Here is a 57315-nt window from a genome sequence, read left to right as displayed (position 1 = left end):
GGATGGACAACATAGAATCTCCTACGGAAAGCCATGCACCTCCCCCCTAAACAAAAAACGTGAAACAGTACCGATATCCCGGCATCTTCCGTCAACTTGTAACGAATGTTGTAAAAGCCTTTTTTCTGCCATGAAATCCCCCTAGTATTGCATTGGTGCGAGAAAGCGAAGGATTCCTAGCCAATTTCCCGCACGTTCACAACAAATAACGACACGTTTCCAGGGAGACCCGTTTTGGCTTCCATTCTGGTCCTGCATGGCCCCAACCTGAACCTGCTTGGCACCCGCGAGCCGGAAAAGTACGGCCATACCACCCTGGCCGACATCAATCAGCAACTTCAGCAGCAGGCCAGCGACGCCGGCCACCATCTGCAGCACCTGCAGAGCAATGCGGAGTACGAGCTGATCGAGCGTATTCACGATGCCCGCACCGAAGGCATCGATTTCATCATTATCAACCCGGCAGCATTCACCCACACCAGTGTGGCGTTGCGTGATGCCCTGCTTGGCGTAGCGATCCCCTTTATCGAAGTGCACCTGTCCAACGTGCATGCCCGGGAAACGTTCCGCCATCAGTCCTATTTTTCCGATATCGCTCGCGGCGTGATCTGCGGCCTGGGAGCCACCGGCTACCAGCTCGCCCTTACTGCTGCCCTTGAACAACTGGCCCCCAACGCATAACTGGATGGTTTAGAGACATGGATATTCGCAAGATCAAGAAACTGATTGAGCTGCTGGAAGAGTCTGGCATTGAAGAACTGGAAATCTGCGAAGGCGAAGAGTCCGTTCGCATCAGCCGTGGTGGCAACAAGGTTGCTGCGGCACCGGCCCAGTACTACGCCGCCCCACAAGCGGCCCCTGCCGCACCGGCTGCCGCTCCGGCGCCAACAGCTGAGGCCGCGGCCCCTGCCGCAGAAACCCCCAGCGGGCACCTGGTTCGCTCTCCCATGGTGGGCACTTTCTATCGCTCCCCGGCGCCGGGCGCGCCGATGTTTGCCGAAGTGGGCAAGAAGGTTCAGGCCGGCGATGTGCTGTGCATCGTCGAAGCCATGAAAATGATGAACCAGATCGAAGCAGACAAGTCCGGCACCATTGATGCCATCCTGGTAGAAGACGGCGAACCGGTTGAGTTTGATCAGCCTCTGTTCTCCATCGTTTAAGGAGAACCGTCATGCTGGAAAAGGTTGTCATTGCCAACCGCGGTGAAATTGCCCTGCGTATCCTGCGTGCCTGCAAGGAACTGGGGATTCGTACCGTGGCCGTCTACTCCAAGGCCGACCGCGACCTCATGCACGTGCGCCTTGCCGACGAAGCCGTGTGCATCGGTCCGGCACCGTCCGTGGATTCCTATCTGAATATCCCGGCCATCATCAGCGCCGCCGAAGTCACCGATGCCGACGGCATCCACCCGGGCTATGGCTTTCTGGCCGAGAATGCCGACTTCGCGGAAAGCGTGGAGCGCTCCGGCTTCACCTTCATCGGCCCCAAGGCCGATACCATCCGCCTGATGGGCAACAAGGTTGCCGCCATCGACGCCATGAAAAAGGCCGGCGTCCCCACGGTTCCAGGCTCCAACGGCCCGGTGGGTGACGACGACGAAGGCGCGCTGCAGATGGCCCGCGACATCGGCTACCCGGTCATCATCAAGGCCGCAGCCGGCGGTGGCGGACGGGGCATGCGCGTGGTGGAAGAAGAGCGCCTGCTGCTCAACGCCATCACCCTGACCCGCTCTGAAGCCAAGAACGCCTTCGGCGATGCCACGGTGTACATGGAAAAGTTCCTGCAGAAACCGCGTCACGTGGAAGTGCAGGTCCTTGCAGACGGTGCCGGCCATGCTATCCACCTGGGCGACCGTGACTGCTCCTTGCAACGCCGTCACCAAAAGGTGGTGGAAGAGGCGCCCGCGCCGCACATTCCACAGCACCTGAAAGACGAAGTCGCACAACGCTGTGTCGATGCCTGCAAGACCATCAACTATCGCGGCGCAGGCACCTTCGAGTTCCTGTATGAAGATGAGCGTTTTTACTTCATCGAAATGAACACCCGCGTACAGGTGGAACACCCGGTAACCGAAATGGTGACCGGCGTGGACATCGTCAAGGAACAGCTGCGCATCGCCGGTGGTGACGGGCTGCAACTGCAGCAGAGCGACATCAAGTTCCAGGGCCATGCCATCGAAGTCCGGGTCAATGCGGAAGATCCCGTTCGCTTCACCCCGTCACCGGGCAAAATCAGTTACTTCCACGCCCCTGGCGGCAACGGCGTGCGTGTCGACTCGCACATCTATAGCGGTTACACCGTACCGCCCTACTACGACTCCCTGATCGGCAAGCTGATCACCTGGGGCGAAGACCGCGACATCGCCTTCGCGCGCATGCGCAACGCCCTGGACGAGATCGTCGTGGAAGGCATCAAGACCAACGTGGATCTGCACCGCGAAAAAATCTTCAAGGACAAGGCGTTCATTGAAGGCGGCGTGGATATTCACCACCTTGAGAAGAAACTGGGCAGCGAATAGCGGCCACAACCGTTAAGCCCCGGCGGAATCAAAGCCGCCGCAAAAAGGCCGCGATCAGTATCTGATCGCGGCCTTTTCATTCACTGGAACGCGGTTAACGCAGCCACGAACCGTGCACTTCAGCACACATCAGGGCCGCTTTCGCACCCGCAATACCAGCGCCCGCCCCACGATGTCATAACCGTGCGCCGCGGCTATTTCATGCTGGCGACGTTCAATCACCGGGTCGCGAAATTCAACAATATCATTAGTGTCCACACACACCATATGGTCATGCTCTTCGCCAGAAGAAAGCTCAAACACGGAATGACCGTTATCGAAGTTATGGCGGGCAACAAGCCCGGCTTTCTCAAACTGGGTCAGCACCCGGTAAACCGTGGACAGACCAATGTCCTCCCCGGCCTGATGCAGATGCCGGTAGAGATCTTCCGCAGTGAGATGATGGCGCTCTTCATCGATGGACTCGAGCATTTGTAGGATACGTACGCGAGGCAACGTCGCCCGCAGACCCGCGCTTTGCAGGGCCTGATTCTCTGCTTTCATTATTGTGCTCCATGCAATATCTCGGTCAGCCCGACGTGGGCAGTGCCGTTTTCTCCCTGCCCCTATAATAATGACGAACGACAGAAAAAAATGTGCATTTTTTCTGTCGGTCCGGGATGGTGTTGGCACAAATTCCCGGTAAAGTTCAGATCATGTCATGTTCAGGCAGAACCCTATGCCACTTCAGCGCCGTCAATTTCTCACTAGTCTGTTTTTTGCTTCCCTGCTGCCTACAACGGCATTCTCTAGACCGGATCTGACCCGGACCATGGGAACCACCCTGGCGGATAGAGGATCACCGCTCTACCGCTTTGAGAATTTTCGCGTCACATCCGAAGATGGCGAGCGCCACTACCGGGTATGGCTGGCCATCCCGCACTCCGCACCGCCGGAGCAAGGCTATTCGTCGGTGACCCTGCTCGACGGCAATGCCGTGCTGCACCATCTTCAGGAAGACTGGCTTGCACCGTTGTCGGAAAACGCTCTGCCGGTACTGATCATGGTGGGCTACGACACCGATCTGCTGTTTGATGTGGTGGCTCGCCAACGGGACTACACGCCGGCACTCCCCGGTGAAGGGCTGATCCCTGACCCCCGCCGACCGGAACGCCTTGGCGGCGGCGCCGACGCCTTCCTGACCCTGCTGGAAAACCACATCAAGCCCGAAGTGCAAAAACGCGCCCGCCTCAACCTGGCGCAACAATCCCTGTGGGGGCATTCGTTCGGCGGCCTGTTTGCGCTCTATGCGCTGGCGTCGCCTTCCAGCACCTTTACTCGCTATATCCCGGTCAGCCCGGCAACCTACTGGCACAACCACGCGATTGATCACTACCTGAAAGACACACCGTCCCCGGCACAGGTATGGCTGGCACGAGGCACTGATGAAGTCCGTGTGACTCCGGATATGGACGATGCCGCTATCGCACGCCTGAAACAGCAAGGCAGCGACGCCTTCATGATCACAGTGCAAACCCTGGCACAACACACGCCATTGCAAGTCCACTGGAAACCCTTCCCCGGCCTGGGCCACGGCGCCATGCTCCCGGCCTCCCTCCCCGACGCCCTGGCCATCGCCAGCGGCAAAACACCCCCTGGCTGGAACCCACACCCCACACAATCTTAGGCCTGTTAAGACCGGGGGATGCGCCGTGGACAACCAACGGCTCTGTCTGTTCCGCTTAAACGTGGGAGATTCGCTTGCAAGCAAGCTCCCACAACAAGACCTAATCCGGAGTGATTCGCCGCGACCTTAACTGCTATCATCCCCCACGTTGGGGCGAACGCCCCACGTAGCTGTTCACTTTTCACTGTTAACTATTCACTAGAGCGAAGCGAAAATGGCCTGGCTCCAGCTCCACCTTGCCACGACGGAAAAACACGCCGATGCCTTTCAGGCCGCGCTGGAAAATCTGGGCGCCTGCGCCGTGACCCTCACCGACGGAGCAGACCAACCCGTGTTCGAACCACCGCCGGGCACCCGACCGCTATGGCAGAACACCATTGTCAGCGCCTTGTTCGAGGCCGATGCTGAACTGGATCTGATCCTCACCGCCCTGCAGCAGCAAGGGCTGCAGGCCGATGCGCATCATCACGAAACGCTGGAAGACCAGGTGTGGGAACGGGCGTGGATGGATGACTTCTCCCCCATGCGATTTGGCGAACGGCTATGGATTGTGCCCAGCTGGACAGACGCCCCCGACCCAAACGGAGTCAACCTGAAACTGGACCCTGGCCTGGCCTTCGGCACCGGCACCCACGAGACCACCGCGCTCTGTCTTGAATGGCTGGACGGGCACGCACTGAACGGCAAGACGGTATTGGACTTCGGCTGCGGCTCAGGCGTGCTGGCCATCGCGGCCCTGCTACTGGGAGCCGGCCAAACCACCGGTACCGACATTGACCCCCAGGCCCTGATCGCCAGTGAAGAAAACGCTCGAAACAATGATGTAGCCGACCGGCTCGACCTGTTTCTTCCGGAACAGATGCCCGCTGAATACCGCTGCGACGTACTGGTGGCCAACATTCTTGCCGGCCCACTGGTAGAGCTGGCCGAACTACTGGCGGGATACTGCAAACCCGGTGCAGGACTGGCGCTTTCCGGGATTCTCGCTGAGCAGACAGACGATGTACGCAACGCCTACTCCCGCTGGTTCGACCTGACGCCGACCACACAGAAAGGCGACTGGGTACGCATTGACGGTGTACGCAAGCAGCCGTAACCGGGGCGAAGACCGATTAGCGGATCGCTGCACTCACCCCAACAGCCACCCAAACTGAGGCGCAGGTCCTTGCGGGCCATTGGGTTTTTTCTGTAAAAAGAGTCTACGCACACAACACAGCGACTGTGTGCGGTTTGCTGCGCCGCCAACCAATAACAATCAGGCATGTCCATGGCCACCCAGTACAAGACCCGCTGCCCTCACTGTGCAGCCCAGTTCAAGATCACCGACGAGCACCTCAAACAGGCTCGCGGAGCCGTGCGTTGTGGTTCCTGCCTTCAGGTATTTCAGGCCACGGACTATCTGGTAGACCCACCCGAGCAAGCCGCCAGCACCGAAAACCGCTGGGCCGGCGCCCTGGACAGCAACAGCTCCACTTCCCCCGACAAGCAGACCAGCAGGAAAGACTCCCCCTTTTCCGACGGCGAACTGGATCTGGATCCGGATTTAGACGCTCAGGATGATGATGAGCAGCACGACGACAGCGGCCTGAATATCGAAGGCATGGAGCTGAGCGACTCTTTCATGAATCTTGGCGAAGACGGCGAGAACGGCCTCGGCGAGGATTTTGCCGACATGCAGGGGGCCGGCCGGGCAAGCCACAACGAAGGCGCCGATGAAGCCTGGGCCGAGGCCCTGCTGCAGGAACTGGAAGATGAACCGGAACCCGCGCGCCCTGAGGACGACAAACCCGCCAAAGCGGTCTTCGCTCCTCTGGATGAGCCCGGCGCGAAACGCCCGGCGGCACCCACTCCCAAAAAGGACAAGCCGGCCCCCAAACCCAAAGCGCAAAAGCCTGCTCAGGATGACGACGACTCCCTGTTCGGCGGCCTCGACTTGTTCGGTGATGACCTGACCGAAGAGCCAGTGACCATTAGTGCTTCCGCGCCACTGCGTGAGAGAGAAGCGCACTTCCAGCGACATCGCGATTGGTCCGGACTGGCTAAATGGGGGGGGCTGTCCGTGCTGGCATTGGTGGTACTGATCGCCCAGTACGGTTACTTCAATTTCGATCAACTGGCCCGTAGCCCTCAGTGGCGGCCAGCCTACCAGCAAGTGTGTGAGGTGCTGGGATGCCGCCTGCCCAATCGCAGCGACATCAGCAAACTGCGAGGCGCCAACCTGGTGGTTCGCAGCCACCCTCAGTTTGACAACTCGCTGGTGGTAGACGCGATTCTCTTCAATGAAGCCCGTTATCCGCAGCCCTTCCCGGATCTGGAACTGACCTTCAGTGCACTGGACGGCAAGGCCATTGCAGGGCGTCGCTTCAAGCCAGCGGAATACCTGCACGGCGATCTGGCCGGCATGGAAACCATGCCCATCCACACCCCTCTACATGTATCACTGGAAATCGTTGACCCTGGCGACAAGGCGGTGAACTACAACCTGCGGCTGCTGGCCAGCCCGGAGTCGGCGGGCTCCCCTGACGCCTGAACCGCCCCCGATAAAACGGGAAGTTTTTCACCACAGGGCGCACAGAGATAATCGAGGCAAGGCAGGGGCAGTTTCTCCGCTCCCTCGGTATCCTCTGCGCCCTGTTCGCTTAACCGCCTGTTAACGGCAAGTGATGCGGGCAACATAGACGCCCCAGCCCCTCACTAGCGCCCAGCGTGCACCGCATCCTGTCAGCTCAACCGCCCTCTGATTCAAGGTGAGCCTTTTTTGATCAATGGCCTTTCATCGCCGGGCGCGGGTCTCTATCATTAGCTCCCTTTTTAACCAACCGACCTTCCAATTCCATGCAGATTGGCCCCTACACCCTATCCAACTCTCTGATTCTGGCCCCCATGGCCGGTGTCACCGACCGCCCGTTCCGGCGGCTGTGTCGGGATCTGGGAGCGGGCCTGCTGGTATCGGAAATGGTCACCTCGGACACCCGTCTGTGGAACTCTCGAAAATCCCGCCAACGGCTCAACCATAGCGGCGAGCCCGGCCCGATCTCGGTACAGATTGCCGGTGGTGAACCCGCGATGCTGGCGGATGCGGCCCGCGCCAATGTGGATCATGGCGCCCAGATTATCGACATCAACATGGGATGCCCCGCCAAGAAGGTGTGCAAACGCGCCGCAGGCTCTGCCCTGCTGGCCGATCCAGATCTGGTAGCCCGCATTCTGGATGCAGTCGTTGCGGCGGTGGATGTCCCCGTGACGCTAAAGATCCGCACCGGGCCAGACCGCGCTCACCGCAACGCCATCGAGATCGCCCGCATCGCCGAAGCTGCCGGCATCCAGGCGCTGGCCATCCACGGCCGCACCCGGGCCGACAAATTCAATGGAGAGGCGGAATACGCCACCATTGCCGACGTGGTAAAGGCGGTAAATATTCCAATCATGGCTAACGGTGACGTGGATAGCCCGGAAAAAGCTAAACGGGTACTGGAATCCACGGGAGCCGGTGGTATCATGATCGGCCGCGCTGCTCAGGGTAACCCATGGATCTTCCGGGACACCCTGCATTACCTCGAGCACGGCTTGCTGCCCGCAGCGCCGTTAGTAGCGGAAGTCCATGATTGCGTGCAACAGCACCTGGCCGAACTTCACCAATTCTATGGTGAGTTCATGGGGGTTCGCATCGCACGCAAGCACCTGGGTTGGTACACACAGAACCTGCCCGGAGGGGAAGACTTCCGGCGTGGATTTAACACACTGGAAAATGCCACCGACCAACAGGTGGCAATCGAGCAGTTTTTCCAACAGATCAACGTCACTACCGACCGGGTTCGCTTTGGTCGGTATGGCGAAGTGTCTGCCCGGAAGAAAAACGGAGCCTTGGCCGCATGACCCTCTCTTCAGTTAACACAGCCGCTGCACGGACACTTACTGAAATGAACACCGCTGAAGCACGCAAGCAGCCGCATCTGACCATTGCGCGCAGTGAAACCCACGATACGCTCCGCAATTGTGTGCGTCGTTCGTTAAACGATTATTTCAACCAGCTGGATGGCGAGCCTGTGAGCGAGCTGTACCAGATGGTACTGGCGGAGATGGAAATCCCGCTGCTTGAGAAGGTGCTGGAATACACCCGTGGAAACCAGACCAAGGCAGCCGAGCTGCTGGGCCTGAACCGCGGCACCCTGCGCAAGAAACTCAAGCAGTACGGTCTGTTGTAAAACAGACCTGCTATATCAAGGGCAGTGACCACACTGCCCTTTTTTTGTTTCTGGCCCTCGTATTAATTAAGACTACGCAACTTGGTGAAATCCCATGAGCAAAGCCGTTGAACGTGCACTGATCAGTGTTTCCGACAAGACTGGTATCGTTGAATTTGCCCAGGCCCTGGCCGGCAAGGGCGTGGAGCTACTGTCCACAGGCGGTACCTACAAGAAACTGCAGGAGGCCGGCATCGCGGTGCGCGAAGTCTCCGACTACACCGGTTTCCCGGAAATGATGGATGGCCGGGTGAAAACCCTGCACCCGAAAGTGCACGGCGGCATTCTCGGCCGTCGCGGCCAGGATGATCAGGTGATGGCCGATAACGACATCAGCCGCATCGACCTGGTGGTCGTGAACCTGTACCCATTCGAAGCCACCGTGGCCAACCCGGATTGCTCCCTGGAAGACGCCATCGAAAACATCGATATCGGCGGCCCGACCATGGTGCGCTCTGCCGCCAAGAACAATGCCCACGTGGGCATCGTTACCAATGCGTCTGACTACCAGCGCGTGCTGGACGACATGGACGCCAACGGCGGCGCCCTGTCCAACACCCTGCGTTTCGATCTGGCCATCAAGGCGTTCGAGCACACTGCCGCCTACGACAGCGCCATTGCCAACTACTTTGGCAAGATGGTGGGCGAGAACAATGAAGACTTCCCGCGCACCATCAACCTGAACTTCGAAAAAACCCAGAACATGCGTTACGGCGAGAACCCGCACCAGAAAGCGGCCTTCTACACCGAACGCAGCCCTGCCCCGGCATCCATCGCCACCGCCAAGCAGCTGCAGGGCAAGGAACTCAGCTACAACAACATCGCCGATACCGACGCGGCGCTGGAGTGCGTAAAAGCCTTTACCAAGCCCGCCTGTGTGATCGTCAAGCACGCCAACCCCTGTGGGGTAGCGGTAAGCCTGGACGGCATCGGCAAAGCCTACGATCTGGCCTTCGAAACCGACACGGAATCTGCCTTTGGTGGCATCATCGCCTTCAACCGCGAGTTGGACGCGGCTACCGCCCAGGCCATCGTCGATCGCCAGTTCGTGGAAGTGATCATCGCCCCCAGCGCCACCGATGAGGCTCTCGCCATTACCGCCGCCAAGAAAAACGTGCGCGTACTGGTCTGCGGCGAGATCACCGGGCCGACCGAAGGTGGCCTGGATTACAAGCGCGTTAACGGCGGCTTGCTGGTACAGGATCGCGACATCGGCATGATCACTGAAGGTGATCTGAAAGTGGTCACCAAGCGTGCCCCCACCGAGGCCGAAATGCACGACCTGATCTTCGCCTGGAAAGTGGCCAAATTCGTCAAATCCAACGCCATCGTCTACGCCAAAAACCGCCAGACTGTGGGCGTGGGCGCCGGCCAGATGAGCCGCGTAAACTCTGCCCGTATCGCCGCCATCAAGGCCGAACATGCAGGTCTGCAGGTGGAAGGTTCGGTGATGGCATCCGATGCATTCTTCCCGTTCCGCGACGGCATCGATAATGCCGCCAAGGTCGGCATCAGCTGCGTGATCCAGCCGGGCGGCTCGATCCGCGACGAAGAAGTCATCGCCGCCGCCGACGAAGCCGGCATGGCCATGGTCTTCACCGGCATGCGTCATTTCAGGCATTAAGACGTCGGACGTCTGAGGTCGGACGTCTGACGACAGAATCGGGTTAGCGTCCGACGTCCGACGTCCGACGTCTGGCCCGCCTCCAACAAAGACAGAATCAGAAGAGGCGAGCACCTCAATGAAAGTTCTAGTAATTGGCGGCGGTGGCCGCGAGCATGCGCTGGCATGGAAAGTGGCTCAGGCCGAGCAGGTAGAGACGGTGTTCGTGGCCCCAGGCAACGCCGGCACCGCCCGCGAAGCCAAGCTTGAAAACGTGGCCATCGATGTGCTGGATCAGCCGGCCCTGCTGGCATTTGCCAAGGACAACGGGGTTGACCTGACCATCGTTGGCCCGGAAGCGCCACTTGTAGAAGGCCTGGTCGATACGTTCCAGGACAACGGCCTGAAGTGCTTCGGCCCCAGCAAGGCCGCCGCCCAGCTGGAAGGCTCCAAGGCCTTCACCAAGGACTTCCTGGCCCGCCAGAACATCCCCACCGCCGCCTATGGCAACTTCACCGACATGGAGGCAGCCCTCACCTACGTCCGTGAGCAAGGTGCGCCTATCGTCATCAAGGCCGATGGCCTGGCAGCAGGCAAAGGCGTGATTGTCGCCATGACCCTGCAGGAAGCCGAAGACGCGGTGCGCGACATGCTGGACGGCAACAAGTTCGGCGACGCCGGCCACCGCGTGGTAGTGGAAGAATTCCTGGAAGGCGAAGAAGCCAGCTTCATCGTCATGGTAGACGGCAAGAATGTGCTGCCCATGGCCACCAGCCAGGACCACAAGCGCGTCGGCAACGGCGACACCGGCCCCAACACTGGCGGCATGGGTGCCTACTCCCCGGCTCCGGTGGTCACCGATGCGGTCTACCAGCGCATCATGGATGAAGTCATTACCCCGACCGTAGAAGGCATGGCCGCCGAGGGCATGCCTTACACCGGTTTCCTGTATGCCGGCCTGATGATCAGCCCGGAAGGGGCCCCCAAGGTCATCGAATACAACTGCCGCTTTGGCGACCCGGAAACCCAGCCGATCATGATGCGTCTGCAATCCGACCTGGCCGCCCTGTGCCTGGCCGCCCTGGACGGCAAGCTGGACCAGACCGACATCCAGTGGGACCCGCGCCCCACTCTGGGTGTAGTCATGGCCGCTGGCGGCTACCCGGACAGCTACGACAAGGGCGATGCCATCGAAGGCCTGGACCAGGCAGATTCGGACACCGTAAAAGTCTTCCACGCCGGCACCGCCGAGAAAGACGGCCAGGTCGTCACCAGTGGCGGCCGGGTTCTGTGTGTCACCGGCGTCGGTGACACCGTCAGCGACGCACAGGCCAACGCCTATGCAGGTGTGAAGCAGATCACATGGCGCAATGCCCAATACCGCACAGACATTGGTTACCGTGCAGTGGCCCGCGAAAAGGCATAAGCTAGCCCATAAGTACGAATAACGGGGTAGGTCACAGGCGGGCAGCCCGCTCCCTGTGACTGTGTTGGGCTTTCCGGCACCATTATTGGCATTTCTGTTCTGGCGGAGACGGGTTAAGCGCCCGTTTCCGCTTTGCGCATCCAGTACCCCGAACAATAAGCGATTGTATTGGGGGTACCATGAGCAGTGTCCTGGCCGACATGTCTCGCCTTGAGAATTTCATTCCTTTCGACTGTCTGGGCGAATCCCATCTTCAGGAAATTCAGGGCCAGATCGACGTCATCACACTTGGCCCGGGCCGACTGTTGTTCAAACGGGGCCAAAAGACAGACAAGGCCTTCTTTCTGGTAGAAGGCGCACTGGACCTTACCGACGCAAGCTTTCAGGTACGTCACTTCACCGCCGATGATGACGAGAACTATCTGGCCCTCGATAACTATCCCGAGCACACCATCAACGCCATCAGCGCGGAAGCCACCACCCTCTACGCCATTGATCGCAACAAACTCGATTTGCTGATGACCTGGACCCAGGCCGCGGAATCTCTGCTGGATGAGGGCGATGACGAAAGTGAACGGGACTGGATGGACGCCCTGCTGTCCTCCGAACTGTTCGCTGCCGTGCCCCCCGCCATGTTGCACAGCCTGTTCATGAAGTTTGAAGAACGCGAAGTCCAGCTGGGCGAGACCATCCTCACCGAAGGGGAAGATGGCGACACCTTTTTTGTGATCAAGCAAGGCAAAGCCATGGTCACGCGCAGCAAAGGCGCCAAACAGGAAACCCTGGCGGCCCTGTCTGCCGGGCGTTTCTTTGGTGAGGATGCCCTGATCAGTGACAGCCCGCGCAATGCCACCATCACCATGACCAGCGACGGCGTGGTCATGTGTCTTGGCAAACAAGACTTCCAGGCGATCCTGCAGGATTCCGTGATTCGTCATCTCAGCGAAGACGAGCTGGATACCATGGTGCTGGAAGCAGATACCGCCTGTGTGCTGGTGGATGTGCGGTTACCCATGGAGTTCCGCCACGACCGCACACCCGGTGCACGCAACATTCCATTAAGTGAATTACGCCGCGAGGTACAGAATCTGGAGAAGGATTTCTTCTACGTGGTGTGTGGCGACAGTCGACGAAGTGAGCTAGGAGCCTATATCCTCTCCGAAGCGGGCTTGAATGCCTATGTGCTCGATCGGGGAAAATCAACGGATGCTGACAACGCTGACAACGTGGCCGAACAGGCTCCTTAACTTTTTCTGCCTGCTGCTACTGCTGCTTTGCACCCCCTTCATGGTGCAAACCGCAGCGGCACAGCCTGCACCTCCGCCGCCCTTCGTTATTCATACTGAGCCGGATAACAGCCGGATCACCATTTATTCCGAATTCCTCCACGACGCGCCTGGCAACCTGACGGTTGATGACATCAGCGCCCTTGCCAGCAGTGAGTTTCAACCTGCCACCCGGTTTATCGAGCGTCTCGGTGTCCAGGACGGTAACTGGTGGGTTCGGGTGGCACTGAAAAACGAGCTGGACCGCCCGCAAGAATACACCCTTCATGTACTCGGCAACCCTCATGCCAGCCTCTATCTCCCCTCCCCGGCAGGCTACGCCCAGGCCAGCTCCGAGCTGCGTATACCCGGCCGTGGAGCCGGCTTTCGCATTGCCCTGCCGACCGGGCAAACCCAGCTGCTCTACTTGCGCCTGCAGGCCCAGGGTTACCTGACCTACGGTTTATCCCTGACAACACCCAACCATTTCCTGGCTGATCAACAGGTCAGCAACGCTCTCTACATGGTGCTCGCCGGGGCCATGTTGATTCTGGTGATCTATAACCTGATTGCCGGGATCATGCGTGGCGGCATCACCTACTACTACCATGCGGTCTTCCTGCTCAGCATTATTGCCATCAGCCTGTTGCTGGCTGACTTCCTGCCATTGGTGATTGCCGATAGTGCACGCCTGCAACCCAGACTGCTGTTCGTGATCATGTTGCTGGCCCTGTGGGCCGCCGCCGGGGTGACCAAGGAATTCATGCGCCTCAAGCAGCACCACCCTCGCCTGGACACACTGGTCAATGGCCTGCAGGTGGTCTCACTGATTGCATTGGTTGCCAACCTCCTGCTTCCATTGAGCCTTGCTGCCTACCTCAGCTTCATGCTGGTTGGCTTTGCGGGCATCACCATGATCGTGCTCGGCTACACCTCCTGGCATGGCGAGGCCCATGGCGGCGGTATGTTCTTCATGACCGCCATGCTGGTTAGCCTGCCAGCCTTACTCGTCTGTCTGGCGTATCTCGGGATTTTGCAAACCAGCGCCGAACTGCCCCAATGGCTGATGGGAACGGCTGTCGTGGAAGCGGTCACCCTCGGCGTAGGCCTGCGCATTCGCCGCAACCACCAAAGCCGCCTGAAGACACAAAGCGAACGCTCCGAAGCCATCGCCGACACCGTCGACAGCACTCGCAGGGAAACACTCTCGCGTATTGGCCATGACGTCAGAACCCCCCTCAGCGGCATTCTGGGCATGGCAGAAATTCTGGACGACACCCCGCTGACGCCCAATCAACGGGAATGTGTCAGCGCCATTCAACACGCTGGCGACAGCTTGCTGCGCATCATCAACGATGTCCTGGAACACTCCCAGTTGACGGCCGAGGGCGCTGATATCAATCGTGCCTCACTGGATATCCACGATCAGGTCATGGAGGCCATCGACCTGTTCAAGGAGCGAGCCGAAGAAAAACACATCGAGCTGATCACCCATGTCCACACTAATGTGCCAGCACGAGTACTGGGGGATGCCGGGCGGTTACGGCAGATCCTCACCAACCTGATCGGCGCCCTGATTCGCCATGGCACCCCGGGGGAGCTGGTGGTGGATGTGTCCATGGAGCCCACCGGCCAGGCCGACCGGATCCGTTTTGGTTTTTCTGGCAGCGCGATCAGCGACGACACCGTGCAACGCCTGAAAGACAGCCAACGGCAGAGTGAAAGCAGCCACCTGAGCCTGGTCATTGCCGAACAACTGGTCGATGCCCTGGAAGGCCGTATGGGCACACTGCAGGACCATCGTGGCGCACACTTCTGGTTTGTCCTGCCACTACCCGCCGACAGTACCGGCAACCACCCGACGGTGAAGGTCGACCCCGCCAGACTGGAAGGGCGAAGCATCCTGGTAGTTGATGATTCCAGCACCGTTACCCGGGTATTGCGTCACCACGCCCTGTCCTGGGGGATGAAGGTGACTGCCTGTCACGACCCCCGAGAGGCGCTGGCGTCTCTGCGTACCCAGGCCAATATCAACGAGCCCTACGATGTCGTGGTACTGGATCACCAGATGCCGGGCATGGATGGTATGCAGTTGGCGGCCCGCATCCATGAAGACCCCCTGATCATTCACCCCACCGTGCTGGTCATGCTGACCGGGGTCAATCAGGCGCCCTCCTCTACCCAGGCCCGCAATGTGGGGATTCATCGGGTCCTGTCAAAGCCGGTCTCCGCCCCGCGCCTGCGTCAGGCACTGGCCGAAGAACTGGGCAACGACCGCCCTGCACCACAGGAACAGACAGAGCACCAGCCAGACCCGGGATTGAATATTCTGGTAGCAGAAGATCACTACCTCAGCCAGAAGGTCATCCGGGGTATGCTGGGAAAACTTGGTCTCAAGGCAGACATGGCATCCAACGGTCGCGAAGCCCTGCAAAAGGCCCGCGAGACTCGCTATGACCTGGTCCTCATGGACTGTGAAATGCCGGAAATGGACGGATTTGAGGCCACCCGCAAGATTCGCGAGTGGGAACAGAGCCACGGTCTCCCCGCCACGCCCATCGTTGCGCTGACGGCTCATATCCTGAAAGAACACCGCGACCGCAGTTTTGCGGCGGGCATGAATGCTCACCTACCCAAACCGGTGGAATTGAACACGCTGCGAGAAACCGTGGTGCGCTATACCCAATCCGGAGAAGACTTACCGGGAAGCTAAGGAGCCTCTGAATAACTCCTTGCGTGCTCAGTCTTTCAGGCTGGCTCGCCCCCTCTATGGGCCAAAAGGTAAAGAGGGGCGCGGTTTTGAAGGTGTATGTCCATCCATCAAAAAAGCGCAACAACGAGCCTGGAAGACCCGAAGGGCGAGGCCTGAAGCGCCCATCTGTTCCGCCTTGCCTCTAGGAAAGGGAACCACCCTTACCGTCGAGACAAGACACAACAGCTGCACGCTTCTGGACACGCTGAGCATGCAAGGAGTTATTCAGAGGCTCCCTAAATCAGCCCGCACTCACCGCCCGGTTCTGGCACCAGTGCCGCAGCCTCGCCAATGGCTCTGCCATGGTGACTGACAAGGGAACCGTGGCGGCCAGCTCGGCTTCCAGCATGGCCTGATCCAGTACCGTTCCCGCTGCACTGGCGCTGTACAATCCCGCCACCACCGCCTGTTCGATTTCAGCACCGGTAAAGCCGTCACTGTGTTCGGCCAGCGTCGGCAGGTCAAAACGCTCAGCATCCTGATGCCGCTTTTGCAAATGAATCCGAAAGATAATCTCGCGGACAGACGGCGACGGAAGATCTACAAAGAAAATTTCATCCAGACGCCCTTTGCGAATCAGCTCCGGCGGCAAACGCTCGATGTCGTTGGCCGTGGCCACCATAAACACCTTGCTGGTGTTCTCGGCCATCCAGGTCAGCAAGGTGCCCAGCACCCGGCGCGACGTCCCGCCATCGTTGTCCCCTACAGCAATGCCTTTTTCAATTTCATCGATCCATAACACACAGGGCGACATGGTTTCTGCCATAGCCAGGGCTTCACGGACATTGCGCTCGGATTCTCCGAAAAACTTGTTGTAGATCGCCCCCATATCGAGCCGCAACAACGGCAGCCCCCACAGGCCGGCCACCGACTTGGCTGCAAGGCTCTTGCCGCCGCCCTGTACCCCCACCAGCATCACGCCACGAGGGCTGTCGATGCCCGCATCCCCGTGGAAGGCTTTCTCTCGCTTGCCAAGCCACTGCTTCAGGCCGTCCAGACCGCCAACATGGGCAAAACTTTCGGTGTCGTACTCGTAGCTGAGCACGCCATCCATCTCCATCAGGGCAAACTTGGCCTTGTTGACCTCCGGCAGATCGTCTTCGGTGATGGCGCCATCCTGGATGATGGCGCCCCGGGCCAGCTTGCGGGCATCGTCTGCGCTCATGCCGCGCAGGTTACGAACCAACCGGTCCAGTGATTCCCGGTTGGCGCGAACCCGCTCGCCCTTTTCCTTTTTAAATCGACGGGCTTCGTCCTGGACAATATGCTCCAGCTGCTTCTCATCCGGCATGGACAGGCTGAAGCGGGTGCAGTATCGGCGCACTTCAGCGGGAATCGTGAACTGGTGACTGATCAGCACCAGCGTATGCTGTAACCGCTCGTGGTGGAGCGCGATTTCCTTGATCAGCCGGACATTCTTCGGCTCGCCGTCCAGGAACGGATGGATATCACACAGGGCATAAATCCCGGGTTGGCTGGTACCACGAATCTGGCCAAGCATGGCATCCGGCTCAATGGTGTGCTTCTGGCTGGGCACATCATCAAACTCCAGCCTGCGCAGGCCATCCACCGCATTCCAGGCAAACACCGGGCGCCCTTCTTTCATTCCCAGACGCCGGATCAAATCCAACGCCCGTAATTCCTCCCAGGTTTCGATCACCACAATCGGGTAGCGGGAATCCAGCAGCATGCGCAGGTCGTTCAGATCACTCATTGTTATCATTCTTCACAGGGCGAGGATGCCGGTATGCTAACATGATCATCTTTCAAAACACTGCTGTGGACAGCCCATGACAGAACGCCGCCTTTCTCCTCTGGACCGATTGCTGGCCAGAGCAGACAACGCCCTGCGCACGCTGACGCCAGGCACCATACAAGCTGAACGTGCTCCGACTGCCGCACCGGATAGCCCGGGCGGCACCGCCCAGCCCGGCAGCCTGCCGAGCGATCAGCGTCGCCACGTGATGGGTTTGATGCGCATCAACCATACCGGTGAAGTGTGTGCCCAGGCGCTGTACCAGGGCCAGGCCAGCACAGCCAGCCTGCCGCATATCCGTCACGCCATGGAAGAAGCCGCCAAAGAAGAAGAAGACCATCTGGCCTGGTGTGAAGAGCGCATTCGCGAACTGGGCGGTGCACCGAGCAAACTGAACCCGCTGTTCTATGCCATGAGCTATGCCATGGGTGCCACCGCCGGCCTGATCGGTGATCGCTGGAGTCTGGGGTTTGTCTCGGAAACCGAAAACCAGGTGGTGAAGCACCTGGAATCCCACCTTTATCAGGTGCCGGAAAGCGACCTGCGCACCCGAGCCATCCTTGAGCAAATGCGCACCGACGAGCTCAAGCATGCCGTCACCGCCAAAGACGCCGGCGGCGCCGACCTGCCGCCGCCCATCCGCCACGCCATGACATTGATGAGCAAGGTGATGACGTTTGCGACTTATCGGATCTGATGAGTTAACAGTGAATAGTGAACAGTTAACAGCTGTCGCGAAATTGCTTTTTCACGCTTTGAAACGCAAGAGGCCGCGCCCAAACCATGGGCGCGGCCTCTTGCGTTCCAGCTGGCAGCTGCGCTGATCGCGCAGCTATTCACTGTTAACTGTTAACTATTCACTGCTCCTCAACCAAGATTCCGGCTGTAAAAAATCTCCAGCATCTCGGTCTTGAGGCGTTCTTCAATCGAATCGAGTTCTTCCTGGTCAAACTCGTCGCTACCAGCACCAAACAGATAGTTGTCGATATCGAAGTCTTTCAGCAGCATCTTGGTATGGAAGATGTTCTCCTGATACACATTCACGTCGATCATCTGATAGGCGTTCTGGGTATCTTCCGTGAGAAAGTTCTGGATGGAATTGATGTCATGATCAATGTAGTGCTTGGTGCCATCCAGATCGCGGGTCATACCGCGCACGCGGTAGTCCACGGTCACGATATCGGAATCGAAACTGTGGATCAGGTAGTTCAGGGCCCGCAGTGGTGAAATCACCCCACAGGTCGATACATCCACATCCACACGGAACGTGGAAATACCGTTATCCGGATGGGATTCCGGGTAGGTGTGGACCGTCACGTGGCTCTTGTCCAGGTGCGCCACCACCGTGTCCGGCAACGGACCCGGGGCTTCCTCGTCCCAGTCAGTGCCATCTGGCGGGGTTTCATGCTCGGCAATCAGCATGGTCACGCTGGCCCCCTGCGGATCGTAATCCTGACGGGCCACGTTAAGAATATTGGCGCCAATAATCTTGGTCACATTGGTGAGAATCTCGGTGAGACGCTCGGCGTTATACAGCTCATCAATATATTCGATGTACTCCTGACGATGCTGCTCAGTCTTTGCATACGCAATATCGAAGATATTGAAGCTCAAGGATTTGGTCAGGTTGTTGAAACCGTGAACCGTAATCTTGGGATTGGGATCTTTCACCACAGCCGTACCCCATGGGCGCTTACCGCCACACTAGAACAAAACACACCACCGCATTGATGCGGCTACCTGTCTGCGAGGCGACTCAGCGCCCCACCTCTCACCCCGGCATGGCGCCGGAATTCCCAGCCTGACCGGAATCAGGCCTCAATGCTATAACTATGGGTGATCTCGACACCACCCCGGGTCAGCATGATGCTGGCCGAGCAATACTTCTCGGCAGACAACTCCACCGCCCGTTTTACATGGGCTTCTTTCAGGTTATTACCGCTAACGATGAAATGCAGATGAATCTTGCTGAACACCGCAGGAACATCATCGACGCGCTCGGCGGTCAGTTCGCAACGGCAGTCGGTCACATCCTGACGAGACTTCTTGAGAATATGCACCACATCAAAGGAAGAACACCCCCCGACACCCAACAGCAACGTCTCCATGGGGCGTGGGCCACGATTCTGGCCACCATGATCTGGCGGGCCGTCCATCAGTACCTGATGGCCGCTTTCGGTCTGACCTTCGTAGCAGGCCTCGCCCTGCCATTGGACCACTGCTTTCATGGCGTTCTCCTGGTGCATTTTGCCTTCGGATGACAGCCTCTTTTCGCCACCCGGAAAGGGGGCGCAGAGTACCATAGCCCGGGGCCTTCGCCACCCCTTTTCGGGCCCCTGCCGACAATCTGCGGCACCGTCCCTCTACAGATCCAGTCTGTCGGCCTCAGGGGACCGCCCAAGCCGGGATAATCGGTAGTGAGAGCCAGTTCCCTTGGCAGGCCTGATAAAAACAGGCAATATCCATAGTCTTATTAGCTAAGACATTTTTCTGGCTTAAGACTGAGCGCCCATGACTGACGGCAATAAAATTATTCCAAATCTGGACCATTTCCTGGCCAACTGCCATCGACGCAAGTACCCAGCGAAAAGCACCATCATTTATGCGGGGGATGAATCGGATGCCCTTTATTACATCCTGAAGGGCTCCGTGACCGTGATGATCGAAGATGATGACGGTCGCGAGATGATTATGGCCTACCTGAATGAGGGAGACTTCTTCGGTGAAATGGGCTTGTTTGAAAACGATCCTTCCCGCTCTGCGTGGGTAAAGGCCAAGACCGAGTGTGAAGTAGCGGAAGTCAGCTACTCCAAGTTCAAGCAATTGGCCCGCGAAGACGCTGACATCCTGTTCGCCGTCTCCGCCCAGATTGCCGGTCGCCTCCGTGCCACCACCCGCAAAGTGGGCGATCTGGCGTTCCTGGACGTCACCGGTCGCGTGGCTGGCACACTGCTGGACCTGTGCAAGCAACCTGACGCCATGACCCACCCGGATGGCATGCAGATCAAAGTCACCCGCCAGGAAATCGGTCGCATCGTCGGCTGTTCCCGCGAAATGGTCGGCCGGGTTCTCAAGAACCTGGAAGAGCAGGGGCTGGTGTCGGTTAAGGGTAAGACGATGGTGGTTTACGGGACGCGCTGAAAGGCAGTTAACAATTAACAGTGAACAGTTAACAGCGTCGCGGATTGGCACCACCCTGATCTGAAAGCATAGAGGCCGCGCCCGGATTCCGGGTGCGGCCTTTTTGTTTCGGACAACATGTATTGAAGCCGCCTCAAGCGGCGCTCCTGCAGCGGCTTCGACGGAAGGGTTGCCAAAACAACAAGGCCGCACCCGGAATCCGGGCGCGGCCTCGAACCTTTCCGCTAACACCCTCGCACCCCGCGACGCTGTTAACTGTTCACTATTAACTGTTAACTGAAAAACAGCGCCTTCAACGCCTTCCCCGGATCCTCTTCGCGCATAAAGGCTTCGCCTACCAGGAAAGAGTGGATGCTGTTGCTGCGCATCAGCTTCACATCATCGGCGGTGTGAATACCACTTTCGGTGATGATCAACCGGTCCGCCGGGGCTTGCTCGGCCAGGGCCAGAGTGGTGCTGAGGCTGGTCTCGAAGGTGTGCAGGTTGCGGTTATTGATGCCGATCAGCTCGGCATTCAGCGCCACGGCCCGCTCCAGCTCTTGCTGGGTATGCACTTCCACCAACACATCGCAGCCGGCGCGCTGGGCAGCGTGATAAAGCTCGTTCAGCTGGTCATCGGACAGCGCTGCCACGATCAGCAATACCGCATCGGCCCCCATGGCGCGGGATTCGAAAATCTGCCATGGGTCGATCATGAAATCCTTGCGAATCACCGGCAGGCTTACCGCATTGCGGGCGGCACGCAGATAGTCTTCATGGCCCTGAAAAAAATCCTGGTCGGTGAGCACCGACAGGCACGCTGCCCCATTGGCTTCGTAACTGCGGGCAATCGCCACCGGGTCGAAATCATCCCGGATCACCCCTTTGCTGGGGGACGCTTTCTTGATTTCGGCAATCACCGCAGGCTGCTTGTCGCGAATACGCTGGAACAGGGCCTTGGCAAAACCACGGGCCTTGCCCTGGTTCTCCGCCATGGATTGCAGGTCGCCAAGCGAGTAGTTGTTCTTGCCCACCGCGATTTCTTCCTGCTTGCGGGCAATAATCTTGTCGAGAATGGTGCCTGTGCTCATAACCGTTCTCCTTGTCAGTCCGCTGCAGTGAGGGCTGTGCTGAACTGGGCCAGCTCGCGCATGCGCTCCGCTGCCTCTCCATTGTGTATCAGGTCTTCCGCCATGCGTACCCCCTCTTTGTGAGAGCGGGTAACACCGCTGACATAAATAGCCGCCCCGGCATTGAGGGCGATCATGTCGGCTGCCTTGCGGGCCGCCTCGTTACTGCGCTTGCCGAACGCATCGCGAATCAGCGCCAACGACGCCGCGGAATCGGTTACATCGAGCCCTACCAGCGAATCCGACTCCAGCCCCAGCTCTTCCGGGGTGATCGTGTATTCGCTGACTTCACCGTTCTTGAACTCGGCCACATGGGTGCGGGTCGCCAGGCTGATCTCGTCCAGGCCATCCTTGCTGTGCACCACCATCACATGCTCTGCCCCCAGACGTCCCATGACTTCCGCCATCGGCCGACACAACTTCTCACTGAACACCCCCAGCACCAGGCGCTGAACCCCGGCAGGGTTAGTCATGGGCCCGAGGATGTTGAACAGGGTGCGCATACCCAGTTCCTTGCGCGGCCCCACCGCGTATTTCATGGCCTTGTGATGATTCGGGGCAAACATGAAGCCCACCCCCACGTTATCCACGCAGCTGCCGATCTGTTCCGGGCTCAGGTCCAGCGCAATGCCGGCGGTTTCCAGCAGATCGGCAGAACCGCTTTTGGAGCTCACCGACCGGCCACCATGCTTGGCCACCCGGGCCCCGGCAGCGGCCGCCACAAAGGCGCTGGCAGACGACACATTAAAGAGGTTGGCACCGTCCCCCCCGGTGCCCACGATATCCACCAGATACTGGCGGTTTTGCACCGGAACCGCAGTGACCAGCTCGCGCATGACCTGCACACCGCCGGTGATTTCATCCAGCGATTCACTCTTCATGCGCAGCGCCACCATGAAAGCACCAATCTGTGCATCGGTGGCGCCGCCGGTCATGATCTGGCGCATGACCTCTTGCATCTCGTCCACGCTGAGATCGATCTGCTCGACCACCTTGGCCAGCGCCTGCTGGATATTCATGCGGCGTCCCCTTGTTGTGCGTTTTTCAGAAAGTTCTCGAGCAGGGCATGGCCGTGCTCACTCAGAATGGACTCGGGGTGATACTGCACCCCCTCAATGGGCAGGGTCTTGTGCCGCATACCCATGATCTCGTCCATGCTGCCGTCAGCGTTCTGGGTCCAGGCGGTAATCTCCAGACAATCCGGCAGGCTGTCTTTTTCCACCACCAGGGAATGGTACCGGGTGGCGATATAGGGTGACGGCAGATCCCGGAAGATGCCCACACCGCTGTGGTGGATCGGCGAGGTCTTGCCGTGCATCACTTGGCGGGCCCGCACCACCTTGCCACCAAAGGCCTGGCCAATACTCTGGTGCCCCAGACACACCCCCAGAATTGGCAGCTTGCCGGCAAAGTGCTTGATGGCGGCGATGGAGACGCCGGCTTCGTTGGGCGTACAAGGCCCGGGAGACACCATCAGGCGGTCCGGATTGAGCGCTTCGATGTCCTCGATGGTGATCTGGTCATTGCGGTGTACCAGCACCTCGGCCCCCAGCTCCTGCAGGTACTGCACCAGGTTGTAGGTAAAACTGTCGTAATTATCGATCATCAAGACACGCATTACCGCTGCCCTCCGTCTGCCAGGTTGAGACCACCCAATGCCAGATTCACCGCCCGGAATACCGCCCGGGCCTTGTTCATGGTCTCGTCCCATTCGGACTGGGGCACCGAGTCCGCTACGATGCCGGCACCGGCCTGCACGTAGAGACGCTCGTCCTTCACCACCGCCGTGCGGATGGCGATAGCCGTGTCCATATCACCATTAAACCCGATGTAACCGACCGCCCCGCCGTAGACCCCCCGCTTGGTGGGTTCCAGCTCGTCGATGATTTCCATGGCGCGGATCTTGGGGGCACCACTCAGGGTACCCGCCGGGAACGTGGCACTGAGCACGTCCAGCGGCCCCTGGCCGTCTTTCAATTCCCCTTCCACATTGGAGACGATATGCATCACATGGGAATAGCGTTCCACCACCATCTTGTCTGTCAGGCTCACCTTGCCGGGTTTGGCCACACGGCCCACATCGTTGCGGCCCAGATCAATCAGCATCAGGTGCTCGGCGATTTCCTTGGGATCCGCCAGCAGGTCCGCTTCCAGCGCCTTGTCTTCTTCCACCGTGGCACCGCGCTTGCGCGTCCCGGCAATGGGGCGCACCGTCACTGCGCCCTGCTCGGCCCGCGCCAGGATCTCCGGTGACGAACCGGCGATATGAAAATCGTCCAGGTCCAGATAGAACATGTACGGCGACGGGTTCAGATAACGCAGGGCCCGGTACAGGTCCAGCGCGGGGGCCTTGAACGGACAGCTCATCCGTTGGGCCGGCACCACCTGCATCACGTCCCCGGCCAGAATATAGTCGCGAACTTTCTCGACCCCGGCCTTGAACTCGGCTTCGGGGAATTCGCTCTGGAAATCGCTCTCGTCCACCGGGTCGCCGTACACCACATGCTCCGGCTCCGGCAGTGGCGCCCGCAGCTGCTGCTCCAGTGCCTCAAGGCGGGCCTCTGCCTGTTCAGCGGCACCTGCTGCCGTCGGATCCACATGGACAATCAGGTACAGGGCCCCGCGCAGGTTGTCGAACACCACCACTTCTTCAGAGCGCATCAGCAGGATATCGGGCACACCCAGCACATCCTTGCCCGGCGCCGGGCCCAACTTCGGTTCAAAGTAGCGGACGCTGTCGTAACCAAAATACCCCACCAGCCCGCCATTAAAGCGGGGCAAACCGGGAATTTCCGGAGCCTGATAGTGCTGACGATACTGTTCGATCCAGGCAATCGGATCTTCCACTTGCTGTTCGCGGGTGCCGTCGTCATTGCTCACCGACACGGTCTTGCCGGTAATGCGGATGACCTCGGTGGCAGGCAGCCCGAGGATGGAATACTGCCCCCAGCGCTCGCCACCCTGGACAGATTCAAACAGGTAGCTGTAGGGCCCCTGAGCCAGTTTGCGGTAGGCGGTCAACGGGGTATCCAGGTCCGCCAGCACCTCGCGTACAACGGGCACGCGGGTAAAGCCCTGTTGGGCGTAACGATCCAGTTCTTGTGGTGACATGGTTTTTCCTTATCCGACCCTTTTCAGGCAGGCCGATGTCGAGAAAGCCGATTGTAGAGAAAAATGAAGCAAAAAGGGCGTGTCAGCGCATTACGGCAGACACAGGGGGAGCGTCACCATCGCCAGCTGGCGGGTGCGGACAGGAAAGCAAAGCTGTTGATCAGGGCACGCTCCAAGGGGGACGTCCTTTCTCAAACGGGGTCGATGGCCGAAATTGTAGTCAATGTTAACGTCAGACGCCAGACATTCGCCCACCGGCAGAGAGCCGGCCTTGCAGCTGTGGAAGCTTGCCTGCAAGCGATATTTCGCCAGCAGGCAGGCTCCCACACAAGCTGCGCTCATGTAGACTAGACCGCATAACCTCAACCGGATGCTTTTTGCGTTTGGCGCCAGGCATACGGCGTCCAGCGTTCCCAACCATGAACATTGTCGCCCTTTACACTGCCGATGAATCCCGCGGGCCCATGACAGGCCACGAGGCGGTACAACTGCGTGCCGGCTGTGGCATCGTCGGCGACCGCCACTGCAAGCGGAACACCAAGCCTGAGGAACAGCTCACCCTGATCGGACACGAGGCCGTGGACGCCTTTAATCAGAAGTTCGGTCAGGAGGTACACCCCCACCAGCTGCGCCGCAACATTGTCACCACGGGCGTGGACCTGAACGCCCTGGAGGGACGCGAGTTCATGGTCGGCCCGGTACGGGTGCGCGGCATCGAACTGTGCGAGCCCTGCTCCGTGGTGGGCAACCTGCTGGCCGGCGAGCTCACCCCCACCCAGATCATCAAGGCGTTGATGGGACGAGGCGGACTGCGCTGTGAAATCCTCTCCACCGGGGTAGTGAGAGTGGGCGACACCATTGAAATACCGGATTGAGGTTGCCTCCAGGCGCGGTGATTCCACCGCGATAGCCGATGCGTCAATGTCGCGATGGAACCATCGCTCCCACAACGAGCGGGCATACAACCTGACCGTAGGGCGGAAATTGGCGTCAGCCAATCTCCGCCATGAACACCCAGAGGCGGAAAGTCCCTTCGGGAATGTCCACCCTACGACATCTTTAGAGTGCTTCACTGCATGAACGACGTAGAAAAAACCCGCTACATCAACCAGACCCGCCAGTGGCTGGAACAGGTCGTGATCGGCCTCAACCTGTGCCCCTTCGCCCGCAAGCCTTTCCAGAAAGGGCAAGTGCGCTTCGCGGTCAGCGACAGCCGCAATGTGGAAACACTGATGCAGGATCTCTTTGACGAGCTACAAATTCTCGCCACGACGCCAGCATCTACCGTCGACACCACCCTGCTGATCATTCCCGACCAGCTGGACGACTTCTACGACTACAACGACATGCTGGACCTGGCCGATGCGCTGCTGGAACAGGAAGACTGGGTGGGCACCTTCCAGATCGCGACCTTTCATCCGGCCTACCAGTTTGCCGACACCGAGGCCGCTGATCCGGGCAACTACACCAACCGGGCCCCCTACCCGATACTGCACCTGCTACGCGAAGAGAGCCTGGAGGCCGGGCTGGCCAGCTACCCGGACCCAGAGGCCATTCCCGAACGCAACATGGACACGCTGGACAACCTGAGTGAAGCCCAGTGGCATAGCCTGTTCGGCGGCCTGCCGGGAGCGCGCCGATGAATCTGGATATGGCGGACATCCTGCTGGTGACCACCGTGGTGATCATTGCGGCGCTGTTCTGGCGCGCCCACGGTATTCGTGAACGCGCCCTGGTCTACACCCGAAAATACTGCGAGCGGGAACAGGTGGAATTCCTGGATGACACGGTAGGGATGGAAAAGCTCACGCTACAACGCGATGGCAATGACAAACTGCGTATCACCCGCATTTACCGGTTTGAGTTCACCGTCACAGGCGGCGAGCGCTATTCTGGCCACACCATCGTCATGGGCGGCGTCGTGCAGCGAGTCGAATTACCGCCCCACCGCTACACACCGCCGCCAGAACAGCTGCACTGATGTTGCGCCCCCTCGTCTAGGCTGCGATCTCCTCCACCTCGCCACGCTGACGACGCCCGTGTTCACTATGGCGATTGGAGTCCAGTCGCTGGAACGCCTTCGGCAGCAAACGACGCGCCACCCGATTCACCGGCCGCTCCAGCCAGTCGGGCAATGCCATACCCAACGGATTGGTTTCCGCCACACTGTCGTCACCAATCACCCGGGTGCCCATGAGGTAATCAAACCAGGGCCGGGTAACGCACCAGTTGGCATCCTGGTGGGTGTTCATGTGATGGTCGTAGTGCCACGGCAGTTGGGTGCGGGCCCACTCAGGCTGCAGGTGCGCCTTGCTGTGTTTGTGCCAGTACTGCCAGGCGGAATAATAGATCCCCGCGGTAAAAAACGGCGCCACTGCCACCGTCGGGGTAAACACCGCACACAGCCCGATCAAGGCCACTTTTTCGTTGAAGATTTCCTGATCCTGGAACATGGGCATCGTGTAATGCTCGTCCTCGAACCCGTTCAGCCGCACACGTTTGTGATGGCGAATATGACTGAAGAAAGGGCTGTTGCGATGCTTGCGGGGATACTCGTGCAGCCACACCTTGTGGGCATACCATTCAAAGGCATTGGCCGTGAGCAACGCGACAGGAAAACCAAGCATGGGAAACCCTCATAACAATGACAGAGGCTCCATCATGCCGTACACAGGCCGTGTCTCTTTTGATCGCCAGCGGAGAACGGCCTGTCAGCAGGATCAAAAATCGCGGTGGGGGTTTCGCCGGTCCAGCGCTTGAACGCCCGGGTAAAGGCCGCCGGTTCGGAAAAACCGGTCAGGTAGATAATCTGGTCAATCGGCTCCTGGGTGCGAGCCAACAGGCGCCGGGCCAAACGCTCGCGGTAACCGGCCAGCACCTCCTTGAAGCTGGTTCCCAACGCCGATAACTCACTGCGCAGGCTGCGCGGTGTCCGCCCCAGCCGTTCCGCCAGCGCATCCAGTGACGCATCCCCCTGCTCCAGCAAGCCACCCAGCGCCTGCTCCACCGTATGCAGAAAATCCTGGCGCGCAAGATCCTCCAGCTTTCGGGCGGCCAGGGTTTCATGCACGCGTAACAGCTCCGGCTCCGCCGCCAGGGACGACCGCGCCAGCAGGGCAGCATCGAAATGTATTGCCCCTTCTTCCGCCCCCAACACCACCGGGCAACCGTAGACACGCTGATACGCCTCGGCGCTGGCCCCCCGGGTATGGGAGAACATCACCCGATCAGGACGAAACTCCCCATCGCTGACCTGCTGCAAAAAACGCAGCACCAGGGTGGTGGCGCACTCGAGATAATGACGTTCGGGGTGTTCCAGCCCGGCAAGAATGGCTACCCCGGACTCCACCCGCAGTTGCAATTGCAGGGCATCTGTCATCAACCGGTTATAGCGCAATGCCCGCTGCAATCCGTCACCAAAGGTGGGACTGGACAGAAACAGGTACTCCAGCACCTGGCCACGAAACGGTGGCATCAGCTCACCAATATGCAGCCCGATATCCGGGTCGCCACTCACCCGCTGCGCCGCGGCCCAGAAACGCTGTTGAGGAGAATTGATCCGTCGCTCGGACTGGTCCGGCGGCTCATCCGGCATGCCGATACTGGCAAAAATGGCCGCGCAGTCCAGCCCGGCGCGGGTCATGGCCTGGTAGGTCATCCATAAAAAAATGCCGTTATCGGAAGCAGGTGTCTGGCTCATGGTCAGCAGTATACGAACTCATGCCGGCACAGACACCTGTCAGGGCATGGGTTTGTCGCAGTTGACCATCCATGGCACCCCGAAGCGGTCGATGCACATGCCAAAACGTTCCGCCCAAAAGGTCTCTTCCAGCGCCATGGTTACCTGCCCACCCGCACTCAATTGCGCAAATACCCGCTCTGCTTTTTCGGCACTGTCTGCGGCCACATTGATAATGGTGCCCTGGGGCTTTTCATACTGGTCCGGCGGGCAATCCGATCCCATCAGAACAACACCCTCGCCTTGCAGGCAGATGTGACAGATATGGTCGTGGCTTTCCGGCGGCACCTGATCGGCCATGGGCGATTCCCCCATCGTGATCAGAAAACTGATCTCGGCCTCCAGCACCTGCGCATACAGCGCAAACGCCTCACGACAATTACCAGGAAAATTCAGATAGGGGTTAACGCGAACATCAGTCATGGTATCTCTCCTTGAGACAATGGGCTTTCCATAGCCAATCGAATGGCGTGATCGCTTTTCGACACCCCCCTCTTTTTGTAGGAGCGTCGCTGGCGGCGCGATAACAACCTTATGGGATCGCGCCGCCAGCGACGCGCCTACGGGGGACTTACGTGACGCAAAAGATTTTGACTTTGAATTTCGCTATTCACTGTTAACTGTTAACTGTTAACTATTCATTGCCCTATTTGACCCGCTGCTTTTCCAGCTTGCGAGCCAACGTGCGGCGGTGCATCCCCAGGCGGCGAGCCGTTTCTGAAATATTAAACCCGGTTTCCGCCAGGGTTTCGTGGATGCGTTCCCATTCCAGGGTTTTCAGGTCAGTCGCACGTGCGGTCAGGGACACTTCGGTATTGCCTTCGGCCCGATTGAAGGCATCTTCGATATCGTCGGTATTGGATGGCTTGGCAAGGTAGTGACAGGCCCCCAACTTCACGGCTTCCACCGCCGTGGCAATGCTGGCATAACCGGTGAGCACCACGATCAACATCTGGTCATCGTGCTGATGCAGGGCCTGCACGCAGGCGAGCCCGGAAGAGTCGCCCTTCAATTTCAGGTCCACCACGGCATAGCCGGGGTCGTGATCCGCCAGCAGATCCTGTGCGCTTTCCAGGCTGTCCGCATGGAGCACCCGGTAACCACGCCGCTCAAACGACCGGCTCAGGGTTCGGGCAAACGCCTCGTCGTCTTCGACAATCAACAGCAAACGTTCTTCCACAGCGTCAGACACGCCTCACTCCTCTTCCAGTGTCACGACCGATAGCGGCAGTGACAAGGTCACCAGCGCCCCACCCTGGACCAGATTGCGTGCCCGCAGGTTGCCCCCGAGGGTGCGCAAGACATTCATCACCAGGAACAACCCCAGCCCACTGCCCGGCCGCCCCTTGCTGGACTGATAGGGGCGGCCCAGGTTATCCAGCATCTCCGCTGGAAAACCCGGCCCACGATCGGTCACCGATACCAGCAAGGTTTCCTCTTCGCGATGAACATCCAGCCGGACCCAGTTCGGCGACGCTTCCAGAGCATTGTCCAGCACGTTGTGAATACTCTGTTTCAGTGCCGAATCAGAGACGATACTCAGATCCGTGCCGAAATCATTGAGGTAAATAAAATCTTTCACCGGGCGGGTATCGCGCCATTCCTCCACCAGCTCATCCAGAAATTCCCGAACGGTGGTTTCTTCCGACGACTCTCCCCGGGCCTCACCCGCGGACAACAGGATGCCGCTGACGATCGACTTGCAGCGCAGTACCTGGGTCTGCATTTCAGCAATTTCCTGGGCCATATCACCATCGGATTTGAAGGGCTCCATATGCTTCCAGTCCCCCAAAATCACCGACAGGGTCGCCAATGGCGTGCCCAGTTCATGGGCCGCACCGGAGGCCAGCAAGCCCATACGCACAATATGCTCTTCTTCTGCGGCTCGCTGGCGCAGCTCGGCCAGGTGTTCGTCACGCTGGCGGCGGTTACGGGTAATACGGTTGATGAAGATCACCAGCAGCACGCCGTTGAGCACGAAGCAGATCATCATGCCTTCAATGTACAGGCTGAACAGCCCTTCGGAGTGGTCCAGCGGCATGGGCAACGGATGTCCGTACCAGGCGAGCCAGCCAAAGCACAACGTGGTGGTGACCAGGATCACCCAGGTGGACCACACCTCCAGCAACACGGCCCCCAGGATCACTTGCAGCAAATACAGGAACACAAAGGGGTTGGTCGCGCCGCCACTGAGCGCCAGCAGCAGCGTCAGGGTCGCAACATCAATCAGCAGCGAGAGAAACAGCTCGGTATTACCAATGGCGCGAGGCAGCTTCATGCGCAGCATGCTCACGGCATTGAGCAGCAGCAACCCGAACAACACCACCAGCATGTGTGCCACTGGCAGCGCAATCCCGAAGCCATAGTTCACCACCAGAATGGTGGCAAACTGGCCAAACATGGCGATCCAGCGGAGCTGGATCAGCAATTGCAGGTTCTTGCGTCCGGTGATGTCATCGCTGTTGCGGCGAATGGCCGAAAACAGCGGACCCGGCGCAGACGCCGACGAGGTTGAATGAGCAGATGACATGGTTTCCATGACCCCAGTTTAGCGCTTTCGGCGTGAATCCCGCAGCACCAACCAGGCCGCCAGCACCATCCCCAGCGCCAGCGCAAACCAGGTCAGGGCATAGACCCGATGATTATTGCGGAACTGAATCACTGTGAGCCCGCCCACGGGCAGGCCCGCGCCAGCGGCCTCGGCATCCACAAAATACGGCGCCACCGGGGACAGCCCCTGTTGCGCCGCCATGGCGTCCACATCACGGGAATACCAGCGGTTTTCCGCCGGTACATTGTCGCGTAGCACGCCACCACCCGGATGACTCAGGCGCAACAGCCCCTTCACCGTGACCGGCCCCGCCGGGGTATAGGCGCCCTTGCTGGCGGCCTCGCGCTCTGCCTGGGGCACAAACCCCTGGTTCACATACACCCAGCTGCCGTCATTGCGCTGCAGTGGCGCCATCACCCAATAGCCCTGCCCTTCCTGCGTGGCAGCGGCCACCAGTGCAACCGCCTGGGCGCGGTACTGCCCGCTCAACTGCACATGCAGGTATTCATGCTGCTCTTCGGATACCTCTGCCCAGGCCTTCCGGGCAGGCGCCTCAACGGCCTCGGCATGCACCCGGGCATCGACGCGGGCGATCAGGTCTTCCTTCCAGGCCAGCCGTTTTACCTGCCAGACACCCAACGCCATAAAGCCGACAAAGGCCAACGCTGTCAGTAACAGAAACAGGAAAACAAGAAGACGTCGACGAGCCATGGTCATGCCCTTCAAACGTGGGATGGAGGAAGGTGGCGGAGATCGGCTACGCCGATTTCCGCCCTACGCGTGTATGCGTGCAAGCGTGTTGCGTGCTGCGGGTTTAGTCCATCATCCCCGGCATCATGTTCACGTTCAGGTTATGCATCACCCACAGGGAACCGGCGAGGGTAATGAAGACCAGGATGAGCGTGAAAATCAGGGCCAGCATGTTCCAGCCGCCTTCCGAATGGAAGTTCATGTGCAGGAAGAACACCATGTGCACAACAATCTGCACCAGGGCAAAGCCCAGAATCACCATGACGGTGGTGGCAGAGCTCTCGAACACGCCGCCCATCACCAACCAGAACGGGATCACGGTGAGAATCACCGCCAGCACGAAGCCCGTCAGGTATTCCTTCAGGGAAACGTGGGGAATGTCTGCATCGTGATGATCATGATCGTGTGTATGCTCGCTCATGGCAGCACTCCCATCAGATAAACGTAAGTGAAGACGCCGATCCAGACCACATCCAGGAAGTGCCAGAACATGGACAGGCAGAATACCCGGCGCTTGTTTTCCGGAATCAAGCCGCGCTTCTTCAGCTGGAACAACAAGGTCACCAGCCACACAATGCCGAAGAATACGTGCAGGCCGTGAGTGCCGACCAGCGCGAAGAACGCGGTCCAGAAGCCACTGGTCTGCGGGCCGGCGCCCACGTGAATCAGGTGATGGAACTCATACAGTTCCAGCCCCAGGAAGCCGGCGCCCAACAGGCCGGTCACGGCCAGCCAGAACATGGTGCCTTTCACCTTGTTGGCCTGCATCTGCAGCATGGCAAAGCCATAGGTGATGGACGAGATCAACAGCAACGAGGTGTTGATGGCGATCAGGCTCAGATCGAACAGTTCCATTCCGGTAGGCCCACCCGCATAACTGCGGCCGAGCACACCGTAGGTGGCGAACAGACAAGCGAAGATCAGACAGTCGCTCATCAGGTAGATCCAGAAACCCAGCAGGGTGCCGTTCTGGGGGTGATGATCCCCCTTCACCAGAAACTCCAGCTGGCCGTTCTGGCTGCTGTCGGTTGCAGCAGCCGTCATAGTGGTATCAGACATTGGCTAGTTTCCGTGTACGTTCTGCTTCAATCCGCTCTACTTCTTCCGCCGGAATGTAGTAGTCACGGTCGTAATCGAAGGTGTGGTAGATCGCGGTACCGATCAGGGCCACGAAGGACACCCCTGCCAGCAGCCACATGTGCCAGATCAGGGCAAAACCAACCACCACACTGATACCGGAGAGCACGATACCCGCCCAGGTGCCCTTGGGCATGTGAATCGGGATAAAGCCGGATTCAGGGCGCTGGAAGCCGTGCTGCTTCATCTGCCACCAGGCATCCAGATCGTGCACCTGCGGGGTGAACGCAAAGTTGTACGGCGGCGGCGGCGACGAGGTAGACCACTCCAGGGTACGGCCATCCCACGGATCACCGGTTTCATCCTGCAGGCTCTCGCGACGCAGGAAGCTCACTACCAACTGGATGATAAAGGCGGCGATACCAATGGCGATCAGGAACGCCCCCAGGGCAGCGATCTGGAACCAGATCTGCAAAGACTGGTCCTCGAAGTGGCTGACACGACGGGTCACGCCCATCAGGCCAAGCACGTACAACGGCATGAAGGCGAAGTAGAAACCGATCAGCCAGAACCAGAAGGACATCTTGCCCCAGAACTCGTCCAGCTTGTAACCGGTGGCCTTCGGGAACCAGTAGGTAATACCGGCGAACAGACCAAACAGCACACCACCGATGATCACGTTATGGAAGTGCGCGATCAGGAACAGGCTGTTATGCAGCACGAAGTCCACCGGCGGCACCGCCAGCAACACCCCGGTCATACCCCCAATCACAAAGGTGACCATGAAGCCCACGGTCCACAGCATGGGCACATCGAACTTGATGCGGCCACGGAACATGGTGAACAGCCAGTTGAAGATCTTCGCGCCCGTGGGGATCGAGATAATCATGGTGGTGATCCCGAAGAACGAGTTCACGCTGGCCCCCGAGCCCATGGTGAAGAAGTGGTGCAGCCACACCAGGTAGGACAGCACGGTGATCACCACGGTGGCGTACACCATGGAGGTGTAACCGAACAGCGGCTTGCGGCTGTAGGTGGCCACGATCTCGGAGAAAATACCGAACACCGGCAGGATCAGGATGTACACCTCCGGGTGCCCCCAGATCCAGATCAGGTTCACGTACATCATGGCGTTGCCGCCCAGATCGTTGGTAAAGAAGGCAGTATCCAGGTAACGGTCCATGGACAGCATGGCCAGTACCGCCGTCAACACCGGGAAGGCGGCTACGATCAGCACGTTGGTGCACAGGGAGGTCCAGGTGAACACCGGCATCTTCATCAGGCTCATGCCCGGCGCCCGCATCTTGACGATGGTCACCAGCAGGTTCACCCCGGACAGCAGCGTACCCACCCCGGCGATCTGCAACGCCCAGATGTAGTAATCCACCCCGACTCCGGGACTCTGCAATATCCCCGATAATGGCGGGTAGGCCAGCCAGCCAGTCTTGGCGAACTCACCGATAAACAACGACACCATCATCAGTACCGCACCGCCGGTGGTCATCCAGAAGCTGAAGTTGTTCAGGAACGGGAAGGCCACATCGCGGGTGCCAATTTGCAGCGGAATCAGGTAGTTCATGATCCCGGTAACCAGCGGCATGGCCACGAAGAAGATCATGATCACGCCATGGGCAGTGAAGATCTGGTCGTAGTGATGCGGCGGCAGGTAGCCGGTGGAATCCCCAAAGGCCATGGCCTGATGCAGACGCATCATGATGGCATCGGCAAAGCCGCGCAGCAGCATCACCAGGCCAAGAATGATGTACATGATGCCGATTTTCTTGTGGTCGATGGTGGTGAACCACTCGTTCCACAGGTAGCCCCACAGCTTGTAGCGGGTCAGCGCGGCAAGCAGCGCGATACCGCCCACCGCCACCACAGCGAAGGTGCCGAGGATGATCGGATCATGAAAGGGAATCGCGTCCCAGGTAAGGCGACCAAAGATCAGCTTGGTCAGGTCCAGGTTCTCAAACATGGGCGGCACCTACTGCGTTAGCGATCAGGAATGCTGTATTAGTCATGTTGGCCTCCATGCTGGTCGTGCCCAGCGTGACCTTCATGCTTCCCGTGGCCCTCATGGCCGGTGTCTGCCTCACCGTGGTGGCCGCCGTGCTGGCCCATGCCACTGTGGTACATCATGTCTTCCATGCAGGTCTGGCCCGGTGCCACACAGCGGTTGAAAATCGCGTGATACAGGGTCGGGTCCACCTGACTGTAGAGCGTCACCGGGTCGTCGATACTCGGGGCTTCCAGTTCCAGGTAGGTTTCCCGGTCCAGCGCGTTGCCACTGGCCTTGGCCTTGGCCACCCAGGCATCGAAATCTGCCTCGCTGAGCCCGTGGAAATCGAACTTCATCTGCGAATAGCCCGCGCCGCTGTAGTTGGCAGAAAAGCCCTTATAGACGCCCGGCTCGTTGATCACCCCGTGCAGCTTGGTCTCCATGCCCGCCATGGCATAGATCTGACCGGCCAAGGCCGGAATGAAGAACGAATTCATCATGGTGGAGGCGGTGATCTTGAAGCGGATCGGGTGATCCACCGGCGCCGCCAGCTCATTGACGGTGGCGATCCCCTGCTCCGGGTAGATAAACAGCCACTTCCAGTCCAGCGCCACCACTTCCACGGTGAGCGGCTCCAGGCCGACCGGCACCGGAGTCTGCGCATCAATGCGGTCCAGCGGGCGGTAGGGGTCCAGTTTGTGGGTGCTTACCCAGGTCATGGCCCCCAGCGCGATGATGATCATCAGCGGCACAGACCAGATCACCAGTTCCAGCACCGTGGAATGGGTCCATTCCGGCTTGTAGGTCGCCTCGGTATTGGACTCGCGGTAGCGCCAGGCAAACCACAGAGTCAGCACAATCACAGGCACAATGACCAACAACATCAGCACCGTGGCCCAGACGAGCAGGTCACGCTGTTGCAGGGCCACATCACCGGAAGGCGACATCACAACGGTGTCACAACCGGAAAGCAGAAGGGTCGCTAGCAACGTCAACGACGCTCCACGCAAATATTTCACTAATTGCATTGGCGAATTTTCTGGTTGGCTTATGGGATGGGGGCACTCTAGCCACCTGGGTGAGTAGTCGGTATTGGACATTTTGTCCCATAGGCTTAAAGTCCTAAGTTGACGGACGTCAATGCACGACGATAACAACACAGCCAGAGCGCACAACATGTCAAACACCCTCCAGGCCCCGATGCAGGGCCAGAGCCACGCTCCGGTGGCTCCCAATGAAATCGCGGTGGGCGTGGTCATCGGCCGCACCTCCGAATATTTCGACTTCTTTGTCTACGGGATCGCCTCTGTCCTGATATTCCCTCAGGTCTTCTTCCCGTTTACCGGTCAGCTTCAGGGCCTGCTGTATTCCTTCGTCCTGTTCTCGCTGGCCTTTGTGGCGCGCCCCTTCGGCACCGCCCTGTTCATGTGGATTCAGCGCCATTGGGGTCGCGGCGTCAAACTCACTGCGGCCCTGTTCCTGCTCGGCACCGCCACCTGCGGCATGGCGTTCCTGCCCGGCTATGAAAAGCTGGGTGCCCATGCCATTGCCCTGCTCGCCCTGTTCCGCATCATGCAGGGCATAGCCTTCGGTGGCTCCTGGGACGGTCTGCCCTCGCTGCTGGCGCTGAACGCGCCGAAAGAGAAACGCAGCTGGTACGCCATGCTGGGGCAACTGGGCGCGCCCATCGGCTTCGTGATTGCCAGCGCCCTGTTCCTGTTCCTGTATAACAGCCTGAGCGCCCCGGATTTCGTCGGCTGGGGCTGGCGCTATCCGTTCTTCGTGGCCTTCGCCATCAATGTGGTCGCCCTGTTTGCCCGCCTGCGGCTGGTGCTGGGCGAGGAATACACCGAAGCCATGGAAGAAAGCGAACTGGAACCCATCCGCACCACAGAAATGGTACGCACCCAGGGTTACAACATCTTTATCGGCTCCTTTGCCGCCCTGGCCAGCTATGCCCTGTTCCATCTGGTCACCATCTTCCCGCTGTCCTGGATTGCCTTTCAGGGCAGTCAGACTACCGCCGAAGTCCTCACTGTACAGATTTTAGGCGGCTTCGTGGGTATTCTGGCCACCATTGGCTCCGGCTGGATCGCCGCCCGTATCGGCAAGCGCACCACCGTGGGCGCCCTGGCTGCCGTGATCGGCGTGTTCAGCCTGCTCACCCCACTGCTGATGGGCGGCAGTCCCGCCATGCAGGACACCTTCATCCTGCTGGGCTTTGCCCTGCTCGGGGTGTCCTACGGACAAGCCTCCGGCACGGTGACCGCGAACTTCGCCCCGCGCTTCCGCTACACCGGCGCCGCCCTGACCTCCGACTTCGCCTGGCTGTTCGGCGCTGCCTTCGCCCCCCTGGTGGCCCTGGGCCTGTCCGCCAAATTCGGCCTTCTGTCGGTGACGGTCTACCTGCTCTCCGGCGTCATCTGCACCCTGCTGGCCCTGGCCATCAACCAGTCGCTGGAAGATCAGGGCGAAGAGAGTTGAAAGTTTAAAGTTCAAAGTTGAAACGCGGACTGACGCCGTCGTTCAACGAAAACCAAAGAGGCCGCGCCCGGACATTGGGCGCGGCCTCTTTCTTTCTGAAAGCCTATCCGTAGGAGTGTCGGTTATTCGCTACGCTCACCCTTCGGGCGTTCCTTCGCTGCGCTCAGTGGCGGCGCGATCACCGAACCCTGGAAGCGAGGCACGAGTTTCGAGTTGTGAAAACCTTTTCCGTGCGAAGCAGGCCTTTGCTTTTCGAAACTCGCTACTCGCCACTCGAAACTGTATTGATCGCGCCGCGAGCGACGCTCCTACGGCAAAGCTTCGACTTCGACGCTGTTGTGGGAGCGGTCGTTCGACCGCGATAGCCGTGACACGGCGTTTTTCGCGGTGGAACCGCCGCCCCCACAAAACCATCTACACCAACGAAAAAGGCCGCACCCAACCTATGGACGCGGCCTCTGTCATCGCAGAGCCAGAAAACCAGCCCCGCGTGCTTTTACTCATAGCTCATAGCTCGTAGCTGTCAGCTCAAACTCCCCAACGCCTTCTTGGTAAACGGCTCAATCTCGTCTTCCTTACCATCACGCATCTTCACCAGCCAGTTGGGGTCTTGCAGCAGGGCACGGCCCACCGCAATCAGGTCAAACTCGTCGTTGTCCATGCGTCGGGTCAGCTCATCCAGCGCCGCCGGGTTGGCGGTGCCACCCATACCTTCCGGGCTGTTGAGGAAGTCGCCGTCCAGGCCCACGCTACCAACCGAAATCACCGGCTTGCCGGTAATGTTCTTGGTCCAGCCTGCCAGATTCAGGTCAGAGCCCTCAAACTCCGGCAGCCAGAAACGTCGGGTAGACGCATGGAAGATATCCACACCCGCCTCCACGAACGGCATCAGGAAGCGCTCCAGCTCTTCCGGGGTCTGGGCCAGCTTGGCCTCGTAATCCTGCTGCTTCCACTGCGAGAAGCGCAGCACGATGGCAAAATCCTCGCCCACCGCTTCACGGACCGCCTTGACGATCTCCACGCCGATGCGCGCCCGGTTCTCGATGGAACCGCCGTACTCGTCGTCACGTTGGTTGGTACCTTCCCAGAAAAACTGGTCCAGCAGGTAACCGTGGGCCCCATGGATCTCCACGCCATCAAAACCCACGGCTTTGGCGGCCTTGGCGGAATCCGCAAAAGCCCGGATCACGTCCTGGATATCCTCTTGGGTCATGGCATGACCATTTTCCTTGCCTGGCTTGAACAGCCCGGACGGGGAATAACCGGGCACATCCTTGTCGGGGCCGATACCGGCCTTGCGCACCGCACCCACATGCCACAGCTGCGGAATGATCTGGCCACCGGCCTCATGGACCGCATCCACCACCTTCTTCCAGCCCGCCATGGCCTCATCGCCATAAATCGCCGGCACCCGCTCGTAGCCATTGGCGGCCTTGTGGCCCACAAAGGTACCCTCGGTAATGATCAACCCCACCTCACCTTCGGCGCGGCGGCGGTAGTAACCCACCACTTCCTCATTGGGCACATAGCCCGGGGAGAAGGTGCGTGTCATAGGGGCCATGGCCACCCGGTTCCGCAGCTTCAGTGATTTGTGCTCAAAAGGACGCAACAGGCTATCCAGTGAACCGCTCATAGGTACTCTCCCGAATTTCGTCTTAAAAAAACAACTGAATCAGCGCTTCTGTTCGCCGGGAAGCGCCCGGCCACATAATTTGGTTTCACGATGAAACCTTATTTGGTTTCGTTTTGCAACCATTGTGGCGTACACTAGCGCCATGACACGTAAACGCTTTGACGAAATGGGATGCTGTGTTGCCTCTGCCCTTAACGAGGTCGGCGACTGGTGGTCCCTGCTGATCGTGAAACAGGCCATGCTGGGCACCCGCCGCTATGTGGACTTCCAGAACAGCCTGGGAATCGCCAAGAACATCCTCTGCAACCGCCTCTCCCGCCTGGTCGAGAACGGCGTGATGGTGCGCGTGGATGTGGGCGAACACGGCAAGCGCTACGAATACCGGCTCACCGACAAGGGCCGTGACCTGTTCACCGTGGTCACCGCCTTGCGCCAGTGGAGCGAACGCTGGAATGGGGCACAGGACAGCATGAAGCTGGTGGATCGTCAGACTGGCGAGCCACTGGCCCCGGTCACCGTCCAGAATCAGCAGGGGCAGCCGCTGACGGTTCGGGATGTGCGGTTTGTGGATGAAAACGGCAAGCCGTTTGAGGAGGCGGGCTAACTCCCCAAGGCCCCCGTAGGAGCGTCGCTCGCGGCGCGATCACCACCGAACACAGTAGTTAACGGTTTTGTGGGAACGGAGCGATGCGGAGTAACGCACGCAGTGCGGCCCCGAAGGGGTGAGCGAAGCGAATAAATCATGCTTGCATGATGAATTCGGAGGTGAAGGTGGCACTCACCTGGATGCCCCACAACTTACCTGCCCCGTCATCGCACCGATAACCGTGCTTGTCCTCGCCGAACGAGCCCAAAGGGGTGCTGTGCGATACCCATCTGGGCTGGCTAAATAACCCGCCAACCTCACTCTCCTGATACAGTAGATCTCCTCGCCAGACGATTTGAGAAACTGGATGACCACCGCATCCGTACTGAAAGAGCGTTGGGATACCAACGTCGCCCCTCTACTGCCCGAGCCAGATGCCACCTGGCAACAACTGGCCGCCCTCTACAGCGAACCCCATCGCTACTACCACACCCTGGATCACGTGGCCGCCTGCCTGAAGTGGCTGGACCACTACCGCCACTTGGCCGACGATCCGTTGACCATGGAATTGGCCCTCTGGGCTCACGACGTAGTCTACGATCTCCGCGCCAGCGACAACGAAGCCCGCAGCGCCGACTGGTTCGCTGGGCATTTCGCGAGCAGCACCCTCACAAAGGATCAGAAAAATCGCGTCCACACCCTCATCCTCGCTACCATCCACCCGCACCCACCCACCGATACGGACATGGCGCTACTGCAAGATATTGATCTAGGTATTCTGGGCTCGGATGCAGAACTGTATGACTGCTATGAAGTCTGGATTCGGCAAGAGTATGCCTTTGTGTCGGAGGAGGCGTTTGGGGAAGGGCGTCGTGCGGTGTTGCAGGGTTTTCTGGATTCGCAGGTGATTTATCACACCCTGGCGCTGAGGGAGAAACTGGAGTTGCCGGCAAGAAACAACCTCAGCCGTACGCTTGTGAAGCTGCGGGGCTAACGCTGTCCCTGAATACACGCTTACGGCGCGATTTCAGAAAACCGGCATCCCGTGTTGATTTTGCATTTCCACACACGATGCAAGACTTTCTCCCCAACCCGCACCTATGACTTTGACCTTTTCCTGATCTCAAGCAATACCGAAGCAATAAAGCAAAATAAAACCACCCCCCACTAATGAAAAAAAAGTCTTCAGCGGTGATCTGCTTGCCCGTTCTTGCATTGACGACAGGAGAATTCATCTCCCAATCCACAATACGGACAATACCCATCATGGCCGACAAAGACAGCATCAAGGCCGCATTCATTGATTTCATGAAACCACGTCTTAGCAGCAGCTCCATAAGACCCCAAGCGAAAACGATACCCAGAAAATACAACACTAGCTGATGCATAAAGCTTTCAATCTAAAACGGAACCTATCCTTCGAACACAGAGGTCAGGTCTTTCATGTTGCAGCTGGATAAAAGATCAGCCACCAATCAAGCTGCAACCAACGACTTGGCCGCAGCCACTTTCTTGGCCAAGGATTCCTTGTGCATGGCCAACCACATGTCATTCATGTACTGGAGGTTGAGCCAGAACTCCGGGGTTGTGCCCAAGACTTTGGCCAACAGAAACGCGGTTTCCGCCGTCACGCCGCGGTGGTTTCCGCATAGCTCGTTGACAGTCTTGCGACTAACGCCCATCGCCTTGGCCAGTTCCCCCTGAGTAATCTTCAGGGGCTCAAGGAATTCTTCCTTGAGCATGGCTCCCACGCTGGTGGGCTGATGCGCTGGCAGCCTCAATGCTTCAACCATGATGTCACCTTTCACCTGTACTGATGGGGATCAAGATACACTTCGAACGCTTTACCCTTATCCCACTTGAACACCAAGCGGTATTGCTTGTTGACCCGAATCGAGCACCAATCCTTCAACTTTCCATTCAGGTGCTCAAATCTGTTTCCTGGAGGCACCCTTAAATCCTGCTCGCCGTTGGCGATATGAAGGATTTCAAGTTTGCGTTTGAGCGCCCCCTCAATGCTCTTGGGCGCCGGACAAGCACCGCCATTAAAGAAGTAACCTTCCAGCGTCCGTTCCTTGAACGACTCTATCATTCACACTGTACCCTGTATCGATATACGTTACAATTCAGCCCCCGACACGACATCATGAGCGCGGTACCTGTGCCCATCAGTGAACTTCAGCCTAATCCCCATTTCGGGAGATAACCTTAGCTCAACCCCTTACCTGTTTATGTAAGCCATCCTCTACAAAACACACTGCCAGCGTAAGAAAACCGGAGCGCGGGCTACCGCTCCACCAACCGTCTCGCCATCCAATAGCGCTCGCGCCAATACGGGTTTTTCAGCGAGGACTGCATCACGCCGTTGCTTACCGAGGCATGCATAAATTCATCGTCCCCCATATAGATACCCACATGGCGGTTGCCCGGGCCGGTGCGGAAAAACACCAGGTCGCCGATTTCCAGTTCGTTGCGGGCGACAGGTTCGCCTTCCTCCATGAGTGCCGAGGTGGTGCGAGGGACTTTCATGTTCAGTTGCGAGAGGAAGGTGAGGTAGACGAAGCCGGAGCAGTCAACGCCTTTGGAGCTAAGGCCACCGTAGCGGTAAGGAACGCCTTGCCAGTCTTCTTTTTGGGCGAGCAGGCTATCGAGGATGAGGGTCTGCCGGGACGGGAGATCCTGTGGGGCATCAACGATCTCAGGGGGCCGGGCTTGGCGTTCCGGAGGGACAAGGGAACAGGACGCCAGGCTGGCGAACAGCAGGACGGCGGGAAACGAAAAGGAGAAACTGAAATGGCGGTGCATGGCGCGAAAGCGATGGCTGACTTAGGGGGTGAGGCAGCCAAAGAGCAGGAAGGTTCCAAGAGACTAACCATTGAGGCAGGAGCGCCTCATGCGGCGCTCCGACAGGGCTTTGTTGTTAGGCCTGGGCGAGCTCTTCTCGCATTTGCTGGATGACGGTGGCGTAGTCGTCTTTGCCAAAGATGGCGGAGCCGGCCACGAAGGTGTCGGCGCCGGCGGCGGCCACTTCGCGGATGTTCTTTTCGGAGACGCCGCCGTCCACTTCCAGGCGAATGTCATGGCCGCTGGCATCAATGAGTTCGCGCACCTTGCGGACTTTATCCAGGGTGTTGGGGATGAATTTCTGGCCGCCGAAGCCGGGGTTGACGCTCATCAGCAGGATCATGTCCAGCTTGTCCATCACGTATTCCAGGCAGTCCGGACGGGTGGCCGGGTTGAGTACCAGACCGGCTTTGCAGCCGTGGCTCTTGATCAGCTGCAGGGAGCGGTCCACGTGCTGACTGGCTTCCGGGTGGAAGGTGATGTAGCTGGCGCCGGCTTCGGCGAACATGCCGATCAGGTCATCCACCGGGCTGACCATCAGGTGCACGTCGATGGGGGCGGTAATGCCATGATCGCGCAGGGCCTTGCACACCATGGGGCCAATGGTGAGGTTGGGCACGTAGTGGTTGTCCATCACGTCGAAGTGGATCACGTCTGCCCCGGCGGCCAGTACGTTATCGCATTCTTCGCCCAGGCGAGCGAAGTTGGCAGCCAGAATGGAGGGGGCAATCAGGTAATCCTGCTTGGGCATGATAAATCCTCAATAGTGCAGTTGGCGCAGTACCGTCACTGTGGGAGTGGTGGTTCCACACACGTTGTTCTCAGCGTTGGGTCAGCAATCGATCCAGTTCGTCGAGACGTTCCGGGGTGCCGATGTCCCACCATTGGCCGCGATGATGCTCACCGCTGGCCGCGTCACGGGCCATGGCCTGGCGTAGCACGGGGGCCAGTTTGGCTTCGCCCTCCGGCAGCGCCGCGAACAGGGCCGGGTCAAACCGGCCGATCCCGGCATAGGTCAGTCTCGGGTCAGTATTATCGCGCAACCGGGCGGTGTCTGTCAGATGAAAATCCCCTTGCGGGTGGTGCGGTGGGTTGTCTACCAGCACCAGGTGCACAGGGTCATCGCGCTGGATGAGCAACCGGGACACGTCGTAATCGGTCCAGATATCGCCATTGATCAGGGCAAACGGGGCGTCGCCCAGCAGCGGCAGGGCACGTTTGATGCCTCCGGCGGTTTCCAGCGGGGTGCCTTCGTGAGACCAGGCGATGGGAATGCCATAGCGGCTACCGTCCCCAAGCGCCTCGGCCAGGGTGTCGCCCAGCCAGCCACTGTTGATCACCAGCGACGCGAAGCCGGCATCCCGCAGGGCCTCGATGTGGTATTCGATCAGGGCCTTGCCCCCCGCCTGCAGCAAAGGCTTGGGGGTGTGATCGGTGAGCGGGCGCATGCGCTTGCCATAGCCCGCTGCCAGTATCATGGCCTTCACGGATTATCCTCAAGCTGGTCCAGCACCCACTGCAGGTCGGCCAATTCCGGGCGACGGGCGATGACCGTGCGCAGATAGGCAAAGAAGCGCGGCACATCGCCCAGATATTTGGGCTTGCCGTCACGGTGGCAGATCCGCGCGAAGATGCCGATCACCTTGATATGACGCTGGGCGCCCATCAGATCGCAATCGCGCAGGAAGGTGTCGAAATCCTTCGGCACCGGCAGGCCGGCCGCCGTGGCCTTGTCGAAATACTCGCGCAGCCAGTTCAACACCCGCGCTTCTGGCCAGCTCAGGAAAGCATCCTTGAACAGGCTGATCACGTCGTAGGTAATCGGCCCGGCCACAGCATCCTGGAAATCAATCACACCCGGATTGGGCTCGGAGACCATCAAGTTACGGGGCATGTAGTCGCGGTGCACAAACACCCGGGGCTGAGCCAGGGCGGAATCGATGAGCCGGTCAAATACCCGGTCCAGCCGTTGACGCAGCTCGCCGGTGACCACCATCTCGCGGTGGCGGAACAGATACCACTGGGGGAACAGCTCAAGCTCGCGCTGCAACAGAGCCTCATCGTAGACCGGCAGCCCGGCCACTTCGGCATGTTGCTGCTGGGTAATCAGGGTATCGATGGCCGCGCTGTACCAGCTGTCCGCATTGGCCTCGTTGAGGGCATGCAGCCAGGTCTCGGTGCCCATATCGGTGAGCAGCAAAAAGCCCTGGGCCAGATCCTGATGGACGATTTTCGGCACATGCACCCCGGCGGCGTCCAGCCGCCCGGCCACATCAATAAAGGGCCGACAGTCCTCGTGACTGGGTGGCGCATCCATGGCCACCAGGCTTCGGCCATCGTGCTGATAACGGAAATAGCGGCGAAAACTGGCATCGGCAGAGGCGGTCTCGCCCACCACCTGCGCACCAAGGTAAGCGCTTACCCACTGGTCCAGATCCGCCTTGCGCGGGTCAGGGGTTACGTCAGATTTACTTTTATCAGGCTGCATTGCCTTCCTTGTTCCATTACACTGCCGCTTTTACAGACGCACAGCCGCGTCTGTGCAAAACGGCCTTTTTACCTGTTCTGAGCAGCCGATGCCACTGCCCACACAACGAATTCTGATACCCGCCCTGCTATTCATCGCCGGGGCCAGCAACGCGGATAACGACCTGAACTGGGTGGACCGCGAAGAGATGGCCACGTTCCCTGCGGTGCAGCAGCGCGCCATACCGGACTGGTGTGGCGGCATCTACTATAACCCTGCCGTGGGCATCCCGGTGGAAGGCAGTGACACTGTGGTCACTGCGGATCACTCTACGCTGACCCAGGACGGCCTGATTTCGCTGGACGGCGATGTTCTGATCGAACAACCCGGACGCCGCATCACCACCGATCTTGCCCAGCTCGACCAGTCTACCGGTAAATACGAGCTGGAAAGCGGCATGCGCCTGGAAAGCGACCGGGCCACCTTTATTGCCGACAGCATGAGTGGCCAGACCAGTCGTCGGGAAGGCAGCCTGCAGGGAGTCCGCTATTCCCTGTTTGATCTGTCCTCGCGGGGCAGCGCGGATTACATCTACCTCACAGATACCACCACCACCATTACCAACGGCAGCTACACCACCTGTCAGCCGGGCTCCAATGGCTGGTCGTTACATGGCAAACGGATCTTCCTGGACCGGGAAAAAGGCTGGGGGGAAGCCAACGATGTGGTGCTGAAAGTGAAAAGCACACCGGTTTTCTGGCTGCCCTGGATCACCTTCCCCATCGATGACCGCCGCAAGACCGGCTTGCTGTTTCCCACGATTGCCATCGGGGACGATAACGGCCTGGATATTTCCCAGCCGATCTATCTCAATATCCACCCTCAGATAGATGCCACCATCGCCCCGCGGTATATCGATGGCCGGGGCAGTGGTGCCGATTCCGAATTCCGCTACCTGAGCCCCTATGGGGAAGGCGAAGTCAGTTACGGCATCTTGTTCAACGACCGCAAATTTGACGACGAAGACCGCCAGGTGGCCCGCTGGAACCACAACGGCAACGTCGGGCGCTGGAATCTGAAGACTGACTTCAACTACGTCTCTGATGATTTCTACTTCAAGGATCTGGATACCGGCCTTGAGATCAGCTCCCAGACCCATCTGCCCCGCCTGGCGGAAGCCCGCTACTACGGCCGTACCTGGCAGGTGCTGGGCCGCATGCAATCCTGGCAGACCATCGACCCGACCCTCGCCGATGACGACCTGCCCTATCGACGGCTGCCACAACTGCAGATCACCGGCGACCCGACCCTGATTGGCCCACTGAAAGGGCTGTGGCTATCCGACATGACCGCCTTCGAACGCAGCAGCTCTGATGACAGCGGCAAGGCCACTGGCCTGCGCGGCCATGTCGCACCGGCCCTGAGCATGCGCATGCAGGAAAGCTGGTGGTTCGTCGAGCCCCGGGCACGCTTGTATCACACCCAGTACAAGCTCGACAGCGTGGACGCGACCGCCGAAGACAACCCGGACATGACGACCTGGGGCGCCAGTCTGGACTCCGGGCTGGTATTCGAACGGCCGACAAACTGGTTCGGCAGCGCCTTCACGCAAACCCTGGAGCCTCGCCTTTTCATCAACAAGGTGGCCTATGAAGAACAGGACAGTTTGCCCAACTTCGACACCCGCGAGGTGACCTTCTCTTACAATGCCCTGTTCCGGGAAAACCGCTTTATTGGTTATGACCGCATCGGCGACGAAGAAAAACTGGCCGTGGGCCTGACCAGCCGCTTCCTGCACGACGCCAGTGGCCGGGAGCAGTTGCGCCTGCGGGTCGCTCAGGGCTTCTATTTTGATGATCGCAAGGTCTTCACCGACGACTCCCTGGAAGACCCCACCGACGACCAGACCCCACTGGTTGGGGACCTGCGGTGGAACTTTGCCCATGATTGGTACCTCTACACAGAGGCACAATGGGATCTGGAAGAAAATCAGCGGGAACGCTCCAACTTCCAGATCGGCTACAACGACCGCGAACGGCGTATTTTCAACGTGGGCTTCCACGACCGCCCCGCCGACGACATTCAGGAATCCGAGATCAGCGCCATTTTGCCTGTGCACCGCAACTGGCGCCTTGTCGGCCGCTGGATGTACGACCTGGACAATGAACGCACTCTGGAAACCATGGCCGGGGCAGAATATCGCAATTGCTGCTGGAAACTGCGCCTGCTCAGCCAGCGAGAGCTCACCGATGACGACGGTGACGGCGACCTGGAAGCCGACAGCACCGTCTGGTTTCAGATTCAAATGATCGGTCTGGGCGGGTTTGGCGGCCAGGTAGATTCCTTGCTGGAACGCAGTATTCCGGGATACAGGAGAGAGTATGAATAACGAATCGCTGCACGCAGCACGCAGCACGCACCCTACCCGCGCCCTGCACTGGCTGATGCTGGTGGTGGCCCTGTCCCTGCCAATGCTGGGCCATGCCAAAGTCCAGATGCTGGACCGCATTGTGGCAGTGGTGAACGACGGTGCCATCATGGCCAGCGAGCTGGATGAACGCATCAACGTGATCGCCCTGCAGTTCCAGGACAAAGGTCAGGAGCTACCGCCCCCGGCCATCATGCGCGAACAGGTGCTGGACCGCATGATCATCGAACGGGTGCAGCTGCAGCTTGCCGAACGGGCCGGCATCAAGGTAGACGATGCCAGCCTCAACCAGGCCATGTCCGGCATCGCCCGCCAAAATGGCATGACCCTGGAAGACTTCGCCGCTGCCATGCGTCAAGACGGCTACGACTGGAACCAGTTCCGCGAACAGATCCGTGAGGACATGATTATCTCTCGTCTGCAGCAGCGCAGCGTGGCCTCCCGTATTCGGGTCACGGACCGCGAAGTAGACCGCTTTCTGGGCTCAGAAATGGGCAAGCAGATGTTCGAGGAAGACTTTCACCTCGGCCATATCCTGATCCGGGTGCCCGGTGCCGCATCACCGGAAGACGTCCAGGCTGCCCAGTCCAAGGCCCAGGACGTTGAGAACCGCCTTGCCGGCGGTGAAGATTTCCAGCAAGTGGCGGTATCCGTCTCAGATGGCCCCAAGGCCCTGGAAGGCGGTGATCTGGGCTGGCGACCGGCGGCCCAGTGGCCAAGCCTGTTCTCCGAAGCCGCCCTTTCACTACAAAAGGGCGAGATTTCAGCTCCCATTCGCTCTGGCGCCGGCTTTCACATTCTCAAGATGATCGACCGCCGTGGCGGCGCCGAGAAGGTAGTGACCCAGTATCAGGTGCGCCATGTACTGATCAAGACCGACGCCCTGACCAACAGTGAACAGGCCCACGCGCAAGCCCAGCGCCTGCACGACCAGATCGCCAGCGGGCAAAGTGAATTTGCCCCGGTGGCAGCCGAGCATTCTGATGACCCGGGCAGCGCCCGTAATGGCGGCGAACTGGGTTGGGTCAACAGGGGTGAAATGGTGCCGGAATTCGAAGACATGATGCTCAATACCCCGACGGGTGAGCTGTCGCCCGTTTTTGAGACCCAGTACGGCTGGCATTTCCTGCGCGTCGACGACATTCGCGATACGGACATGAGCGACGAATTCCGCCGTATGCAGGCCACCCAGGCGCTTCAGAAGCGCCGTTTCGAAGAAGAACTGGAAACCTGGATTCAGGAAAAACGCGGCGAGTCCTACGTGGATATTCGCCTGTGAGCCAGCCGTCGGACGCCGGACGTCTGACACCAGCACGTCCCATTGCCATTACCTGCGGCGATCCGGCCGGTATCGGTCCGGATCTGGCTCTGGCCTTGCCCGCCCTGTTTCCAGAGCAGCCCTTGGTGCTGATTGGTGACAAAGCCGTATTGAGCCAACGGGCCGCCCTGCTTGGCAAGACACCCTCCCTGGGTGACTGGCAGCCCGGCGACCCCGCCATTCGTGACCCGCTGACCCCGGATTTTGTCTGCGTGTGGCACACTCCCGCCGGCGCCCCGGTGACCGCAGGCCAACCCAACCCGGCCACCGGCCAGGGCACCCTGGATATGCTCACCCGCGCCGCCCGTGGCTGCCTGGACGGCACCTTTTCGGCCATGGTGACAGCTCCGGTCGCCAAGAACGTGATCTGCGAGGGTGCCGACCCTGCCTTTACCGGGCATACCGAGTTTCTGGCTGCGCAAGCCGCCGTAGACAGGGTGGTGATGATGCTGACAGCCCGCGACCTGCGTGTGGCGCTGGCCAGCACCCATCTTCCGCTCAGTGAAGTCCCCGCCGCTATCACCCCCGATAGCCTGACCCGCACTCTCACCATTTTGCGCGATGATCTGGTCAACAAGTACCGCATTGCGCAGCCACGCATTCTGGTGCTGGGCCTCAACCCCCATGCCGGGGAAGGCGGCCATCTGGGGCGCGAAGAACTGGACGTGATCATCCCTACACTTGAGCACTTGCGCCAGCAGGGCTTTACCCTCACTGGCCCGGTGCCCGCTGATACCGCTTTTCAGCCTGCATTGCTGAACCAGCACGATGCCGTACTCGCCATGTACCATGATCAGGGCCTGCCCGTACTCAAGTACGCCGGTTTTGGCGAAGCTATCAACATCACCTTGGGGCTGCCGTTTATCCGCACCTCCGTGGACCACGGCACCGCCTTCGAGCTGGCGGGCACGGGCCAGGCCAAGGTTGGCAGCCTGGTCGCTGCCACCCGCCTGGCGCTGAATCTGGCGACTCCACAGGATCCATGACATGACAGAACACCGCACCCGCAAGCGTTTCGGCCAGCACTTCCTGCACGACCGCAATCTGGTCGACCGCATGGTCCGCACCCTGGACCTGAAGCAGGACGATACCGTGGTGGAGATCGGCCCCGGGCGTGGCGCCCTCACTTACCCCTTGCTGGAAGATTTGCCACACCTGCACGTGGTGGAACTGGACCGCGACCTGATTACTCTGCTGCGCCAGGAAAACACCCCTGACCGCCTGAGCATTCATGAGAGCGATGCCCTGAAGTTCGATTTCCGTACCCTCAAGCCGGCGGACAAGCCCCTGCGAGTCGTGGGCAATCTGCCCTACAACATCTCCACCCCCTTGATCTTCCACCTGCTCAGCCAGTCCGATGCCATCAGCGACATGACCTTCATGCTGCAGAAGGAGGTGGTGGACCGGCTCACAGCCAGCCCGGGCACCCGGGACTGGGGGCGCCTGTCGATCATGGTGCAGTACTACTGCCAGGCCGATTACCTGTTCTTTGTCCCACCGGGCGCCTTCAGCCCACCCCCCAAGGTGGATTCCGCCGTGGTACGGCTGCTGCCCTACCCGACACTGCCGCACCCTGCCGACGATGAAGACCATTTGCGCCGCCTGGTGGCTCAGGCCTTCACACAACGACGCAAGGCGATCCGCAATAGTTTAAAATCCCTGGTTAGCCTGGAGCAGTTCGAGGCCGCAGGCATTGATGCTGGCCTGCGCCCGGATCAACTGTCCGTGGCCGACTATGTGGCACTGGCCAATCTCAGCCCGCCACAGAGCTGATTTCTTCGCACCATCACCGCCAGCATCGGGAGACAGAGCACCCATGACCGCCAGCCACCGGCCCCCCAGTGACCCACGCCACCAGATCAGGGTTACCGTGGAAACCGAATACCTTGCCGACCAGAGCGACGCGGCCAGCCAGCGCTGGGTGTTTGCCTACCACATCACCATCCTCAATGAAGGCACCGTCAGTGCCCGACTGCTGACCCGTCATTGGGTGATTACCGATGGGGAAGAGCGTGTTCAGGAAGTCCACGGCGAAGGCGTGATCGGCGAACAACCGCACTTGGCACCCGGCCAGAGCTTCCGCTACACCAGCGGCGCAGTACTGGAAACCGAAGTCGGCAGTATGCGTGGCAGTTACCAGATGATTGGCGAAGATGGCATTCATTTTGATGCAGACATCCCGGCCTTCACCCTTGCTGTACCGCATGCACTGCATTGATAACGCCAGCACGCAACACGCAACACGCAACAGGCCTGCAGTCGGGGAGGTCGGGTGAGCGATTACGCTATTGGGGATCTGCAGGGGTGTCTGGAAGCCTTTGATTGTCTTCTGAAAAAAATCGCTTTCAACCCGGATCGTGACCGGCTGTTTCTGGCCGGGGATCTGATCAACCGCGGCCCGGATTCGCTAGGCACCCTGCGGCGGGTATATCAGCTGCGTGACAATGTGCACAGCGTGCTGGGCAACCACGACCTGCATCTGCTGGCGGTAGCCCACGGCGCAACCGAGAGCAAGCGCAAGGACACCCTTGCAGAGATCCTCAATGCCCCGGATCGTGTCGAATTACTGGGCTGGCTGCAACAGCACCCGCTGCTGATCGATCTCCCCGAGCACAACGCCACCCTCACCCATGCCGGCATTCCACCGCTGTGGACCCTGGCTGAAGCCCGCAGCCGCGCCGCAGAAGTGGAGGCGGTACTGAAAGACGATCGCTGCGGTGAGTTCTTCGCCCATATGTACGGAAACCAGCCCGCAGGCTGGGACGACAGCCTTGCCGGCCCCGACCGCTGGCGGGTGATCACCAACCACTTCACCCGAATGCGTTTCGTGAACACCGCCGGAGAACTGGATCTGACCACCAAGGGCGAAGCGGACGCTCCCCCCAGCGGCTTTTTGCCCTGGTTCCTGCACCCACAGCGCAAAGCCACCGGCACCCGCCTGCTGTTTGGCCACTGGGCCGCCCTCGAGGGCCATACTGGGGTCGCCAAGGTAGACGCGCTGGATACCGGCTGTGTCTGGGGCGGCAGCCTGACGGCATTACGACTGGACGATCTCACACGAATCCAGTGCCACTGCTGATTTTCAAAAAATCTTTTCAAAAACCCGCGCAGCCTGCAGGCCACGTGACGCCCAGCCCGACATCCCTACACTTCATCCTTTTTTTGACGAAAATGTTTTCGCTTCCCTTTGACTTGCTGCGCGGTTTGGTTACATCCTAAAGCTGTCTGATGACGCTGGCAGCGATGCTCAGCGACATCGTTTTCCCATTCATTTACACGTTATTTTCACCAACAAGGAATCACCCTGAATGTAGTTTCGTTGTGACAATTTAGGTTCCGCAGGAGGAAGCCGGCATGAGCATTATCCGCCACTACCAGGACCGTTTCGAAGCGACCCAGCAAGAAGAAATGTCGCTGGAGGAGTACCTGGACCTGTGCAAACGCGAACCCAGCGCCTACGCCACCGCCCCGGAGCGTATGCTGATGGCCATTGGCGAACCGGAAATGGTCGACACCTCCCAGGACCCCCGACTGTCACGCATCTTTTCCAACAAGGTGATCCGCCGCTACCCTGCCTTCGATGAGTTCTACGGCCTCGAAGAAGTCATTGAAAACATCGTCAGCTATTTCCGCCACGCAGCCCAGGGGCTGGAAGAGAAGAAACAGATTCTTTACCTGCTCGGCCCGGTCGGCGGGGGCAAGTCTTCACTGGCCGAAAAGCTCAAGGCATTGATGCAGCGCGTGCCCTTCTACGCCATCAAGGGATCGCCGGTAAACGACTCCCCCCTGTCGCTGTTCGACCCGGAAGAGGACGGGCCGATTCTGGAAGAAGAATACGGCATCCCGCGCCGTTACATTCGCACCATCATGTCACCCTGGGCAGTAAAACGCCTGAATGAATTTGGCGGCGACCTCAGCCAGTTTCGGGTAGTGAAACGCTACCCCTCCATTCTGGATCAGGTGGCCGTAGCCAAGACCGAACCCGGCGATGAGAACAACCAGGACATCTCGGCACTGGTCGGCAAAGTGGACATCCGCAAACTGGAAGACTTCGCTCAGGACGACCCGGATGCCTATGCCTACTCCGGTGGCCTGTGCCGGGCCAACCAGGGCATCCTGGAATTTGTGGAAATGTTCAAGGCGCCAATCAAGGTATTGCACCCCTTGCTCACTGCCACCCAGGAAGGCAACTACAATGGTACCGAGCACCTCGGCGCCATCCCCTATGACGGCATTGTTCTTGCGCACTCCAACGAGGCGGAATGGCACACCTTCCGTAACAACAAGAACAATGAAGCCTTTATCGACCGCGTCTATATCGTCAAGGTGCCCTACTGCCTGCGCGTCACCGAAGAAGTGCAGATCTACGACAAGCTGCTGAGAAACTCCAGCCTGCGCGATGCCCAGTGCGCCCCTGACACCCTGCACATGCTGGCGCAGTTCTCCATCCTCACCCGCCTGAAAGAACCGGAAAATTCCAGTATCTATTCGAAGATGCGGGTGTACGACGGCGAGAACCTGAAAGATGTGGACCCGCATGCCAAATCCATGCAGGAATATCGCGACATGGCCGGCGTAGACGAGGGCATGAACGGACTTTCCACCCGCTTTGCCTTCAAGATTCTTTCCAAGGTGTTCAACTATGATCACGCCGAAGTGGCGGCCAACCCGGTACATCTGATCCATGTACTGGAGCAACGCATCGAACAGGAGCAATACCCTCAGGAACAATCCGAGCAGTATCGGCGCTTTATCAAGGAATACCTGGTGCCGCGCTATGTGGAATTCATCGGCAAGGAAATTCAGACCGCCTACCTGGAGTCTTACTCCGAGTACGGGCAAAACATCTTCGACCGTTACGTCACCTATGCGGATTTCTGGATTCAGGATCAGGAATTCCGTGACCCGGATACTGGCGAAATTTTCGATCGTCAGGCGCTCAACGAAGACCTGGAAAAAATCGAAAAACCCGCCGGCATTTCCAACCCCAAGGACTTCCGCAACGAAGTGGTGAATTTTGTACTGCGAGCCCGCGCTAACAACCACGGCAAGAACCCAAGCTGGTTGAGCTACCAGAAACTGAGAGACGTGATTGAGAAAAAGATGTTCTCCAACACGGAAGACCTGTTGCCCGTCATCTCATTCAACGCCAAGGGCAGTGAGGACGACCAGCGCAAGCACAACAACTTTGTGCAACGAATGGTCTCCCGCGGCTATACCGAGAAGCAGGTACGCCTGCTATCCGAATGGTATCTGCGTGTGAGAAAGGCGCAGTAACGCCGCTGCAGCGCGCCGCTTGAGGCGCGAACCGACGGCGACGACGTGCGCCTCAAGCGGGGCACCTTCGTCGCCGTCGGCGAAGTCGGGAGAAACGAATGAGCTACATCATTGACCGCCGCCTCAATGACAAGCGAAAAAGTACAGTGAACCGGCAACGGTTTTTGCGCCGCTATCGCTCGCACATTCGTGAGGCCGTCAACGATGCGGTCAACCGCCGTTCCATTCAGGACATGGAGCAAGGTGAGCGCATCAGCATTCCGCAAAAGGACCTCTCGGAGCCCATCTTTCACCATGGCCCCGGCGGACAGCGCAGCATCGTTCACCCGGGCAACAAGGAGTTCAATCAGGGCGATCGCTTCAAACGCCCGGAAGGCGGAGGCGGCCAGGGAAGCGGTGAAGGTGACGCCAGTGATCAGGGTGAAGGTCAGGATGAATTTGCCTTTGAAATCGACAAGCAGGAATTTCTCAATTTCCTGTTTGAAGATCTGGAACTGCCCAACCTGGTGAAACGCCACCTTGAAGGCGCCCAGGTCTTCAAGACCCGCCACGGCGGCATTGTCAGCCAGGGCATGCCCGCCAAGATCAACATCGTCCGGTCCATGCGCCAGGCCTCCATGCGCCGCCGGGCATTGACCGCCGCCACTCGACGCCGCATCCGTGACATGAAGGAAGAGCGCGAAACACTGCTACAGCAGGATCAGTCTCCGCAGCGCCAGGCACGACTTCAGGAACTGGACGAGCTGATTGCCCGGCTGGAGCGACGCGTAGAACGCATCCCCTACCTGGACACCGTCGACCTGCGTTTCAACCACCATATCAAGGAGCCGGTACCGGTCAGCCGTGCGGTGATGTTCTGCATCATGGATGTCTCCGGCTCCATGAATCAGGACATGAAGGACCTGGCCAAGCGTTTCTTCCTGCTGTTGTACCTGTTTCTCGAACGCAACTACGACCAGATCGAGGTGGTGTTCATCCGCCATCACACCAGTGCCAAGGAAGTTACCGAAGAGGAGTTTTTCTATTCCCGGGAAACCGGCGGCACCATCGTCTCCAGCGCCCTGAAACTGACGCGGGACATCATCAACGAGCGCTACCCGGTCGATCAGTGGAACATCTATGCCGCCCAGGCCTCCGACGGTGACAACTGGAATGACGACTCTCCCGCCTGCGCCAAAATGATTGAAGAAGAACTGCTCCCCAAAATGCAGTATTTCTCCTATGTGGAAGTCATGCCGCGGGCCCATCAGGCGCTATGGGATCATTACGAAACCATTATGGCTCGACATCCCGGCGCCTTTTCCATCGCACAGATAGATGAGCCCGGTGAGATTTACCCGGTGTTTCGGCAACTCTTCAAGAAAAGGATGGAAGAAGCATGACGTATCTGTCTGAAGGGTCTGACTGGAATTTCGAACTGCTGGCAGACTACGACAAAGCCATCGCCGACATTGCCCACAACAAGTACGGGCTGGATACCTACCCGAATCAGATCGAAGTCATTTCTTCTGAACAAATGATGGATGCCTACTCATCAGTGGGCATGCCGGTCGGCTACAACCACTGGTCTTTCGGGAAACAGTTCGTTGAAGTCGAGGGCCGCTATCGTCGCGGTCAGATGGGCCTGGCATACGAGATCGTCATCAATTCCGATCCCTGTATCGCCTACCTGATGGAAGAAAACAGTATCACCATGCAGGCTCTGGTCATTGCCCACGCCTGCTACGGACACAATTCGTTCTTCAAGGGCAACTATCTGTTCAAAACCTGGACGGATGCGTCATCCATCATCGACTACCTGGTGTTCGCGCGTAACTACATCGCCGATTGCGAGCAACGTCACGGGGTCACTGCGGTGGAAGAAACCCTCGACTCCTGCCATGCCCTGATGAACTATGGCGTCGACCGCTACAAGCGTCCCTCGCCGATTTCCGCCGTTGAAGAACGCAAGCGCCAGCGCGAGCGTGAGGATATTCTGCAAAAACAGGTATCAGAACTGTGGCGCACCTTCCCCCAGCTGCAACCGGCAGCCCGCACCCGTGAAGCCGCGACCCGGTTCCCGGCTGAGCCCCAGGAAAACCTGCTTTATTTTCTGGAAAAGAACGCCCCGCTTCTACAACCCTGGCAAAGAGAAATCATTCGTATTGTGCGCAAGATGGCGCAGTACTTTTACCCGCAACGTCAGACCAAGGTAATGAACGAGGGCTGGGCCTGCCTGTGGCACTACACGCTCCTCAATGACCTGTACGACGCGGGTAAGGTGACCGACGGCTTCATGCTGGAATTCCTCCAGAACCATAGCCAGGTGGTCTACCAGCCGCCTTTCTCTGCCCCCTTTTACAGCGGCATGAACCCTTATGCGTTGGGCTTCAACATGTTCCAGGATATTCGCCGCATCTGCGAAAATCCGGACGATGAGGATCGGGAATGGTTCCCGGAGATGGCCGGCAGCGACTGGCTGCAAACCGTCAAATTCGCCATGGAAAGCTTCAAGGATGAAAGCTTTATCCAGCAGTTCCTGTCACCGCGCCTGATTCGCCACTTCAAGTTCTTCCAGATCATGGACGATGACCGCAATGACTACGTGGAAGTCTCTGCCATTCATAACGAAACCGGCTACAAGAAAGTCCGCGATGCACTGGCAGAGCAATACAATCTGAGCATTCAGGAACCCAACATCCAGATTGTCAGCGCCAACCTTCATGGTGACCGGGCACTGACCCTCCGTCATCAGCGCAGTGATGGCCGCCCCCTGGATGAACACAGCGCCACGGAAGTGTTACGCCACCTGCATCGCCTGTGGAAATTCGATGTGCACCTGGAAAGTGTGGAAAACGGCACCGTGACGGAAAGCTACTCCATGCCCCCCGTCACCGAACCCATTACCGTGATGTGAGGCGGAGGCCCCCAACCAGGGGCCCCGCCACTGCTATGCCGCCACTCTGCTGGCTTCAAGGCGTTTCACTGCCCGACGAACCTTGTGGTCGCCCAGCAGAAACAGCGACAGAGCCAGCACAATCAGCAGCGCGCCCGCCAGCACCATCACGCCCAGACTTTCACCGTTGAACAGGTTGCCCAGCAACAGCGCCAACACTGGGGTAATCAGGGTCACCAACGCCACCGTCGCCGCCGGTAGCCGCGACAGGATCTGGAAGTAGCAGTAAAAACCCAGCAATGACCCAAACACTGCAAGGTAAAGAATGGCAGAGAGTCCGCGGACATCCCCACTCCACACGGGCGCCTGACCGGTAACCGCCATGGCAAGGGCATAGCATGGCAACGATATCAGTAACCCGCCCACCGTTTGCTGCATGGGCTGCAGTCCGGCCCCAACCCGCTGCACGGCGATACCGCTACCGGCAAACAGGGTCACCGCCGTCAGCATCCACAACAGCCCAATGCCGCGGTCTCCCATGTCTCCCCCTGCCAACAGCTGTGCCAGGCTTTCATCAAACACCAGCATCAACCCCAGCAGCCCGAGCACGCAGGCCCCCCAGTGCCAGGCATTCAACCGCACGCTGCCCGGCAGGCACTGCATCATCAGCCCTGACAACAACGGCGCCAGACCAAA

At 59.1% G+C, this 57315-nt stretch carries 55 protein-coding genes (1 of these 55 cut by a window edge); 29 read left to right on the top strand and 26 right to left on the bottom strand.

The genetic code is table 11. The features are described 5' to 3' along the window. Nucleotides 1-234: 234 nt before the first annotated feature. The 3 genes from aroQ to accC are packed head-to-tail and all read left to right on the top strand — an operon-like array spanning nt 235 to nt 2518. Entirely contained in the window at nt 235-681 is a 447-nt protein-coding gene (gene aroQ, locus A15D_RS07480) for a type II 3-dehydroquinate dehydratase (RefSeq protein WP_022984649.1), read from the top strand. Between the two features lie 17 nt (nt 682-698). Beyond that, nucleotides 699-1160, top strand: coding sequence for an acetyl-CoA carboxylase biotin carboxyl carrier protein (gene accB / locus A15D_RS07475; RefSeq protein WP_102791407.1), 462 nt, complete (start codon nt 699-701; stop codon nt 1158-1160). 11 nt (nt 1161-1171) lie between these two features. Further along, on the top strand, nt 1172-2518 hold the full coding sequence (gene accC / locus A15D_RS07470) for an acetyl-CoA carboxylase biotin carboxylase subunit (protein ID WP_102791406.1): 1347 nt from the start codon (nt 1172-1174) through the stop codon (nt 2516-2518). 129 nt (nt 2519-2647) lie between these two features. On the opposite strand, the gene fur is transcribed toward accC, so the two are convergent. After that, nucleotides 2648-3061: a ferric iron uptake transcriptional regulator gene (fur, locus tag A15D_RS07465; RefSeq protein ID WP_102791405.1), complete on the bottom strand. Its 414-nt coding sequence runs from the start codon at nt 3059-3061 to the stop codon at nt 2648-2650. Nucleotides 3062-3329: 268 nt separating this feature from the next. On the opposite strand from fur, the gene A15D_RS07460 reads away from it, so the two are divergent. From A15D_RS07460 to A15D_RS07420, 9 genes are all read left to right on the top strand, one after another. Then, nucleotides 3330-4184: an alpha/beta hydrolase gene (locus A15D_RS07460; protein WP_158245791.1), complete on the top strand. Its 855-nt coding sequence runs from the start codon at nt 3330-3332 to the stop codon at nt 4182-4184. Nucleotides 4185-4398: 214 nt separating this feature from the next. Then, a complete protein-coding gene (prmA, locus tag A15D_RS07455) occupies nt 4399-5280 on the top strand; it encodes a 50S ribosomal protein L11 methyltransferase (protein WP_102791403.1) in 882 nt (293 codons plus the stop codon). 171 nt (nt 5281-5451) lie between these two features. Next, the gene (locus A15D_RS07450) at nt 5452-6714 is read left to right on the top strand and encodes a DUF3426 domain-containing protein (protein ID WP_102791402.1); all 1263 of its coding nucleotides are present in this window, start codon (nt 5452-5454) and stop codon (nt 6712-6714) included. 305 nt (nt 6715-7019) lie between these two features. Next, nucleotides 7020-8060, top strand: coding sequence for a tRNA dihydrouridine synthase DusB (gene dusB / locus A15D_RS07445; RefSeq protein WP_102791401.1), 1041 nt, complete (start codon nt 7020-7022; stop codon nt 8058-8060). 44 nt (nt 8061-8104) lie between these two features. Next, nucleotides 8105-8389 carry a DNA-binding transcriptional regulator Fis gene (gene fis, locus A15D_RS07440; RefSeq protein WP_022984641.1) on the top strand — a complete coding sequence of 95 codons (285 nt, stop codon included), beginning with the start codon at nt 8105-8107 and terminating at the stop codon, nt 8387-8389. A gap of 94 nt (nt 8390-8483) precedes the next feature. Continuing rightward, entirely contained in the window at nt 8484-10052 is a 1569-nt protein-coding gene (gene purH, locus A15D_RS07435; RefSeq protein WP_022984640.1) for a bifunctional phosphoribosylaminoimidazolecarboxamide formyltransferase/IMP cyclohydrolase, read from the top strand. A gap of 118 nt (nt 10053-10170) precedes the next feature. Then, nucleotides 10171-11457, top strand: coding sequence for a phosphoribosylamine--glycine ligase (purD, locus tag A15D_RS07430; RefSeq protein WP_102791400.1), 1287 nt, complete (start codon nt 10171-10173; stop codon nt 11455-11457). 179 nt (nt 11458-11636) lie between these two features. After that, nucleotides 11637-12704: a cyclic nucleotide-binding domain-containing protein gene (locus A15D_RS07425; protein WP_233192143.1), complete on the top strand. Its 1068-nt coding sequence runs from the start codon at nt 11637-11639 to the stop codon at nt 12702-12704. 40 nt (nt 12705-12744) lie between these two features. Continuing rightward, on the top strand, nt 12745-15435 hold the full coding sequence (locus A15D_RS07420; RefSeq protein ID WP_102791411.1) for a hybrid sensor histidine kinase/response regulator: 2691 nt from the start codon (nt 12745-12747) through the stop codon (nt 15433-15435). Between the two features lie 280 nt (nt 15436-15715). On the opposite strand, the gene A15D_RS07415 is transcribed toward A15D_RS07420, so the two are convergent. Then, nucleotides 15716-17188 carry an AAA family ATPase gene (locus tag A15D_RS07415; protein ID WP_102791399.1) on the bottom strand — a complete coding sequence of 491 codons (1473 nt, stop codon included), beginning with the start codon at nt 17186-17188 and terminating at the stop codon, nt 15716-15718. Nucleotides 17189-17264: 76 nt separating this feature from the next. On the opposite strand from A15D_RS07415, the gene coq7 reads away from it, so the two are divergent. Next, nucleotides 17265-17927, top strand: a complete 663-nt coding sequence (coq7, locus tag A15D_RS07410) for a 2-polyprenyl-3-methyl-6-methoxy-1,4-benzoquinone monooxygenase (protein ID WP_102791398.1) — start codon at nt 17265-17267, stop codon at nt 17925-17927. Between the two features lie 170 nt (nt 17928-18097). Here coq7 and speD read toward each other — a convergent pair whose 3' ends face one another. Both speD and A15D_RS07400 read right to left on the bottom strand, forming a co-directional pair. After that, nucleotides 18098-18904, bottom strand: a complete 807-nt coding sequence (gene speD / locus A15D_RS07405; protein ID WP_022984633.1) for an adenosylmethionine decarboxylase — start codon at nt 18902-18904, stop codon at nt 18098-18100. A 137-nt stretch (nt 18905-19041) separates the two neighbouring features. Further along, nucleotides 19042-19458: an OsmC family protein gene (locus tag A15D_RS07400; protein WP_031226124.1), complete on the bottom strand. Its 417-nt coding sequence runs from the start codon at nt 19456-19458 to the stop codon at nt 19042-19044. Between the two features lie 283 nt (nt 19459-19741). On the opposite strand from A15D_RS07400, the gene crp reads away from it, so the two are divergent. Next, complete coding sequence (crp, locus tag A15D_RS07395; RefSeq protein WP_022984631.1) at nt 19742-20371, top strand: cAMP-activated global transcriptional regulator CRP; 630 nt, start codon at nt 19742-19744, stop codon at nt 20369-20371. 272 nt (nt 20372-20643) lie between these two features. Here crp and trpC read toward each other — a convergent pair whose 3' ends face one another. From trpC to trpE, 4 genes are read right to left on the bottom strand one after another with little or no spacing between them, the layout of a single operon-like run. Next, complete coding sequence (gene trpC, locus A15D_RS07390) at nt 20644-21441, bottom strand: indole-3-glycerol phosphate synthase TrpC (RefSeq protein ID WP_022984630.1); 798 nt, start codon at nt 21439-21441, stop codon at nt 20644-20646. Between the two features lie 14 nt (nt 21442-21455). Continuing rightward, complete coding sequence (gene trpD, locus A15D_RS07385) at nt 21456-22499, bottom strand: anthranilate phosphoribosyltransferase (RefSeq protein WP_022984629.1); 1044 nt, start codon at nt 22497-22499, stop codon at nt 21456-21458. Then, nucleotides 22496-23098 carry an aminodeoxychorismate/anthranilate synthase component II gene (locus A15D_RS07380; protein WP_022984628.1) on the bottom strand — a complete coding sequence of 201 codons (603 nt, stop codon included), beginning with the start codon at nt 23096-23098 and terminating at the stop codon, nt 22496-22498. Before A15D_RS07380 ends, trpD begins: the two co-directional genes overlap by 4 nt. Continuing rightward, entirely contained in the window at nt 23098-24591 is a 1494-nt protein-coding gene (trpE, locus tag A15D_RS07375; RefSeq protein ID WP_022984627.1) for an anthranilate synthase component I, read from the bottom strand. Before trpE ends, A15D_RS07380 begins: the two co-directional genes overlap by 1 nt. Nucleotides 24592-25010: 419 nt before the next feature. On the opposite strand from trpE, the gene A15D_RS07365 reads away from it, so the two are divergent. From A15D_RS07365 to A15D_RS07355, 3 genes are all read left to right on the top strand, one after another. After that, the gene (locus tag A15D_RS07365; RefSeq protein ID WP_102791396.1) at nt 25011-25466 is read left to right on the top strand and encodes an MOSC domain-containing protein; all 456 of its coding nucleotides are present in this window, start codon (nt 25011-25013) and stop codon (nt 25464-25466) included. A gap of 201 nt (nt 25467-25667) precedes the next feature. Next, nucleotides 25668-26234: a DUF1415 domain-containing protein gene (locus A15D_RS07360; protein ID WP_102791395.1), complete on the top strand. Its 567-nt coding sequence runs from the start codon at nt 25668-25670 to the stop codon at nt 26232-26234. After that, on the top strand, nt 26231-26572 hold the full coding sequence (locus A15D_RS07355; protein WP_102791394.1) for a DUF3301 domain-containing protein: 342 nt from the start codon (nt 26231-26233) through the stop codon (nt 26570-26572). Before A15D_RS07360 ends, A15D_RS07355 begins: the two co-directional genes overlap by 4 nt. 16 nt (nt 26573-26588) lie before the next feature. Here A15D_RS07355 and A15D_RS07350 read toward each other — a convergent pair whose 3' ends face one another. The 10 genes from A15D_RS07350 to cyoA form a co-directional block, all read right to left on the bottom strand. Continuing rightward, on the bottom strand, nt 26589-27218 hold the full coding sequence (locus tag A15D_RS07350) for a sterol desaturase family protein (protein WP_102791393.1): 630 nt from the start codon (nt 27216-27218) through the stop codon (nt 26589-26591). A 32-nt stretch (nt 27219-27250) separates the two neighbouring features. After that, nucleotides 27251-28291 carry an AraC family transcriptional regulator gene (locus A15D_RS07345; protein WP_102791392.1) on the bottom strand — a complete coding sequence of 347 codons (1041 nt, stop codon included), beginning with the start codon at nt 28289-28291 and terminating at the stop codon, nt 27251-27253. 39 nt (nt 28292-28330) lie between these two features. Continuing rightward, nucleotides 28331-28753: a VOC family protein gene (locus A15D_RS07340; protein WP_102791391.1), complete on the bottom strand. Its 423-nt coding sequence runs from the start codon at nt 28751-28753 to the stop codon at nt 28331-28333. 223 nt (nt 28754-28976) lie between these two features. After that, nucleotides 28977-29522, bottom strand: coding sequence for a response regulator transcription factor (locus A15D_RS07335; RefSeq protein ID WP_102791390.1), 546 nt, complete (start codon nt 29520-29522; stop codon nt 28977-28979). Nucleotides 29523-29525: 3 nt separating this feature from the next. Continuing rightward, nucleotides 29526-30860 carry an ATP-binding protein gene (locus A15D_RS07330; RefSeq protein ID WP_233192142.1) on the bottom strand — a complete coding sequence of 445 codons (1335 nt, stop codon included), beginning with the start codon at nt 30858-30860 and terminating at the stop codon, nt 29526-29528. Nucleotides 30861-30878: 18 nt separating this feature from the next. Beyond that, a complete protein-coding gene (locus A15D_RS07325) occupies nt 30879-31592 on the bottom strand; it encodes an SURF1 family protein (protein WP_233192140.1) in 714 nt (237 codons plus the stop codon). Nucleotides 31593-31695: 103 nt separating this feature from the next. Then, complete coding sequence (cyoD, locus tag A15D_RS07320; RefSeq protein WP_102791387.1) at nt 31696-32052, bottom strand: cytochrome o ubiquinol oxidase subunit IV; 357 nt, start codon at nt 32050-32052, stop codon at nt 31696-31698. Continuing rightward, nucleotides 32049-32690 (bottom strand): cytochrome o ubiquinol oxidase subunit III, encoded by a 642-nt coding sequence (cyoC, locus tag A15D_RS07315; protein ID WP_102791386.1) that lies wholly within the window; start codon nt 32688-32690, stop codon nt 32049-32051. The genes cyoD and cyoC overlap by 4 nt, the downstream gene beginning before the upstream one ends. Then, on the bottom strand, nt 32683-34683 hold the full coding sequence (cyoB, locus tag A15D_RS07310) for a cytochrome o ubiquinol oxidase subunit I (protein ID WP_022984615.1): 2001 nt from the start codon (nt 34681-34683) through the stop codon (nt 32683-32685). Before cyoB ends, cyoC begins: the two co-directional genes overlap by 8 nt. A 38-nt stretch (nt 34684-34721) precedes the next feature. Beyond that, entirely contained in the window at nt 34722-35735 is a 1014-nt protein-coding gene (gene cyoA / locus A15D_RS07305; protein ID WP_102791385.1) for a ubiquinol oxidase subunit II, read from the bottom strand. Nucleotides 35736-35883: 148 nt separating this feature from the next. On the opposite strand from cyoA, the gene A15D_RS07300 reads away from it, so the two are divergent. Continuing rightward, nucleotides 35884-37191 carry an MFS transporter gene (locus A15D_RS07300; RefSeq protein ID WP_102791410.1) on the top strand — a complete coding sequence of 436 codons (1308 nt, stop codon included), beginning with the start codon at nt 35884-35886 and terminating at the stop codon, nt 37189-37191. 523 nt (nt 37192-37714) lie between these two features. Here A15D_RS07300 and A15D_RS07295 read toward each other — a convergent pair. After that, complete coding sequence (locus tag A15D_RS07295; RefSeq protein ID WP_102791384.1) at nt 37715-38824, bottom strand: NADH:flavin oxidoreductase; 1110 nt, start codon at nt 38822-38824, stop codon at nt 37715-37717. Between the two features lie 142 nt (nt 38825-38966). Between A15D_RS07295 and A15D_RS07290 the strand changes: the two genes are divergently transcribed. Both A15D_RS07290 and A15D_RS07285 read left to right on the top strand, forming a co-directional pair. Then, on the top strand, nt 38967-39428 hold the full coding sequence (locus A15D_RS07290) for a helix-turn-helix domain-containing protein (RefSeq protein ID WP_022984611.1): 462 nt from the start codon (nt 38967-38969) through the stop codon (nt 39426-39428). 349 nt (nt 39429-39777) lie between these two features. Next, entirely contained in the window at nt 39778-40404 is a 627-nt protein-coding gene (locus tag A15D_RS07285) for an N-methyl-D-aspartate receptor NMDAR2C subunit (RefSeq protein WP_102791383.1), read from the top strand. Between the two features lie 481 nt (nt 40405-40885). On the opposite strand, the gene A15D_RS07280 is transcribed toward A15D_RS07285, so the two are convergent. The 6 genes from A15D_RS07280 to A15D_RS07255 all read right to left on the bottom strand — a co-directional run bounded on the left by A15D_RS07280 (nt 40886) and on the right by A15D_RS07255 (nt 44742). After that, nucleotides 40886-41203 carry a HigA family addiction module antitoxin gene (locus A15D_RS07280; RefSeq protein WP_022984608.1) on the bottom strand — a complete coding sequence of 106 codons (318 nt, stop codon included), beginning with the start codon at nt 41201-41203 and terminating at the stop codon, nt 40886-40888. An 11-nt stretch (nt 41204-41214) separates the two neighbouring features. Then, a complete protein-coding gene (locus A15D_RS07275; RefSeq protein WP_102791382.1) occupies nt 41215-41502 on the bottom strand; it encodes a type II toxin-antitoxin system RelE/ParE family toxin in 288 nt (95 codons plus the stop codon). Between the two features lie 194 nt (nt 41503-41696). Beyond that, nucleotides 41697-42215, bottom strand: coding sequence for an NlpC/P60 family protein (locus A15D_RS07270; RefSeq protein WP_102791381.1), 519 nt, complete (start codon nt 42213-42215; stop codon nt 41697-41699). A gap of 115 nt (nt 42216-42330) precedes the next feature. Further along, on the bottom strand, nt 42331-43005 hold the full coding sequence (rpe, locus tag A15D_RS07265; RefSeq protein WP_022984605.1) for a ribulose-phosphate 3-epimerase: 675 nt from the start codon (nt 43003-43005) through the stop codon (nt 42331-42333). A gap of 70 nt (nt 43006-43075) precedes the next feature. Beyond that, complete coding sequence (murU, locus tag A15D_RS07260) at nt 43076-43741, bottom strand: N-acetylmuramate alpha-1-phosphate uridylyltransferase MurU (RefSeq protein ID WP_102791380.1); 666 nt, start codon at nt 43739-43741, stop codon at nt 43076-43078. Further along, entirely contained in the window at nt 43738-44742 is a 1005-nt protein-coding gene (locus tag A15D_RS07255) for an aminoglycoside phosphotransferase family protein (protein ID WP_102791379.1), read from the bottom strand. The genes murU and A15D_RS07255 overlap by 4 nt, the downstream gene beginning before the upstream one ends. An 88-nt stretch (nt 44743-44830) precedes the next feature. Here A15D_RS07255 and A15D_RS07250 point away from each other — a divergent pair, with 88 nt between their 5' ends. From A15D_RS07250 to A15D_RS07210, 9 genes are all read left to right on the top strand, one after another. Beyond that, nucleotides 44831-47110 (top strand): LPS-assembly protein LptD, encoded by a 2280-nt coding sequence (locus A15D_RS07250; RefSeq protein WP_102791378.1) that lies wholly within the window; start codon nt 44831-44833, stop codon nt 47108-47110. Beyond that, nucleotides 47103-48428 carry a peptidylprolyl isomerase gene (locus A15D_RS07245; protein ID WP_102791377.1) on the top strand — a complete coding sequence of 442 codons (1326 nt, stop codon included), beginning with the start codon at nt 47103-47105 and terminating at the stop codon, nt 48426-48428. The genes A15D_RS07250 and A15D_RS07245 overlap by 8 nt, the downstream gene beginning before the upstream one ends. After that, on the top strand, nt 48425-49453 hold the full coding sequence (gene pdxA, locus A15D_RS07240; protein ID WP_022984600.1) for a 4-hydroxythreonine-4-phosphate dehydrogenase PdxA: 1029 nt from the start codon (nt 48425-48427) through the stop codon (nt 49451-49453). The genes A15D_RS07245 and pdxA overlap by 4 nt, the downstream gene beginning before the upstream one ends. Nucleotide 49454: 1 nt before the next feature. After that, nucleotides 49455-50240 (top strand): 16S rRNA (adenine(1518)-N(6)/adenine(1519)-N(6))-dimethyltransferase RsmA, encoded by a 786-nt coding sequence (rsmA, locus tag A15D_RS07235; protein ID WP_022984599.1) that lies wholly within the window; start codon nt 49455-49457, stop codon nt 50238-50240. A gap of 43 nt (nt 50241-50283) precedes the next feature. Further along, nucleotides 50284-50685 carry a Co2+/Mg2+ efflux protein ApaG gene (gene apaG, locus A15D_RS07230; RefSeq protein ID WP_022984598.1) on the top strand — a complete coding sequence of 134 codons (402 nt, stop codon included), beginning with the start codon at nt 50284-50286 and terminating at the stop codon, nt 50683-50685. 54 nt (nt 50686-50739) lie between these two features. Continuing rightward, complete coding sequence (locus tag A15D_RS07225; RefSeq protein WP_022984597.1) at nt 50740-51546, top strand: symmetrical bis(5'-nucleosyl)-tetraphosphatase; 807 nt, start codon at nt 50740-50742, stop codon at nt 51544-51546. Nucleotides 51547-51821: 275 nt separating this feature from the next. After that, on the top strand, nt 51822-53744 hold the full coding sequence (locus tag A15D_RS07220) for a PrkA family serine protein kinase (protein WP_022984596.1): 1923 nt from the start codon (nt 51822-51824) through the stop codon (nt 53742-53744). Between the two features lie 98 nt (nt 53745-53842). Continuing rightward, nucleotides 53843-55126 (top strand): YeaH/YhbH family protein, encoded by a 1284-nt coding sequence (locus tag A15D_RS07215; RefSeq protein WP_022984595.1) that lies wholly within the window; start codon nt 53843-53845, stop codon nt 55124-55126. After that, a complete protein-coding gene (locus A15D_RS07210) occupies nt 55123-56640 on the top strand; it encodes a SpoVR family protein (protein WP_102791376.1) in 1518 nt (505 codons plus the stop codon). The genes A15D_RS07215 and A15D_RS07210 overlap by 4 nt, the downstream gene beginning before the upstream one ends. 33 nt (nt 56641-56673) lie before the next feature. Here A15D_RS07210 and A15D_RS07205 read toward each other — a convergent pair whose 3' ends face one another. After that, nucleotides 56674-57315: the 3' portion of a DMT family transporter gene (locus tag A15D_RS07205; protein ID WP_102791375.1), read on the bottom strand. 285 nt of this gene lie beyond the right edge of the window; the window shows 642 of its 927 coding nt (coding positions 286-927); the start codon falls outside the window, past its right edge; the stop codon is at nt 56674-56676.

The sequence above is a fragment of the Alcanivorax sp. MD8A genome (assembly GCF_002888555.1).
Taxonomy (GTDB): Bacteria; Pseudomonadota; Gammaproteobacteria; order Pseudomonadales; family Alcanivoracaceae; genus Alcanivorax.
This window is presented reverse-complemented; position numbering and strand designations above follow the sequence as displayed.

What these genes read in the sequence shown, in the direction of transcription:
- A15D_RS07220 (WP_022984596.1), top strand. Translation starts at nt 51,822, where the DNA reads ATGAGCATTATCCGCCACTACCAGGACCGTTTCGAAGCGACCCAGCAA.
- A15D_RS07350 (WP_102791393.1), bottom strand. Translation starts at nt 27,218, where the DNA reads ATGCTTGGTTTTCCTGTCGCGTTGCTCACGGCCAATGCCTTTGAATGG.
- A15D_RS07330 (WP_233192142.1), bottom strand. Translation starts at nt 30,860, where the DNA reads ATGTCATCTGCTCATTCAACCTCGTCGGCGTCTGCGCCGGGTCCGCTG.
- A15D_RS07345 (WP_102791392.1), bottom strand. Translation starts at nt 28,291, where the DNA reads ATGAGCCAGACACCTGCTTCCGATAACGGCATTTTTTTATGGATGACC.
- A15D_RS07460 (WP_158245791.1), top strand. Translation starts at nt 3,330, where the DNA reads ATGGGAACCACCCTGGCGGATAGAGGATCACCGCTCTACCGCTTTGAG.
- fur (WP_102791405.1), bottom strand. Translation starts at nt 3,061, where the DNA reads ATGAAAGCAGAGAATCAGGCCCTGCAAAGCGCGGGTCTGCGGGCGACG.
- A15D_RS07300 (WP_102791410.1), top strand. Translation starts at nt 35,884, where the DNA reads ATGTCAAACACCCTCCAGGCCCCGATGCAGGGCCAGAGCCACGCTCCG.
- A15D_RS07295 (WP_102791384.1), bottom strand. Translation starts at nt 38,824, where the DNA reads ATGAGCGGTTCACTGGATAGCCTGTTGCGTCCTTTTGAGCACAAATCA.
- accC (WP_102791406.1), top strand. Translation starts at nt 1,172, where the DNA reads ATGCTGGAAAAGGTTGTCATTGCCAACCGCGGTGAAATTGCCCTGCGT.
- dusB (WP_102791401.1), top strand. Translation starts at nt 7,020, where the DNA reads ATGCAGATTGGCCCCTACACCCTATCCAACTCTCTGATTCTGGCCCCC.
- trpC (WP_022984630.1), bottom strand. Translation starts at nt 21,441, where the DNA reads ATGAGCACAGGCACCATTCTCGACAAGATTATTGCCCGCAAGCAGGAA.
- coq7 (WP_102791398.1), top strand. Translation starts at nt 17,265, where the DNA reads ATGACAGAACGCCGCCTTTCTCCTCTGGACCGATTGCTGGCCAGAGCA.
- A15D_RS07290 (WP_022984611.1), top strand. Translation starts at nt 38,967, where the DNA reads ATGACACGTAAACGCTTTGACGAAATGGGATGCTGTGTTGCCTCTGCC.
- prmA (WP_102791403.1), top strand. Translation starts at nt 4,399, where the DNA reads ATGGCCTGGCTCCAGCTCCACCTTGCCACGACGGAAAAACACGCCGAT.
- A15D_RS07270 (WP_102791381.1), bottom strand. Translation starts at nt 42,215, where the DNA reads ATGCACCGCCATTTCAGTTTCTCCTTTTCGTTTCCCGCCGTCCTGCTG.
- A15D_RS07425 (WP_233192143.1), top strand. Translation starts at nt 11,637, where the DNA reads ATGAGCAGTGTCCTGGCCGACATGTCTCGCCTTGAGAATTTCATTCCT.
- A15D_RS07360 (WP_102791395.1), top strand. Translation starts at nt 25,668, where the DNA reads ATGAACGACGTAGAAAAAACCCGCTACATCAACCAGACCCGCCAGTGG.
- A15D_RS07420 (WP_102791411.1), top strand. Translation starts at nt 12,745, where the DNA reads ATGGTGCAAACCGCAGCGGCACAGCCTGCACCTCCGCCGCCCTTCGTT.
- A15D_RS07285 (WP_102791383.1), top strand. Translation starts at nt 39,778, where the DNA reads ATGACCACCGCATCCGTACTGAAAGAGCGTTGGGATACCAACGTCGCC.
- A15D_RS07250 (WP_102791378.1), top strand. Translation starts at nt 44,831, where the DNA reads ATGCCACTGCCCACACAACGAATTCTGATACCCGCCCTGCTATTCATC.
- A15D_RS07450 (WP_102791402.1), top strand. Translation starts at nt 5,452, where the DNA reads ATGGCCACCCAGTACAAGACCCGCTGCCCTCACTGTGCAGCCCAGTTC.
- A15D_RS07280 (WP_022984608.1), bottom strand. Translation starts at nt 41,203, where the DNA reads ATGGTTGAAGCATTGAGGCTGCCAGCGCATCAGCCCACCAGCGTGGGA.
- A15D_RS07355 (WP_102791394.1), top strand. Translation starts at nt 26,231, where the DNA reads ATGAATCTGGATATGGCGGACATCCTGCTGGTGACCACCGTGGTGATC.
- cyoD (WP_102791387.1), bottom strand. Translation starts at nt 32,052, where the DNA reads ATGAGCGAGCATACACACGATCATGATCATCACGATGCAGACATTCCC.
- A15D_RS07325 (WP_233192140.1), bottom strand. Translation starts at nt 31,592, where the DNA reads ATGGCTCGTCGACGTCTTCTTGTTTTCCTGTTTCTGTTACTGACAGCG.
- cyoC (WP_102791386.1), bottom strand. Translation starts at nt 32,690, where the DNA reads ATGTCTGATACCACTATGACGGCTGCTGCAACCGACAGCAGCCAGAAC.
- trpD (WP_022984629.1), bottom strand. Translation starts at nt 22,499, where the DNA reads ATGAATATCCAGCAGGCGCTGGCCAAGGTGGTCGAGCAGATCGATCTC.
- A15D_RS07275 (WP_102791382.1), bottom strand. Translation starts at nt 41,502, where the DNA reads ATGATAGAGTCGTTCAAGGAACGGACGCTGGAAGGTTACTTCTTTAAT.
- A15D_RS07415 (WP_102791399.1), bottom strand. Translation starts at nt 17,188, where the DNA reads ATGAGTGATCTGAACGACCTGCGCATGCTGCTGGATTCCCGCTACCCG.
- rpe (WP_022984605.1), bottom strand. Translation starts at nt 43,005, where the DNA reads ATGCCCAAGCAGGATTACCTGATTGCCCCCTCCATTCTGGCTGCCAAC.
- accB (WP_102791407.1), top strand. Translation starts at nt 699, where the DNA reads ATGGATATTCGCAAGATCAAGAAACTGATTGAGCTGCTGGAAGAGTCT.
- cyoB (WP_022984615.1), bottom strand. Translation starts at nt 34,683, where the DNA reads ATGTTTGAGAACCTGGACCTGACCAAGCTGATCTTTGGTCGCCTTACC.
- A15D_RS07215 (WP_022984595.1), top strand. Translation starts at nt 53,843, where the DNA reads ATGAGCTACATCATTGACCGCCGCCTCAATGACAAGCGAAAAAGTACA.
- A15D_RS07340 (WP_102791391.1), bottom strand. Translation starts at nt 28,753, where the DNA reads ATGACTGATGTTCGCGTTAACCCCTATCTGAATTTTCCTGGTAATTGT.
- crp (WP_022984631.1), top strand. Translation starts at nt 19,742, where the DNA reads ATGACTGACGGCAATAAAATTATTCCAAATCTGGACCATTTCCTGGCC.
- trpE (WP_022984627.1), bottom strand. Translation starts at nt 24,591, where the DNA reads ATGTCACCACAAGAACTGGATCGTTACGCCCAACAGGGCTTTACCCGC.
- cyoA (WP_102791385.1), bottom strand. Translation starts at nt 35,735, where the DNA reads ATGCAATTAGTGAAATATTTGCGTGGAGCGTCGTTGACGTTGCTAGCG.
- A15D_RS07210 (WP_102791376.1), top strand. Translation starts at nt 55,123, where the DNA reads ATGACGTATCTGTCTGAAGGGTCTGACTGGAATTTCGAACTGCTGGCA.
- purD (WP_102791400.1), top strand. Translation starts at nt 10,171, where the DNA reads ATGAAAGTTCTAGTAATTGGCGGCGGTGGCCGCGAGCATGCGCTGGCA.
- rsmA (WP_022984599.1), top strand. Translation starts at nt 49,455, where the DNA reads ATGACAGAACACCGCACCCGCAAGCGTTTCGGCCAGCACTTCCTGCAC.
- fis (WP_022984641.1), top strand. Translation starts at nt 8,105, where the DNA reads ATGAACACCGCTGAAGCACGCAAGCAGCCGCATCTGACCATTGCGCGC.
- A15D_RS07255 (WP_102791379.1), bottom strand. Translation starts at nt 44,742, where the DNA reads ATGCAGCCTGATAAAAGTAAATCTGACGTAACCCCTGACCCGCGCAAG.
- A15D_RS07365 (WP_102791396.1), top strand. Translation starts at nt 25,011, where the DNA reads ATGAACATTGTCGCCCTTTACACTGCCGATGAATCCCGCGGGCCCATG.
- A15D_RS07400 (WP_031226124.1), bottom strand. Translation starts at nt 19,458, where the DNA reads ATGAAAGCAGTGGTCCAATGGCAGGGCGAGGCCTGCTACGAAGGTCAG.
- purH (WP_022984640.1), top strand. Translation starts at nt 8,484, where the DNA reads ATGAGCAAAGCCGTTGAACGTGCACTGATCAGTGTTTCCGACAAGACT.
- A15D_RS07245 (WP_102791377.1), top strand. Translation starts at nt 47,103, where the DNA reads ATGAATAACGAATCGCTGCACGCAGCACGCAGCACGCACCCTACCCGC.
- apaG (WP_022984598.1), top strand. Translation starts at nt 50,284, where the DNA reads ATGACCGCCAGCCACCGGCCCCCCAGTGACCCACGCCACCAGATCAGG.
- A15D_RS07380 (WP_022984628.1), bottom strand. Translation starts at nt 23,098, where the DNA reads ATGCGTGTCTTGATGATCGATAATTACGACAGTTTTACCTACAACCTG.